General features: G+C 65.1%; 49 protein-coding genes and 5 tRNA genes (2 of these 54 cut by a window edge). 16 read left to right on the top strand and 38 right to left on the bottom strand.

Annotated features, from left to right (window positions below; all coding sequences use genetic code 11):
* From AC1D1F_RS00800 to AC1D1F_RS00790, 3 genes are all read left to right on the top strand, one after another.
* Positions 1-512, top strand: the 3' portion of a protein-coding gene (locus AC1D1F_RS00800; protein WP_477654576.1) for a Bug family tripartite tricarboxylate transporter substrate binding protein. The gene continues 484 nt to the left of window position 1, outside the view; the window shows 512 of its 996 coding nt (coding positions 485-996); its start codon lies off the left edge, out of view; its stop codon occupies positions 510-512.
* A 27-nt stretch (positions 513-539) separates the two neighbouring features.
* Positions 540-1733, top strand: coding sequence for a cystathionine beta-lyase (metC, locus tag AC1D1F_RS00795; RefSeq protein WP_477676375.1), 1194 nt, complete (start codon positions 540-542; stop codon positions 1731-1733).
* An 83-nt stretch (positions 1734-1816) separates the two neighbouring features.
* Entirely contained in the window at positions 1817-2830 is a 1014-nt protein-coding gene (locus AC1D1F_RS00790) for a YeiH family protein (RefSeq protein ID WP_477676374.1), read from the top strand.
* A 16-nt stretch (positions 2831-2846) separates the two neighbouring features.
* Here AC1D1F_RS00790 and oppF read toward each other — a convergent pair whose 3' ends face one another.
* The 8 genes from oppF to AC1D1F_RS00750 all read right to left on the bottom strand — a co-directional run bounded on the left by oppF (position 2847) and on the right by AC1D1F_RS00750 (position 14771).
* The gene (gene oppF, locus AC1D1F_RS00785; RefSeq protein WP_477696332.1) at positions 2847-3836 is read right to left on the bottom strand and encodes a murein tripeptide/oligopeptide ABC transporter ATP binding protein OppF; all 990 of its coding nucleotides are present in this window, start codon (positions 3834-3836) and stop codon (positions 2847-2849) included.
* Entirely contained in the window at positions 3829-4833 is a 1005-nt protein-coding gene (locus AC1D1F_RS00780; RefSeq protein ID WP_477676372.1) for an oligopeptide/dipeptide ABC transporter ATP-binding protein, read from the bottom strand. The genes oppF and AC1D1F_RS00780 overlap by 8 nt, the downstream gene beginning before the upstream one ends.
* A gap of 8 nt (positions 4834-4841) precedes the next feature.
* Positions 4842-5771: an ABC transporter permease subunit gene (locus AC1D1F_RS00775; protein ID WP_477654571.1), complete on the bottom strand. Its 930-nt coding sequence runs from the start codon at positions 5769-5771 to the stop codon at positions 4842-4844.
* Positions 5772-5791: 20 nt separating this feature from the next.
* A complete protein-coding gene (oppB, locus tag AC1D1F_RS00770) occupies positions 5792-6712 on the bottom strand; it encodes an oligopeptide ABC transporter permease OppB (RefSeq protein ID WP_477654570.1) in 921 nt (306 codons plus the stop codon).
* Between the two features lie 156 nt (positions 6713-6868).
* Complete coding sequence (locus tag AC1D1F_RS00765; protein WP_477676370.1) at positions 6869-8482, bottom strand: peptide ABC transporter substrate-binding protein; 1614 nt, start codon at positions 8480-8482, stop codon at positions 6869-6871.
* 339 nt (positions 8483-8821) lie between these two features.
* Positions 8822-10306, bottom strand: a complete 1485-nt coding sequence (locus tag AC1D1F_RS00760) for an efflux transporter outer membrane subunit (protein ID WP_477696330.1) — start codon at positions 10304-10306, stop codon at positions 8822-8824.
* Entirely contained in the window at positions 10299-13478 is a 3180-nt protein-coding gene (locus tag AC1D1F_RS00755) for an efflux RND transporter permease subunit (RefSeq protein WP_477676368.1), read from the bottom strand. The genes AC1D1F_RS00760 and AC1D1F_RS00755 overlap by 8 nt, the downstream gene beginning before the upstream one ends.
* Positions 13479-13490: 12 nt before the next feature.
* Entirely contained in the window at positions 13491-14771 is a 1281-nt protein-coding gene (locus tag AC1D1F_RS00750) for an efflux RND transporter periplasmic adaptor subunit (RefSeq protein WP_477700620.1), read from the bottom strand.
* A 182-nt stretch (positions 14772-14953) separates the two neighbouring features.
* Between AC1D1F_RS00750 and AC1D1F_RS00745 the strand changes: the two genes are divergently transcribed.
* Positions 14954-15634, top strand: coding sequence for a TetR family transcriptional regulator (locus AC1D1F_RS00745; protein ID WP_477676366.1), 681 nt, complete (start codon positions 14954-14956; stop codon positions 15632-15634).
* A gap of 8 nt (positions 15635-15642) precedes the next feature.
* On the opposite strand, the gene AC1D1F_RS00740 is transcribed toward AC1D1F_RS00745, so the two are convergent.
* The 11 genes from AC1D1F_RS00740 to AC1D1F_RS00690 form a co-directional block, all read right to left on the bottom strand.
* Entirely contained in the window at positions 15643-16275 is a 633-nt protein-coding gene (locus tag AC1D1F_RS00740) for a DUF6806 family protein (protein ID WP_477654564.1), read from the bottom strand.
* 58 nt (positions 16276-16333) lie between these two features.
* Positions 16334-16426: transfer RNA gene (locus AC1D1F_RS00735), tRNA-Leu, on the bottom strand.
* Between the two features lie 105 nt (positions 16427-16531).
* A tRNA-Cys gene (locus AC1D1F_RS00730) sits at positions 16532-16605 on the bottom strand.
* Between the two features lie 96 nt (positions 16606-16701).
* A tRNA-Gly gene (locus AC1D1F_RS00725) sits at positions 16702-16777 on the bottom strand.
* A gap of 70 nt (positions 16778-16847) precedes the next feature.
* Positions 16848-19277, bottom strand: coding sequence for an endopeptidase La (gene lon / locus AC1D1F_RS00720; RefSeq protein ID WP_477696329.1), 2430 nt, complete (start codon positions 19275-19277; stop codon positions 16848-16850).
* 115 nt (positions 19278-19392) lie between these two features.
* Positions 19393-20658, bottom strand: coding sequence for an ATP-dependent Clp protease ATP-binding subunit ClpX (gene clpX / locus AC1D1F_RS00715; protein WP_436154012.1), 1266 nt, complete (start codon positions 20656-20658; stop codon positions 19393-19395).
* Positions 20659-20808: 150 nt separating this feature from the next.
* Positions 20809-21465 (bottom strand): ATP-dependent Clp endopeptidase proteolytic subunit ClpP, encoded by a 657-nt coding sequence (clpP, locus tag AC1D1F_RS00710; RefSeq protein ID WP_305790672.1) that lies wholly within the window; start codon positions 21463-21465, stop codon positions 20809-20811.
* A gap of 167 nt (positions 21466-21632) precedes the next feature.
* Positions 21633-22943 (bottom strand): trigger factor, encoded by a 1311-nt coding sequence (gene tig, locus AC1D1F_RS00705; RefSeq protein WP_477681090.1) that lies wholly within the window; start codon positions 22941-22943, stop codon positions 21633-21635.
* Between the two features lie 115 nt (positions 22944-23058).
* Positions 23059-23145: transfer RNA gene (locus AC1D1F_RS00700), tRNA-Leu, on the bottom strand.
* Between the two features lie 118 nt (positions 23146-23263).
* Positions 23264-26509, bottom strand: coding sequence for an efflux RND transporter permease subunit (locus AC1D1F_RS00695; RefSeq protein WP_477696327.1), 3246 nt, complete (start codon positions 26507-26509; stop codon positions 23264-23266).
* A gap of 7 nt (positions 26510-26516) precedes the next feature.
* Positions 26517-27686, bottom strand: coding sequence for an efflux RND transporter periplasmic adaptor subunit (locus tag AC1D1F_RS00690; protein ID WP_477676425.1), 1170 nt, complete (start codon positions 27684-27686; stop codon positions 26517-26519).
* Positions 27687-27808: 122 nt separating this feature from the next.
* Here AC1D1F_RS00690 and hpnC point away from each other — a divergent pair, with 122 nt between their 5' ends.
* Genes hpnC through hpnE form a run of 3 tightly spaced genes read left to right on the top strand, consistent with a single transcriptional unit; the run spans position 27809 to position 30854 of the window.
* A complete protein-coding gene (gene hpnC / locus AC1D1F_RS00685; RefSeq protein ID WP_477676424.1) occupies positions 27809-28669 on the top strand; it encodes a squalene synthase HpnC in 861 nt (286 codons plus the stop codon).
* A gap of 59 nt (positions 28670-28728) precedes the next feature.
* Positions 28729-29571 (top strand): presqualene diphosphate synthase HpnD, encoded by an 843-nt coding sequence (gene hpnD, locus AC1D1F_RS00680; RefSeq protein WP_477676423.1) that lies wholly within the window; start codon positions 28729-28731, stop codon positions 29569-29571.
* Positions 29572-29573: 2 nt separating this feature from the next.
* Positions 29574-30854 carry a hydroxysqualene dehydroxylase HpnE gene (hpnE, locus tag AC1D1F_RS00675; RefSeq protein WP_477676422.1) on the top strand — a complete coding sequence of 427 codons (1281 nt, stop codon included), beginning with the start codon at positions 29574-29576 and terminating at the stop codon, positions 30852-30854.
* Positions 30855-30894: 40 nt separating this feature from the next.
* On the opposite strand, the gene AC1D1F_RS00670 is transcribed toward hpnE, so the two are convergent.
* Both AC1D1F_RS00670 and AC1D1F_RS00665 read right to left on the bottom strand, forming a co-directional pair.
* Positions 30895-31527, bottom strand: coding sequence for a glutathione S-transferase family protein (locus AC1D1F_RS00670; protein ID WP_477676421.1), 633 nt, complete (start codon positions 31525-31527; stop codon positions 30895-30897).
* 43 nt (positions 31528-31570) lie between these two features.
* Complete coding sequence (locus AC1D1F_RS00665) at positions 31571-32266, bottom strand: HAD family hydrolase (RefSeq protein ID WP_477654555.1); 696 nt, start codon at positions 32264-32266, stop codon at positions 31571-31573.
* A gap of 34 nt (positions 32267-32300) precedes the next feature.
* Between AC1D1F_RS00665 and hemH the strand changes: the two genes are divergently transcribed.
* On the top strand, positions 32301-33434 hold the full coding sequence (gene hemH / locus AC1D1F_RS00660) for a ferrochelatase (protein ID WP_477676420.1): 1134 nt from the start codon (positions 32301-32303) through the stop codon (positions 33432-33434).
* Positions 33435-33446: 12 nt separating this feature from the next.
* Here hemH and AC1D1F_RS00655 read toward each other — a convergent pair whose 3' ends face one another.
* The 5 genes from AC1D1F_RS00655 to AC1D1F_RS00635 form a co-directional block, all read right to left on the bottom strand.
* Positions 33447-34373, bottom strand: a complete 927-nt coding sequence (locus AC1D1F_RS00655; protein WP_477696326.1) for a Bug family tripartite tricarboxylate transporter substrate binding protein — start codon at positions 34371-34373, stop codon at positions 33447-33449.
* A 173-nt stretch (positions 34374-34546) separates the two neighbouring features.
* A complete protein-coding gene (locus tag AC1D1F_RS00650) occupies positions 34547-35572 on the bottom strand; it encodes a Bug family tripartite tricarboxylate transporter substrate binding protein (protein ID WP_477676418.1) in 1026 nt (341 codons plus the stop codon).
* Between the two features lie 26 nt (positions 35573-35598).
* Positions 35599-37101, bottom strand: coding sequence for a tripartite tricarboxylate transporter permease (locus tag AC1D1F_RS00645; protein WP_477654551.1), 1503 nt, complete (start codon positions 37099-37101; stop codon positions 35599-35601).
* Between the two features lies 1 nt (position 37102).
* On the bottom strand, positions 37103-37621 hold the full coding sequence (locus tag AC1D1F_RS00640) for a tripartite tricarboxylate transporter TctB family protein (protein ID WP_477676417.1): 519 nt from the start codon (positions 37619-37621) through the stop codon (positions 37103-37105).
* A 132-nt stretch (positions 37622-37753) separates the two neighbouring features.
* Entirely contained in the window at positions 37754-38713 is a 960-nt protein-coding gene (locus AC1D1F_RS00635) for a Bug family tripartite tricarboxylate transporter substrate binding protein (RefSeq protein WP_477676416.1), read from the bottom strand.
* Positions 38714-38857: 144 nt separating this feature from the next.
* On the opposite strand from AC1D1F_RS00635, the gene AC1D1F_RS00630 reads away from it, so the two are divergent.
* From AC1D1F_RS00630 to AC1D1F_RS00620, 3 genes are read left to right on the top strand one after another with little or no spacing between them, the layout of a single operon-like run.
* Positions 38858-39562 (top strand): response regulator transcription factor, encoded by a 705-nt coding sequence (locus AC1D1F_RS00630; protein WP_477676415.1) that lies wholly within the window; start codon positions 38858-38860, stop codon positions 39560-39562.
* Between the two features lie 11 nt (positions 39563-39573).
* Positions 39574-40974 carry a sensor histidine kinase gene (locus AC1D1F_RS00625; protein ID WP_477676430.1) on the top strand — a complete coding sequence of 467 codons (1401 nt, stop codon included), beginning with the start codon at positions 39574-39576 and terminating at the stop codon, positions 40972-40974.
* A 52-nt stretch (positions 40975-41026) separates the two neighbouring features.
* Positions 41027-41428, top strand: coding sequence for an RNA-binding S4 domain-containing protein (locus tag AC1D1F_RS00620; RefSeq protein ID WP_477696325.1), 402 nt, complete (start codon positions 41027-41029; stop codon positions 41426-41428).
* Here the strand turns inward: AC1D1F_RS00620 and AC1D1F_RS00615 are convergent.
* Positions 41425-42165, bottom strand: coding sequence for an aspartate/glutamate racemase family protein (locus tag AC1D1F_RS00615; protein ID WP_477678146.1), 741 nt, complete (start codon positions 42163-42165; stop codon positions 41425-41427). The two genes, AC1D1F_RS00620 and AC1D1F_RS00615, sit on opposite strands and share 4 nt — an antisense overlap.
* A gap of 199 nt (positions 42166-42364) precedes the next feature.
* Positions 42365-43258, bottom strand: coding sequence for a transporter substrate-binding domain-containing protein (locus AC1D1F_RS00610; protein ID WP_477678145.1), 894 nt, complete (start codon positions 43256-43258; stop codon positions 42365-42367).
* Between the two features lie 248 nt (positions 43259-43506).
* Between AC1D1F_RS00610 and AC1D1F_RS00605 the strand changes: the two genes are divergently transcribed.
* Complete coding sequence (locus AC1D1F_RS00605) at positions 43507-44718, top strand: D-amino acid dehydrogenase (protein WP_477678144.1); 1212 nt, start codon at positions 43507-43509, stop codon at positions 44716-44718.
* Between the two features lie 18 nt (positions 44719-44736).
* Here AC1D1F_RS00605 and AC1D1F_RS00600 read toward each other — a convergent pair whose 3' ends face one another.
* Positions 44737-45636, bottom strand: a complete 900-nt coding sequence (locus AC1D1F_RS00600) for a LysR family transcriptional regulator (protein ID WP_436153990.1) — start codon at positions 45634-45636, stop codon at positions 44737-44739.
* Between the two features lie 225 nt (positions 45637-45861).
* Here AC1D1F_RS00600 and AC1D1F_RS00595 point away from each other — a divergent pair, with 225 nt between their 5' ends.
* Entirely contained in the window at positions 45862-46257 is a 396-nt protein-coding gene (locus AC1D1F_RS00595) for a response regulator (protein WP_477678143.1), read from the top strand.
* 18 nt (positions 46258-46275) lie between these two features.
* Here the strand turns inward: AC1D1F_RS00595 and AC1D1F_RS00590 are convergent, their stop codons facing one another.
* Complete coding sequence (locus AC1D1F_RS00590) at positions 46276-47139, bottom strand: LysR substrate-binding domain-containing protein (protein WP_477678142.1); 864 nt, start codon at positions 47137-47139, stop codon at positions 46276-46278.
* A 112-nt stretch (positions 47140-47251) separates the two neighbouring features.
* Between AC1D1F_RS00590 and bla the strand changes: the two genes are divergently transcribed.
* Positions 47252-48166, top strand: a complete 915-nt coding sequence (bla, locus tag AC1D1F_RS00585) for a class A beta-lactamase (protein WP_477678141.1) — start codon at positions 47252-47254, stop codon at positions 48164-48166.
* A 32-nt stretch (positions 48167-48198) separates the two neighbouring features.
* Here the strand turns inward: bla and AC1D1F_RS00580 are convergent, their stop codons facing one another.
* The 8 genes from AC1D1F_RS00580 to cysS form a co-directional block, all read right to left on the bottom strand.
* Positions 48199-48345 carry a hypothetical protein gene (locus AC1D1F_RS00580; RefSeq protein WP_477678140.1) on the bottom strand — a complete coding sequence of 49 codons (147 nt, stop codon included), beginning with the start codon at positions 48343-48345 and terminating at the stop codon, positions 48199-48201.
* A gap of 144 nt (positions 48346-48489) precedes the next feature.
* Positions 48490-48948 (bottom strand): SRPBCC domain-containing protein, encoded by a 459-nt coding sequence (locus tag AC1D1F_RS00575; protein ID WP_477696324.1) that lies wholly within the window; start codon positions 48946-48948, stop codon positions 48490-48492.
* 208 nt (positions 48949-49156) lie between these two features.
* A tRNA-Ser gene (locus AC1D1F_RS00570) sits at positions 49157-49249 on the bottom strand.
* 35 nt (positions 49250-49284) lie between these two features.
* Positions 49285-50553, bottom strand: a complete 1269-nt coding sequence (locus AC1D1F_RS00565; RefSeq protein WP_477696323.1) for an aspartate kinase — start codon at positions 50551-50553, stop codon at positions 49285-49287.
* A 133-nt stretch (positions 50554-50686) separates the two neighbouring features.
* A complete protein-coding gene (gene tilS / locus AC1D1F_RS00560; protein ID WP_477676945.1) occupies positions 50687-51646 on the bottom strand; it encodes a tRNA lysidine(34) synthetase TilS in 960 nt (319 codons plus the stop codon).
* Positions 51647-51673: 27 nt separating this feature from the next.
* The gene (locus AC1D1F_RS00555) at positions 51674-52651 is read right to left on the bottom strand and encodes an acetyl-CoA carboxylase carboxyltransferase subunit alpha (protein WP_477655711.1); all 978 of its coding nucleotides are present in this window, start codon (positions 52649-52651) and stop codon (positions 51674-51676) included.
* Positions 52652-52678: 27 nt separating this feature from the next.
* A complete protein-coding gene (locus AC1D1F_RS00550) occupies positions 52679-53386 on the bottom strand; it encodes a DNA-3-methyladenine glycosylase family protein (RefSeq protein ID WP_477676946.1) in 708 nt (235 codons plus the stop codon).
* Positions 53387-53447: 61 nt separating this feature from the next.
* Entirely contained in the window at positions 53448-54824 is a 1377-nt protein-coding gene (cysS, locus tag AC1D1F_RS00545) for a cysteine--tRNA ligase (RefSeq protein WP_477676947.1), read from the bottom strand.
* Between the two features lie 320 nt (positions 54825-55144).
* On the opposite strand from cysS, the gene AC1D1F_RS00540 reads away from it, so the two are divergent.
* The gene (locus tag AC1D1F_RS00540) at positions 55145-56203 is read left to right on the top strand and encodes a L,D-transpeptidase Cds6 family protein (RefSeq protein ID WP_477676948.1); all 1059 of its coding nucleotides are present in this window, start codon (positions 55145-55147) and stop codon (positions 56201-56203) included.
* An 87-nt stretch (positions 56204-56290) separates the two neighbouring features.
* Positions 56291-56631, top strand: the 5' portion of a protein-coding gene (locus AC1D1F_RS00535; RefSeq protein ID WP_477676949.1) for a L,D-transpeptidase family protein. 898 nt of this gene lie beyond the right edge of the window; only the first 341 of its 1239 coding nucleotides appear in the window; it begins with the start codon at positions 56291-56293; its stop codon lies off the right edge, out of view.

Genomic DNA, 56631 nt, shown 5'->3' with positions numbered 1-56631 from the left:
CCTATGCCACGCCCGGCAACGGAACGCTCTCGCACCTGGTCGGCGTGGTCCTCGAAAAAGACAGCGGCATCGGCATGACCCACGTTCCCTACAAGGGCGCAGCGCCGGCCATCACCGACCTGCTGGGCGGCCAGGTGGACGTGCTCATCACCTCCACCGCCTCCGTGTCCAGCTTCATCCAGAACGGCAAGATGCGCGCACTGGCCGTCACCAGCCCGCGCCGCATCGGCGTGTTCACCAAGGTGCCGACGCTCGAAGAGCTGGGCTACAAGAACACCACCTTTGAAGACTGGTACGGTTTCTTCGCGCCGGCCGGCACGCCGCCCGAGCGCGTGGCCTACCTGCACGACAGCATCGTGCGTTCCCTGAAGACGCCGGAAGTCAGCAAGCTGATCACCGACGGCGGCAGCGAAGTGGTCGGCAACACGTCGGCGGCCTTTGCCGCGCAGCTCAAGGCGGACATCGCCCGCTGGTCGCGCGTCGTCAAACTGTCGGGCGCCAAGCTAGACTGATCGCTCATTCACCAAGGCTTTCCCGACATGAACAAAAAATCGCCGCCGGCAGCTTCCCCTCTGACCCGCCTGGTTCACGCCGGCAAGCAGCCGGCCTTTGAGGGCGGGCGGCCGGTCAACCCGCCCGTGGTGCGCGCCAGCACCGTGCTGTTCGACAGCACGGCGCACCAGCGCGAGATGCGCCAGCGGCGCGGCGAGGAGCGCGTGTTCACCTACGGGGCCCGCGGCAACCCGACCAACTACGCGCTGGAAGACCTGGTCAGCGAACTCGAAGGCGCGTATCGCACCCGGCTGTTCCCCACGGGCCTGGCCGCCATCGCGATGACGCTGCTGGCCTACCTCAAGCCCGGCGACCATGTGCTGATGTCGGACAGCGTCTACGAACCGGCGCGCAAGCTGGTCGATTCCTTCCTCACGCCCTACAACATCCGCTGCACCTTCTTTGCGGCCGACGGCAGCGACGTGGAAGAAAAAATGGAAGCCGGCACGCGCATGGTTTACACCGAATGCCCGGGCTCGCTGGTCTATGAAATGTGCGACCTGCCGCGCCTGGCGGCCATCGCCCATGCGCGGGGGGCGCTGCTGGTGGCCGACAACACCTGGGGATCCGGCCACCAATACCGGCCGCTGGCGCTGGGAGCCGACGTGTCCGTCATGGCGGCCACCAAATACCTGTCGGGCCATTCCGACGTGATGATGGGCACCGTCGCCACCACGCAGGCCGCGTGGCAGGCGCTGAACGAGCGCAGCGACGCCTTCGGCATGACGGTGAGCCCCGACGACGCCTACCTGGTGCTGCGCGGCGCGCGCAGCATGGCCGCGCGGCTGGCCCTGCATGAAAGCCACGCGCTGAAAGTGGCGGCCTGGCTGCAGGCGCGCAGCGAGGTGGCCACCGTGTTCTGCCCGGCCCTGCCCGGCGACCCGGGCCATGCCCTCTGGCAGCGCGACTGCAAGGGCACCAACGGCCTGCTGTCTTTCGAGCTTCAACACGGCTTCGACCAGGCCGCCGCCGAGCGGCTGATCGACGGCCTGCGGCTGTTCGGCCTGGGCGCATCCTGGGGCGGCTATGAAAGCCTGGTCACGCTGGCCAACCTGCGCAATGCCCGCAGCGTGACCGACTGGTCGGGCCGCGGCCAAATCATCCGGCTGCACATCGGGCTCGAGGACCCGGCCGACCTGCTGGCCGATCTGCAGCAGAGTTTCGCCGCACTGCAAGCCTGACCATCGGGGTTCTCGACCCCCTACTCACTCGCGCCTCCCGCGGCGCTTTCCCCCTTCGCTTTTTCCACGAGGTTTGCACGACCATGCCCAGCCCTGCGCGCCCCTGGCTCCTCCACGCCCGCAGCCTCTGGCCCGGCCTGGCTCTACCGCTGCTCATCATGCTGGCGGCAACTTTTCTTTCCGAGCACTACGGCGGCCCACAGCTGCTTTACGCGCTGTTGTTCGGCCTGGCCTTTCACTTCCTGTACCAGGACGCGCGCTGCAAGCCCGGCATCGAGTTCTGCGCCAGGACGCTGCTGCGCATAGGCGTGGCCCTGCTGGGCGCGCGCATCACCCTGGCGCAAATCGGGCAGCTGGGCATAGGGCCGCTGGCCACCGCCGTGATCGCCATCGCCAGCGCCATCGCGCTGGGCGCCTGGCTGGCGCGGCGCCTGGGCCTGAGCACCGACTTCGGCCTGCTCTGCGGCGCGGCCGTGTCGATCTGCGGCGCTTCGGCGGCACTGGCCGTGGCGGCAGTGATGCCCAAAACGCAGGACAACGAGCGCCACACGCTGCTGACCGTGGTCGGCGTCACCGGCCTGTCGACGCTGGCGATGGTCACTTATCCGCTGCTGGCCAGAATCCTGCGGCTGGACGATAGCGGCGCCGGCATCTTCCTGGGCGGCACCATCCACGACGTGGCGCAGGTCGTGGGCGCGGGCCTGATGATGTCGCACGAGACCGGCGACGTCGCGGTGATCGTCAAGCTGTTTCGTGTCACGCTGCTGGTGCCCGTGGTCGCGGTGCTGGCCTGGTACTGGCGGCGGCGCAGCAGCGGCACCGGCGATGCCGGCCCGCGCACACCGCTGCTGCCCTTCTTCCTGGTCGGCTTCATGGCGCTGGTGCTGGCCAACAGCCTGGGCGTGGTCACGCCGCGGCTCAACGAGGCGCTGGGCCAGGTCTCGCGCATCTGCCTGGTGGTCGCCATCGCGGCGCTGGGCATCAAGACCTCGTTCGAGGAACTGGTCAAGCTCGGCTGGCGGCCCATGGCGCTGATGGTGGCGGAGACCCTGTGGCTGGTCGCCATTTTTGCGGTCTACCTGTGCTTCCTTCGGTGACCCGCCGCTAAGCGCTTCAGGCCAGCAGGCAGGCCGCTTCCGTCTGCTCGCTCAGCCGGCGCAGCGCCGGCACCTCTTCCGCACAGCGCGCAATCGCCAGCGGGCAGCGCGTGCGGAACACGCATCCCGAAGGCGGCGCCATGGGTGAAGGCAAATCGCCCTGCAGCAGCTGGATGACTTTTTTGCGTTCCAGCGCCGGGTCGGGAATCGGGATGGCCGACAGCAGGGCCCGGGTGTAGGGATGGCGCGGCGCCGCGTACAGCGCTTTTTTGTGGGCCACTTCCATCTCATGGCCGAGGTACATCACCAGGATGCGGTCGCTGATGTGTTTGACGACGGCCAGGTCGTGAGCGATGAAGATCAGCGCCAGGCCCATGGTTTTTTGCAGCTCCTTGAGCAGGTTGATGATCTGCGCCTGGATGGAAACGTCGAGCGCCGACACCGGCTCGTCGCAGATGATGAGCTTGGGCTCCAGGATCAGCGCGCGCGCAATGCCTATGCGCTGGCACTGGCCGCCGGAGAACTCGTGCGGGTAGCGGTTGATCTGCTGCGGCATCAGGCCGACGCGGCCCATCATGGCTTTCACGCGCTGCATCACCTCGGCCTCGGGCATGGCGGGGCGGTGCGTGCGCAAGGGCTCGGCGATGATTTGCGCAATGGTCATGCGCGGGTCCAGCGAAGCCAATGGGTCCTGGAAGATCATCTGGATGTCGGCCCTGGCGGCCTGCCAGGTTTCGCTGGAGGCCCCCGCCATCTCCCGGCCCATCCAGACAATGCTGCCGGCGGTGGCCGGGATCAGGTTCAGCACCGCGCGCGCAAGCGTCGACTTGCCGCAGCCCGATTCGCCCACCACGCCCAGGGTTTCACCCGCATGGATGTCGAAAGAAATGCCGTCCACGGCCTTGAGGGTGCGGGCCGGCGACCACGGCCAGGCGCGGCCCGCCTTGATCTTGAAGTACACCTTGAGATCGCGTACCGAAAGGATGGGTGGAGCGGCCTCACGCATGACTGGCCTCCTTCACCGCAAGCTCAGAGACAGCCTGCACGGACCGGTGGCAGGCCCGCAGCACGGCCGGGTCGTGTTCGGCCGGCAGCAGCGCGGGCAGCAGGTCCACGCATTGCGCGCTGGCCAGGGTGCAGCGCTCGCTGAACGGGCAGCCGCTGGGCAGCTTCGCCATATTGGGCGGCGCGCCCGGAATGGCGACCAGCACTTCCTCTTCCGCGTCCAGCCGCGGGATCGCGCCCAGCAGGCCGACGGTATAGGGATGCGAGGCGCGGTAAAAAATACTGTCGGCGCTGCCCTGCTCCATCACGCGCCCGCCGTAAAGCACCATCACCTCGTCGCACAGGCCCGCCACCACGCCCAGGTCGTGCGTGATCATGACAATGGCAGTGCCGAAATCGCGCTGCAAGTCCCGCAGCAAGGCGATGATCTGCGCCTGCACCGTCACGTCCAGAGCGGTCGTGGGTTCGTCGGCGATCAGCACCTCGGGCTCGCACAGCAAGGCCATGGCGATCATCACGCGCTGGCGCATGCCACCCGAAAACTCGTGCGGGTACAGGCTGATGCGGCCCGCCGCATCGGGAATCTTGACGGCGTCGAGCAGTTGCACCGAGCGGGCGCGCGCCGCCTTGCGGTCCAGGCCCTTGTGGAACTGCAGCACCTCGGTCATCTGCCGCTCCACCGTCAGGTAGGGATTGAGCGAGGTCATCGGATCCTGGAAGATCATGGCCACGCGGTTGCCGCGTATCTTGTTGAGCTCGGCCGGCTTCATGGCCAGCAGGTCACGGCCCTGGTAAAGGGCCTGGCCGGTGGCCTTGCCGTTGCTGGCGAGCAGGCCCATCATGGCCAGCACGCTCTGGCTTTTGCCGGAGCCGCTTTCGCCGACGATGCCCAGGGTCTGGCCCCGGTCCAGTGAAAAGTTGATGCCGTTGACGGCGTAGACCAGCCCGTCCTGGGTCTGGAACTGGACGCCGAGATTTTTGACTTCAATCAGGCTCATGGCGTGGCTCAGCGTTCCTTGGGGTCCAGCGCATCACGCAGGCCGTCCCCGATGTAGTTGAAGCAATACAAAGTCAGCGACAGCAGGCCGGCCGGGAACAGCAGCATCCAGGACGAGACCTCCATGACGGAGGCGCCGTCGTGGATCAGCACGCCCCAGCTCGTCATGGGCTCCTGGATGCCCAGCCCCAGAAAAGACAGCACCGACTCCACCAGGATCACCGCCGGTACGGTGACCGTGGTGTAGATCACCACGATGCCCAGCAGGTTGGGAACGATGTGCTGGAAGATGATGCGCCGCGTCGGCACACCCAGGGCGCGCGCGGCTTCAATGAACTCGCGCGAACGCAGCGACAGGGTCTGGCCGCGCACCACGCGCGCCATGTCCATCCAGGAGAACACCGTGATGGTGATCACCACCAGGTAGAAGGCGCGCCCCAAAATGGTCACCATCAGGAGGGCGATCAGCAGGTAGGGCACGGCATACATCATGTCGACCACGCGCATCATGAAGGCATCCACCCTGCCGCCCAAAAAGCCCGCCGTGGCGCCCCAGACAATGCCCAGCGTGACGGCCGACAGCGTGGCCAGGAAGCCCACCATCAGCGACACGCGGCCGCCGACCAGGCTGCGCACCAGCAGGTCGCGGCCCGACTCGTCGGTGCCGAAAAAATGCGCATTCTTGAGCGTGGGCGGCAGGCTCATGGCGTCCCAGTCGGCAGCGTCAAAGGCATGCGGCAGCAGCCACGGCCCGGCGATGCAGGCCAGGGTGATGAAGGTGAGAAGGCACAGGCTGAACACCGCCGCCTTGTTGCGCAAAAAGCGCGTCCGCGCATCGTCCCAGGGGCTGCGCCCCGCGATGTCGGCCGGCGCCGTTCGCAGCGTATTGCCCAGCGCCGCGGCCAGCCGGTCTTGTTTGTCTTTGTTCCTGAACAGCATGGGATTCGCTTCAAGTGGCTTCAATAGCGGATCTTCGGGTCAAGCAAGGCGTAGGCCAGGTCGACCAGCAGGTTCAGCGTCACGGCGATCACGGTCACCAGCACCACCAGGCCCAGCACCAGTGTGTAGTCGCGGTTGGCCGCGCCGTTGACGATGAGCTTGCCGATGCCGGGCAGCGAGAACACCGATTCGGTCACGATGGCCGCAGTGATCGATGAAATCGCCAGTGGGCCCATGACGGACACCACCGGCAGCAGCGCGGGCTTGAGGGCGTGGCGCAGGATGATGGTGCGCGTGGGCAGGCCCTTGGCGCGCGCTGTGCGTATGAAATTGCTGTGCAACACCTCGATCAGGCTGCCGCGCATGACGCGCCCTATGGTCGCCACGTTGATGAAGATCAGCAGCAGCATGGGTAGCACCATGAAGCGCGGCGAGAAGTCGTCCCAGCCGCCGGCCGGCGCGACCTTGAGCCAGACGGCGAACACCAGGATCAGCACCGGGCCGATCACGAAGGAGGGAAACACATGGCCCGCGTTGCCGAGCAGCATCACTCCATAGTCGATAGCGCTGTTCTGCCGCAGGGCGGCCATGGTACCGAGGAAGACGCCGACAAACAGCGAGATCAGGATGGCGCCCCCGCCTATCGCCGCGGACACCGGCAACGCCTTGGCCACCAGCTCGTTGACCGACCAGTCGGCATAACGGAAAGACGCGCCCAGGTCGCCGTGCAGCAGGCTGTTGAGGTAGTACAGGTACTGTTGCCACAGCGGCAGGTCGAGGTGGTATTTGGCCTGGAGGTTGGCCAGCACCGCCGCGGAGACCTTGCGCTCGTCGTCAAAGGGCCCGCCCGGCGTGCCGTGCAGCAGGAGATAGCAGACGGTGACGACGGCCAGCAAGGTCGGGATCGTCGCCAGGATGCGCCTGAAGGTGTAAGACCACATGGGGAATCTCCGGGCTAGTCAGTGTGAGCGCATGAAGGTGTGGGCCGGGTACAGCTTAGCCCTGAACCGCCTGCAAGGCATCAGAATATTTCGGAAAATGGAAGAAGCGGATCAGGGACGGGCMGGCGCGCGGCGGCGCCGSCCCCACGGCCGTCATCAGTGCTTGACGATGTACAGGTCCTTGCCGCGGTAGCGGTCCAGCGCGTTGGTGGTCGAATAACCGCCCACATAGGGCTTCACGAGCCGCGGCACGGTGTACTGCAACAGCGGGATGATGGGATAGTCTTCCATGATCATCTTCGCCGCCTGGGTCAGCAGCACCTTGCGCTTGGCCGGGTCCAGTTGCTGGTTGCCTTCGTCGATCAGCGCGGAGGCCTTGCGGTTGCAGCTGTTGTGGTAGTTCTGGTCGGAGTCGCATTGCACCAACGTGAGCCAGGTAGTGGCGTCGTTGTAGTCGGCGATCCAGCCGTTGCGGGCGATCTGGTAGTCCTTGTCGGTGCGCTTCTTGATCAGGACCTTGAACTCCATGGCGTCGAGTTCGACGTCCAGGCCCAGCTTGGTCTTCCACTCGGAGGCCGCGAAGATGGCCATCTTCTTGTGATAGTCGCTGGTGTTGTAGGAGAACTTGAGTTTGGTGCCGGGGGGAAGCGCGGCCTCCTTCAGCAATTTTTTGGCTTCGGCAATGCGTTTGTCGGCGGGCCACTTGGCCCAGTCGTAGACGGTGACGTCGGCGCCCGAGGTGCCCTTGACGATCACGCCATAAGCCGGGGTCTGCCCGTCGGCCGTGACGCGCTGCGCCAGGATGTCGCGGTCCAGCGCCATCGACAGCGCCTTGCGCACACGGATGTCCTTGAGGGCCGGGTCCGCGTTGTTCAGCGAGTAGTAGCGCAGGCCCAGCATGTCGGTGTTGCGGATTTCCTTGGGGTACTGCGCCTTGTACTTGTCGTAAGTCCCGGGCGGGAGCTGGTAGACCCAGTCGTTCTCGCCCGACTCATAAAGCTTGACGTCGGCATTGCCGTCCTCGACCGAGAGGTAGGTGATCTTGGTGAGCTGGACGTTCTTGGCATCCCAGTACGTGGGATTCTTGGCCAGGATGATCTTGCTGTTGACCTGCCAGTCCTTCAACGAGAAGGCGCCGTTGTTCACCATGTTGGCGGGCCGGGTCCAGTCCTTGCCGAATTTTTCGATGGTGGCCTTGTGCAGGGGCGCCAGCTGGGGGTTGGACACGACTTCGGGCAGGAAGCTGACGGGGAAAGGCGTCTTGATTTCCAGGGTGTAGGGATCGACGGCCTTGACGCCCAGTTCGGTGACGGGTTTCTTGCCTTCGATGATCTCTTTCGCATTGAGCAGGAAGACGCCGTAGGTGGAAGCGTACTTCGAGGCTGTCGCCGGGTCGACGAAGCGGCGCATGCTGTAGATGAAATCGTCTGCGGTCACGGCGTCGCCGTTGGACCACTTGGCGGTTTTGCGCAGCTTGAAGACCCAGGTTTGCGGGTCGACCTGCTTCCAGCTCTCGGCCACGCCGGGCACGATCTTGCCGTTGTTGTCCGCGGCGCACAGTCCTTCGAACATCTCGCGGATCACGTTATTGGCCGGAACGCCGGTCGCCAGCGCGGCGTCCAGGGTTTCGGGCTCGGAGCCGTTGTTGCGGACCAGCTCCTGGGTCTCATGCAGTTTCACGCCGGCGGGCACCGTGGCCGCGGCGGCCAGGCCGGCGAAGGCCAGCAGCACAGCGCCGGCCAGGGTTTTCATCGTCCAGTTTGGGTTCATGCTGGTTGCACTCCTTGAATAAAACTGGCGAGCTTGTGGCCCGCCGTGGTGGATGGAGCGTCTCGCCTCCCGTGGGGGTGGCCAGACGTTTGGCCTGTCGGTCGGCGCGAATATACCGCCGCCCCGGAGGCCGCTCCGTAGGGAGTAACCCTTCAGCAATTAGCGTGCCTTGTCACTTGAGAGACCCCGCATGGCAGGCCTGGGCATGGATACATTCGGCACACCTGCTAACAAATGAATCCCAATTCCGGGATGCGCACAGCGACCTCAGCCGCAGCCGGGAATAAAAAAGCCCGCCCCCTTTGAACAGGGAGCGGGCTGATTTAACGACGACCGGCTTCAGCGGCTGAGCTGGGTGTCGGACTTCAGGCTCAGGGCCGGCTCGGGAGGCGGCTCCTTCCAGCCACCGCCCAGCGTCTTGTACAGCGTGACCTGGCTTTGCAGCTGGGCCAGGCGGGTCTGCACCACGGCCTGGCGCGCGGTGAACAATGCGCGCTGCGCGTCGAGCTGGTCCAGGTAGCTGGCCACACCGTTCTGGTAGCGCAGGTCCGCCAGCTTGAAACGTGTGGCCTCGGCATTCGCCTGTGCCTGCTGGGCGCGCAACTGCTCACCCAGGGTAGCGCGGCCGGCCAGGGCATCGGCCACTTCGCGGAAAGCCGTCTGGATGGACTTCTCGTACTGGGCGATGGCGATGTCGCGCCCGGCGTTGGCCGAATCCAGGCCCGCACGGTTGCGGCCCGCGTCGAACAGAGGCAGGATCAGCTGCGGCGCCATGGTCCAGCCGTAGGAGCCGCTCTTGAACAGGCCGTTCAGGTGCGAACTGGCGCTACCGGCGCTGGCCGTGAGCGAGATGCGCGGGAAAAAGGCCGCGCGCGCTGCGCCTATGTCGGCATTGGCGGCCAGCAGCAGCTGCTCGGCTTGGCGCACGTCGGGGCGCCGGGTCAGCAGGTCGGAAGGCAGGCCCGCGGGCACGTCGACCATCAGGGGCGCATCGGCCAGGCCTTTGCCGGCCGGCAGGGCCACGGCCAGCTCGCCGGTGAGGGGTTGCCCGATCAGCAAGGTCAGTGCATTCTGGTCCAGCGCGCGCTGGCGCACCTGCTGGGCCAGCGAGACACGGGCCGCCTCGGTCAGCGACTCGGCCTGGCGGAAGTCCAGCTCGGAAGTGACGCCGTTGTCGAAACGCAGCTTGCTGAGCTTGAAGGATTCTTCACGCGTGGCCAGCGTCTGTTGCGTGATCGCCAGCAGCTCCTCGTCGGCCAGCAGGCTCAGGTAGGTGTTGGCCACCGCGGCGATCAGGCTGATCTGGGTAGTCTTGCGCCCTTCTTCCGTCGCCAGGTATTGCGCCAGTGCTGCCTCCTTGAGGCTGGCGACGCGGCCGAAGAAATCCAGCTCGTAGGACGTCATGATCAACCCACCCGTATAGGCGCTGGTGATGCTGCCGTTGCCGTTGGCGTTGGGCTGGCGCGAACCGGTGATGCCGGCGTTGATGGTCGGGAACTGGTCGGCGCGCTGGATCCGGTACTGCGCACGCGCCTGCTCGATGTTGAGCACGGCGATGCGCAGGTCGCGGTTGTTGCGCAGCGCCGCGTCGATCAGCTTGCGCAATTGCGGGTCGCTGAAAAACGCCTGCCACTCGATGTCGGCCGCGGCCGGCGTGTTGGCGGTGGGTTGTGTCTGCGCCGACTCTGCGATCCAACCCGAGGCGGTGGGGTATTGGTCGGCCACCGGGGCGGCCGGCCGTTCGTACTTCGGGATCATCGAGCAGCCGGCCAGCATTGCAGCCGCGGCCAGCGCCAGAAAGTGTGGGAGCCTTGTCTTAGTCATGGGCCTTGCCTTCATTTCCTTCCTCTCCGGTGATGCCTGCCGCTTTGGCATGCTCGGAATACATCCTGTTTTGCCGTTCGCTGCCCTTGAAGAGGCCGCGCACCACGACAAAGAACACGGGGACAAAAATCACTGCCAGGGCCGTGCCGGTGATCATGCCGCCGATCACGCCGGTGCCGATGGCGCGCTGGCTCGCGGAGCCGGCGCCCGAGGCGATCACCAGCGGCACCACGCCCAGGCCGAAGGCCAGCGAGGTCATGACGATGGGGCGGAACCGCAGGTGGGCGGCCGCCAGGGCAGACTCGATCACGCCCTTGCCCTGCGCCTGCAGGTCCTTGGCGAACTCGATGATCAGAATCGCGTTCTTCGCCGACAGGCCGATGATGGTGATCAGGCCGACCTGGAAGTACACATCGTTCGCGTAGCTGCGGAACAAGGTGGCGAGCAGCACACCGATCACACCCAGCGGCACGACCAGGATCACGGCCAGCGGAATGCTCCAGCTCTCGTACAGCGCGGCCAGGCACAGGAACACCGCCAGGATGGCGAAGCCGTAGAGCAGCGTGGCCTGGGAGCCGGCGAGTTTTTCCTCACGCGACTGGCCGGTCCATTCAAAGCCGAAGCCCTGCGGCAACTGGGCCGCGAGCTTTTCCATCTCGGCCATCGCGGCGCCGGTGCTGTAGCCCGGCGCGGCGCTGCCGCCTATGCGCATCGCGGGGTAGCCGTTGTAGCGCACCGTCTGCATCGCGCCGGTGATCCAGCGCGTGCTGGCAAAAGCCGAGAGCGGCACAGGCAGGCCCTTGCTGTTGCTGGCGTTGAGCCTGAGCAGGTCGTCGGGCTGCATGCGCGCCGGCGCGTCGGCCTGCACCACCACGCGCTGCAAGCGGCCCTGGTTCGGGAAGTCGTTCACATAGCTGGAGCCCAGCGAGGTGGACAGCACCGAGTTGATCGAGTCGAAGGTCACGCCCAGCGCATTGGCCTTGTCGCGGTCGATGTCGATTTGCAACTGGGGCGCGTCTTCCAGGCCGTCGGGGCGCACCTGCGCGAGCACCGGGCTCTTGGATGCCAGGCCCAGCAACTGGTTGCGCGCATTGACGAGGGCCTGGTGGCCCGCGCCGCCGCGGTCCTGCAGGCGGAAGCTGAAACCCGAAGCCGTGCCCAATTCAGGAATCGGCGGCGGGCTCAGGGGGTAGATGAAGGCGTCACGCACACCCATGAGCGCACCGAAGGCACGGCCCGCCACGGCGCTGGCCGAATGCTGTTCACCGTCGCGCTCCTTCCAGTCCTTGAGCGTCACGAAGGCGAGCGCGGCATTCTGGCCCTGGCCAGAGAAGCTGAAGCCCAGCACGCCGACCATGCTTTCGACTTCGGGCTGCTTGAGCATGAAGCCTTCAACGGTCTGCATCACCGAGAGCGTGCGCTCGTAGGTCGCGCCCGGCGGCAGCTGCACGTTCACCAGCAGGTTGCCCTGGTCTTCGTTGGGCAGGAAAGAGGTGGGCAGGCGCAGGTAGACCACCGCGACCGCGCCGATGATGGCCACGTAGATGATGAGGTAGCGCGCCGCGCGCTTGAGGATGCGCGCGACCACGCTTTCATAGCTCTTGGCCGTGCGCGAAAAACCGCGGTTGAACCAGCCGAAGAAACCGGTCTTGGCGTGATGGTGCCCGGCCTCGACCGGCTTGAGCAGCGTGGCGCACAGCGCCGGCGTGAGCGACAGCGCCATGAAGGCCGAGAAGGCGATGGACGAGACCATCACCGCCGAGAACTGGCGGTAGATGTTGCCGGTCGAGCCCGCGAAGAAAGCCAGCGGAACGAACACCGAAATCAGCACCACGGTCACGCCGATGATGGCGCCCGAAATCTGGCCCATGGCTTTGCGAGTGGCCTCCAGCGGCGGCAGGCCCTCCTCGGTCATGATGCGCTCGACGTTCTCGACCACCACGATCGCATCGTCCACCACGATACCGATGACCAGCACCATGCCGAACATGGTCAGCACGTTGATTGAGAACCCGAGCGCCAGCAGCGTGGCAAAGGTGCCCAGCAGCGCGATAGGCACGACGATGGTCGGGATGATGGTGTAGCGCCAGTTCTGCAGGAACAGGAACATCACCAGGAACACCAGTGCCACCGCCTCGAACAGCGTCTCGGCCACTTGCGAGATCGAGATCTTGACGAAGCGCGAACTGTCGTAGGGGATGCTCCACTTCATGCCTTGCGGGAAGTAGCGCTCGAGTTCGGTCATCTTCTCACGCACGGCCTTGGCCGAGGCCAGGGCATTGCCGCTGGGCGCGAGCTGCACGCCGATACCGATGGCCTGCTTGCCGTTCAGGCGCGCCGAGGTCGCGTAAGACTGGCCGCCGAGTTCGATGCGTGCCACGTCCTTGAGGCGCACCGCCGAGCCGTCGGTATTGGCGCGCAGCACGATGTTGCCGAACTGCTCGACGTTGGCGAGCTGGCCGTTGACCACCACCGTGGCCGCGATGCCCTGCCCCGCCACATTGGGCCGGTCGCCGATGCTGCCGGCGGATACCTGGGCATTCTGGGCGCGGATCGCAGTATTGACGTCGTTCGCCGAGAGGCTGACGCCGCGCAGCTTGGCCGGGTCCAGCCAGATGCGCATGGCGCGTTCGCTGCCGAACAGCTGGGCCTGGCCGATGCCTTTGACGCGCTGCAGTTCAGGCACGATGTTGCGCGAAGCATAGTCGCCCAGCGCAACGGGGTCATGCGCCGGATTGTCGGACGAGAGCATGGTGAACAGCAGGAAGTTGGAGCGCGACTTGTCGACGCGCACGCCTTGCTGCGTCACCGCGGCGGGCAGGCGCGGCGAGGCGCGCGAGAGCCGGTTCTGCACATCCACCTGCGCCAGGTCGGGGTTGGTGCCGGGCTCAAAGCTCAGCGTAATGCTGCCGGTGCCGTCGGCCTGCGCAACCGACTCCATGTAAATGAGGCCGGGCGAACCGTTCATTTCGCGTTCGATCACCGACAGCACGCTGTCCTCCAGCGTCTGGGCCGAAGCGCCCGGGTAGGCGGTATTGACGACGATGGCGGGCGGCGCCACGGGCGGGTACTGGGAGATCGGCAGCTGCGTGATCGCCACGCCGCCCATCACCAGGATGAACAATGCGATCACCCAGGCAAAGATCGGCCGATCAATGAAAAACTTGGCCATGTGCTGGGCTCCTTACTTCGCTGCCGCGGATGCTGCGGAAACGGCGGGTTTCGCGGCGGATGCGCCTGATGCCGGCGCCGCCGGGGCGGAGGCCGCGCCAGCCGCTGGCTTGGCGCCGGGCGCCTGCCACGGCACGGGCTTGACGGTGGCGCCGGGCTGCAGTTTCTGGAAGCCGTCGACCATGACCTGCTCGCCGGTCTTCAGGCCGTCCAGCACCACCCACTGGTTGCCCTGGGCCGAGCCGATCTTGATGGTGCGCGGGCTGACTTTGCCGTCGGCGCCCACCACCATGACGGTGTCGCCCTGCGCCGTGCGCGTGACGGCCTGCTGCGGCAAGGTGACGGCGTTGCTGGCCTGCGCCTGCTCCAGGCGCACGCGCACGTAGAGGCCCGGCAGCAACTGGCCGCCGGGGTTAGGGACTTCGGCGCGCAGGGTGATCTGCCCGGTCGTGGCGTCCACCGTCAGGTCGGAAAACAGCAGGCGGCCGGGACGCGCGTATTCGCTGCCGTCTTCAAGCACGACGCGCACGCTGGCGGCTTCGGCGCCGCTGGCGCGCTTGAACTGGCCGCTGTCCATCGCGGCGCGCAGCTTCATGATTTCGGGCGCCGATTGCGTGAAGTTGACGTACATGGGGTTGATTTGCTGCACCACCGCGAGCTGCGTGGCTTCGCCCTGCCCGACGAGCGCGCCTTCGGTCACCAGCGCGCGGCCGATGCGGCCCGAGATCGGCGCCGTCACCGACGCATAACCCAGGTTGATGCTGGCGGTCTGCACGCTGGCCTTGCCCACGGCCACGTCGGCTTCGGCCTGTTTCTGCGCGGCCACGGCGGTGGCGTATTCCTGCTTGCTGACGGCGTTGGCCTCGACCAGCGGCTTGTAGCGCTCGGCCAGCGAGGTGGCTTGCGCCAGGTTGGCTTCGGCGCGGGCCTGGCTGGCCTTGGCGCTGGCGGCCGCGGCCGCGTAGGGTGCGGCATCAATGCTGAACAGCTGCTGGCCTTCCTTGACGTCGCTACCCTCGCGAAACAGCCGTTTCTGCAAGATGCCGGCGGCGCGCGCCCTGACTTCGGCGACGCGCGACGCTTCCAGGCGGCCTGGCAGTTCGGTGATCAGGCCCACGTCGCCCTGGGTGACCGTGACCACACCGACTTCAGCTGGCGGCGGCGCCCCGCSGGGGGCGCCGCCGCCTTTGCCGCATCCGGCCAGGAGCAAGGCCAGTGCCGCTGCGACAGCAAGAGGCTGGTATTTCAGGAGTTGAGGGGGTACAAATGAAGGGGCAACGCGAGACTTGGGCATGCTATTCCTCGAAATTTTGGGAAAAAAGCGCAAAGCGGGAGAGGCAGTCGGTAATTGAGGCAAAGCTCATTCACCGAAAACGAAAAGAATAAGGGTTTTTGCGAGTGTTATAGTTTACATACATTTATGAATGTATAACAAAAATCCGGGGATTTACCCGGAATTTACCTTGGAGGCAGTCAATGGCCCGTCGAACAAAAGAAGAAGCTTTGGCCACCCGCCACAAGCTGCTGGATGCGGCTGAGCACTTGTTTCAATGCCAAGGGGTATCGCGCACCAGCCTGCAGGACATTGCCCGGCGCGCGGGCGCTACCCGCGGCGCCGTTTACTGGCACTTCAAGGACAAGGCGGACCTGTTCAACGCGATGATGGAGCGGGTCACGCTGCCCCTGGAGGAGTCCTTCAACCATGAGAACGAAAAACAGGAAACCCCGGGCGAAGCCGGCCTCAACGCGATAGAGCGGATACGGCTCTCCACCGTCAATGCCCTGAGGCAGATCGTGACCGACGCGCAGACCCGCCGGGTGTTTGAGGTCGCGACGCAGAAAGTCGAATATGTGGAGGAGCTCCAGGCGGTTCGTCTGCGCCACCTCGCGGTGCGCAACGGCTTTCTGGAACGCATCCAGCAAGGCATGGAAACCGCCGCTGGCCAGATGAGCCTGACCTTGCCGGTGCCGGCATCAGTGGGCGCGCAGGGCCTGCATGCCCTCATTGACGGAATCATCCAGAACTGGCTGCTGGACCCTCAGGCCTTTGACCTGCTGGAAGTGGGCCAGTGCGCGATTGACGTCTACCTGCGCGGCCTGGGATTTCCCGGGGAGCCGCAGAGCGCCACGGCCCTCTGCGGCGTTTCCACGCCCTAGTGCACTACTTAGTGCAGGTGCCTCGGCTTGCGGCCGCCGCCGTGGCCTGAGCCGCCCTGCGGCCCGCCCAGCCCGCGTGGCGGCTTGCCGAGCTGCATGGAGTTGACCAAGGCGTCAAAGCGCTGCTCAAACAGCTTGTCGACCGCCGCGACGACCTCACCGAGCTCGGAACCGTCGAAGTGGCGCTCCATCAGGCCAATCATGTCCTGCACCAGCAAGTCGCGCTGGACCTGCATGATGGCGGCCGGGGTCGGGCCGACGAAGTACATCGCGAAGTCATCGCGCGCTTCTTCATCCTCGTCGCTTTCGTCCTCATCGAAGTCGGAATCGTAAAACGTCACTTCGATGGGCGCGCCCGCCTCGGCAAGATCGTTGAGGCCCATGCACATTTCGTCGAGCGCCTGGCGGAAGTCTTCATCGCCCGGCACTGTCCAGCACATCTGCAGCAAATGCTTTTGGACGTCGAAGCGGATGCCCGGCTCTTCCTCATAGGCGCTAGCGGCGGCGGCCGCCAGGGATTTGGAACCCGCGTACTTCCATAGCGGCTTCAGGGCCTCCTGCAGCTGCTCAAAGGTAACGTCCACACGCAAAGGCACTTCGCCGTGCACGTGGATCTCAAAAGGTGTGTTGTAACGGGACATGATGGAATTTATCTTACCCAGTTTTCAAAAGCGCGCCCGGCGCATGGGTGAGCCGCTGTGGTGCCTGAGACCGGAATCGAACCGGTACGCCCGCTATTCACGAAGCGGCGGATTTTAAGTCCGCTGTGTCTACCTATTTCACCACTCAGGCTCAAACGCTTTACGCAAGGCTCCGTGCAGAACATCCGGCCCGGCGTCTCACAACGTATTGTCAAACAAAAAAGCCCCATGGCTGGGGCTGATTGCAAGGGTTTGGTGGAGGCGCGGCCCGGAGTCGAACCGGGCTAGCCGGATTTGCAATCCGGTACATAACCGCTTTGTTACCGCGCCGTATTCTGTCTGCCTCGGCAAGCCCGCTGGCTTGTCGCTATTTATATGAAACCCCCAATGAAAAAGGACAGCATTTTGAAGTGCTGCCCTTTAAATTGGAGCGGGAGAAGAGTCTCGAACTCTCGACCTCAACCTTGGCAAGGTTGCGCTCTACCAACTGAGCTACTCCCGCGATAACAGCCTCAAATTATAGCGTAGTTTTTCGACTTTTCCAAACTGTCCAAAAAAACTTTGCCAAAGACTTAATGTTTGACGGTGCCCGCGGCTTCCGCTGGCGCTGCCGCAGCAGCCGGCGCAGCGACAGCGGCTTCTTCATCCGTCAGGGGAACAGGCTGGCGTTCGAGCGCAACCTGCAGCACCTGGTCTATCCATTTCACCGGCACGATCTCCAGGCCGCTTTTGACGTTGTCGGGAATCTCCTGCAAGTCCTTGGCGTTTTCCTCGGGAATCAGCACGGTCTTGATGCCGCCGCGCAATGCCGCCAGCAGCTTTTCCTTCAGGCCGCCGATCGCCGTGACTTCACCGCGCAGCGTGATCTCGCCCGTCATGGCCACATCGCCGCGCACCGGGATGCCCGTCATGGCGGAAACAAAAGCCGTCGTCATCGCGGCGCCGGCGCTTGGGCCATCCTTGGGCGTCGCGCCATCGGGAACGTGGATGTGGATGTCGCGTTTCTCGAACATCTCGTCCTTGATGCCAAGCATCTTGGAACGGCTGCGCACCACCGTGCGCGCGGCCTCAACGGATTCCTTCATGACGTCGCCCAGCGAGCCGGTGCGCGTGATCACGCCCTTGCCGGGCATCATGGCGGCTTCAATGGTCAGCAGGTCGCCGCCGACCTCGGTCCATGCCAGGCCCACGACCTGGCCGACCTGGTTTTGCTGCTCGGCGCGGCCGTAGTTGAATTTGCGCACACCCAGGAAATCGTTGAGGTTGTCCGGCGTGACGACGACCTTGGGTTCCATCTTCTTGAGCTGGATGCCCTTGATGACCTTGCGGCAGATCTTGGAGAGTTCGCGTTCCAGCGAACGCACGCCGGCTTCACGCGTGTAGTAGCGCACGATGTCGCGCACTGCCTGCTCCTGCACTTCCAGCTCATCTTCCTTCACGCCGTTGTTCTTGACCTGCTTGGGCAGCAGGTAGCGCATGGCAATGCTGGTTTTTTCGTCCTCGGTGTAGCCGGACAGGCGGATGACTTCCATGCGGTCCAGCAGGGCCGGCGGAATGTTCATCGAGTTCGAGGTGGCGACGAACATCACGTCGCTCAGGTCGAAGTCGACCTCGACGTAGTGGTCGCCGAAGGTGTGGTTCTGTTCCGGGTCCAGCACCTCCAGCAACGCGCTGGAAGGGTCGCCGCGGAAGTCTGTGCCCAGCTTGTCGATCTCGTCGAGCAGGAACAGCGGGTTGCGCGTACCGGCTTTGGTCAGGCTTTGCAGGACCTTGCCCGGCAAAGCGCCGATGTAGGTGCGGCGGTGGCCGCGGATTTCCGCCTCGTCGCGCATGCCGCCCAGGGCCATGCGCACATATTTGCGGCCGGTCGCCTTGGCGATGGACTGGCCCAGCGAGGTCTTGCCCACGCCGGGAGGCCCGACGAGGCACAGGATGGGCGCCTTGAGCTTGTCGACGCGCTGCTGCACCGCGAGGTATTCGACGATACGGTCCTTGACCTTCTCGAGCCCGTAGTGGTCTTCGTTGAGCACGTTCTCGGCATTACCCAGGTCGTGCTTGATCTTGGTCTTCTTGCTCCAGGGCAGGCCGGTCAGCACGTCGATGTAGGTGCGCACCACCGTTGCCTCGGCGGACATGGGCGACATGAGCTTGAGCTTCTTGAGCTCGCTCTCGGCCTTCTTGCGCGCTTCCTGCGGCATCTTGGCGGACTTGATCTTCTTTTCGATCTCTTCGATGTCCGCGCCCTCTTCGCCTTCGCCCAGTTCCTTCTGGATGGCCTTGACCTGCTCGTTGAGGTAGAAGTCGCGCTGGTTCTTTTCCATCTGGCGCTTTACGCGGCCGCGGATCTTCTTGTCGACGTTGAGGATGTCGACCTCGCGCTCGAGCTGCTCGTAGAGGTTCTCGAGCCGCGCCTTGACGTTGGCCAGGTCCAGGATCACCTGCTTCGCGTCGAGCTTGAGCGGCAGGTGCGCGGCAATCGTGTCGGCCAGGCGGCCGGCGTCGTCGATGCTGGAGATCGAGGTGAGGATTTCGGGCGGTATTTTTTTGTTCAGCTTGACGTAGTGGTCGAACTGCTGCATCACCGCGCGGCGCAGGGCCTCGATTTCGCTGGTCTTGTCGCCGGCGATCACGACCACCGTCTCGACGGGCGTGACATTGGCCGAGAAATGCTGCTCACCTTCTTCGATCTTGTTGACGGTGGCGCGCTGCTGGCCTTCGACCAGCACCTTCACCGTGCCGTCGGGCAGCTTGAGCAGTTGCAGGATGGTGGCGACGCAGCCGACTTCGAACATGTCCTCGACGGAGGGCTCGTCCTTGGCGGCGGCTTTTTGCGCCACCAGCATGATGCGGCGCTCGGCCTCCATCGCCGACTCCAGCGCCTTGATGCTCTTGGGACGGCCCACGAACAGCGGGATCACCATGTGCGGAAAGACCACCACGTCCCGCAAGGGCAGGAGAGGCAGGTCGATGGGGGTGGAAGGCAATGAAGTTTGTCCGGACATATAAACCTTAAACGTTGGCCGTGGCAGCCAGTTGCATGGCCCGGCGAAACACAATCAACCCAGACATGGGGCGCGGGAGGCGCTTTTCAAGCATTCCGGCCAGCCTTTGTGATGCTCAGGCTTTCTTGGCCGCTTCTCGGTAAACCAGCAAGGGGGCCTTGCTTTCCTCGATTGTGGACTCGTCCACGACAACCTTGTCGACATTGCTGGCATTGGGCAGGTCAAACATGGTGTCGATCAGCGACTGCTCCAGGATGGAACGCAGGCCGCGCGCGCCGGTCTTGCGGGCCAATGCCTTGCGCGCGATGGCCTTGAGCGCGGACGGGCGAATCTCGAGGTCCACACCTTCCATGGCCAGCAGCTTGCTGAACTGCTTGACCACGGCATTTTTCGGCTCGGTCAGGATCTGCACAAGCGCATCTTCACTGAGTTCGGCCAGCGTGGCGACCACGGGCATGCGGCCCACCAGTTCGGGGATCAGGCCGAACTTGATCAGGTCTTCCGGCTCGACTTCCTTGAAGGCGTCGGTCAGGGTGCGGGACTTCTTGCTTTTGACAGTCGCCCCGAATCCCATGCCCGAGGCTTCGGTGCGGTTTTCAATGACTTTTTCCAGGCCGGCGAAGGCGCCGCCGCAAATGAACAGGATGTTGGTCGTGTCCACCTGCAGGAAATCCTGGTTCGGGTGCTTGCGGCCGCCCTGCGGCGGCACCGAAGCCATGGTGCCTTCGATCAGCTTGAGCAACGCCTGCTGCACGCCCTCGCCCGACACGTCGCGCGTGATGGAGGGGTTGTCGGACTTGCGCGAGATCTTGTCGATTTCATCGATGTAGACGATGCCCTGCTGGGCACGCTCGACTTCGTAGTTGCAGCTTTGCAGCAGCTTCTGGATGATGTTTTCGACGTCCTCGCCCACATAGCCGGCCTCGGTCAGCGTGGTGGCGTCGGCCATCACGAAAGGCACGTTGAGCGTGCGCGCCAGGGTCTGGGCCAGCAGGGTTTTGCCCGAGCCGGTGGGGCCGATCAGCAAGATATTGCTCTTGGTCAGCTCCACGTCGTCTTTTTTGGCTTTTTCCTTGTGGCGCAGGCGTTTGTAGTGGTTGTACACCGCCACGGCCAACGTGCGCTTGGCCGGCTCCTGGCCGATCACATAGCCGTCCAGCGTCCCCTTGATTTCAAGAGGGGTGGGCAAATCGGTGCGGGTTTCGCGGACATCTTCGCCGGCGGGAAGTTCGTCGCGGATGATCTCGTTGCAGAGATCGATGCATTCGTCGCAGATGAATACCGAGGGGCCAGCGATCAGTTTTTTAACTTCGTGCTGACTTTTACCGCAAAAAGAGCAGTGCAAAGTCTTTTCGCTGGAGGAGCCTTTTTTCTCGGCCATTGGTGGGGATGCCTTTAAGGTGCCTGGAGGGAACTGTTACCTAATGATAACCAATAAAAAAACGGCGTTTCTGTTACAGAAAACGCCGTTGTTGCAGAGCAACTTGAGGGGGTTTTAAGCCGTTTTGGCCGGCTTTACCGCCCCGGACGCTCAGGGCCGCTTGGCGATGACCTGGTCGACCAGGCCATATTCCTTGGCCTCGTCCGCAAACATGAAATAGTCCCGTTCAGTATCGCGTTCGATCTTTTCAACCGGCTGACCGCAGTTGGCGGCCATGATCCGGTTGAGCTGGTCACGCGTCTTGAGGATGTCGCGGGCGTGGATTTCGATGTCGGTGGCCTGGCCTTGCGCGCCGCCTGAAGGCTGGTGAATCATCACGCGCGAGTTCGGCAGCGAGAAACGCTTGCCCTTGGTGCCGGCCGACAGCAGGAAAGCGCCCATGCTGGCTGCCATTCCCACGCAAAGGGTGGAGACGTCAGGCTTGATGAACTGCATGGTGTCGTAAATCGCCATGCCGGCCGTGACGGATCCGCCCGGGGAGTTGATATAGAAGGAAATGTCCTTGTCCGGGTTTTCGCTTTCCAGGAACAAGAGCTGGGCCACCACCAGGTTGGCGGTCTGGTCGTTGACCGGGCCCACCAGGAAGATCACGCGCTCTTTGAGCAGGCGCGAGTAAATGTCGTAGGAGCGCTCGCCGCGGCCGGACTGCTCGATGACCATGGGCACCATGCCCAGGCCTTGCGCATCCTGGGCGCCGGCTTGCGGGCCGGTATAGGCGCCGCCGTAAATACTGTTTCGGACCATCATGTTTTCTCCAGAGATGTTTGTACTGTACCCAAAAACTCCATCAGGCAGTTTCGGCGGGGGCTGACAGCGGATTCACAGGCCGCCATGCCGTAGCCCAATGAAATTGGGGCCTGCGCCGCAAAGCGCAAGCCCCAAGGTCAGGAAAGATCAGGAAAGGCCGTGAAGAATCAGTTCTGGCCCATCAGGTCGTCGAAGGAAATGGCTTTTTCGGTGACCTTGGCCTTGCCCAGCACGAAGTCGGTGACGTTGTTTTCGATCACAACGGCCTCGACTTCGGCCATGCGGCGGTTGTCGCTCAGGTACCAGCGCACCACGTCCTGCGGTTTCTCGTAGCTGGCGGCCAGCTCTTCGATGTGCGCCTTGAGTTGATCAGGCTTGGCCTGCAGGTCGTTGGTGCGCACCAGCTCGGCCACCACCAGGCCCAGGCGCACGCGCTTTTCGGCTTGCGGGCGGAAGATTTCTTCGGGGATCGGCGCCTTGTCGGCGTCCTTGATGCCGCGCTGCTTCAAGTCGGCGCGGGCGCCTTCGATCATGCGGTCCAGTTCAGCCTGAACGCTGGACTTGGGCAGGTCGAGTTCGGCGTTGGCGACGAGTGCGTCCATCACGGCGTTCTTGTTGCGGGCCAGCAGGCGGAACTTGACTTCACGCTCGAGGTTTTTCTTGATGTCGGCGCGCAGGCCTTCGACCGTCGCGTCGGCAATGCCCAGCGACTTGGCCAGAGCTTCGTTGACTTCGGGCAGGTGGGCGGCTTCGACCTTCTTGACCGTCACGAGGAAGTCGGCCTGTTTGCCGGCCACGTCCTTGCCGTGGTAGTCGGCAGGGAAGTTCAGCGGGAAGGTCTTGCTTTCGCCGGTCTTCATGCCGCGCACGGCATCTTCGAATTCCTTGAGCATCTGGCCGTCGCCGATCAGGAACTGGTAGTCCTCGGCCTTGCCGCCGGCAAAGGGCTCACCGTCGATCTTGCCTTCAAAGTCGATGGTGGCGCGGTCGCCGTCTTGCGCAGGCGCATCGGCGGCGCGCTGGGCGAAGGTGCGGCGCTGCTTGCGCAGGATGTCCAGGGTCTTGTCGATGGCCGCGTCGCTGACGTCGGCGCTGACTTTTTCCACCTGGGCACCCGACAGGTCGGCGATCTTGACTTCAGGGTAAACCTCGAACACCGCGTCGAATGCGAGTTCGCCTTCGGGTGCACCCTCTTTTTCGCTGATGCGGGGCTGGCCGGCGACGCGCAGCTTGGCTTCGTTGGCGGCCACGGCGAAGGCTTCACCGACCTTGTCGTTCATGACTTCGTAGTGCACCGAATAGCCGTAACGCTGGGCCACCACGTTCATGGGGACCTTGCCGGGACGGAAGCCGTCCATCTTGACCGTGCGGGCCAGGCGCTTCAGGCGGGTGTCAACTTCCGACTGGATGGTGTTGACGGGCAGCGTGAGCGTCATTTTGCGCTCGAGCTTTTCAAGGGTTTCAACAGTCACGGCCATGATGGTCTTCCTAAGATCAAAAAATAGTCAAAACAGGTTTTCACCTGGCATGTCGCGGGTTTTCCGCAACGCCTGAGCGCATGGACGCAAGAATTGCCGTCCGCAAGCCTCAGGGTGGTGCGCGGAGGGGGACTCGAACCCCCACACCATTGCTGGCGTCAGGACCTAAACCTGGTGCGTCTACCAATTTCGCCACCCGCGCGCCGGAAATAAAAACGGGAATCCGAAAAACCTCCGAATCCCCGCTTGAAATCGGTCAACTCTCTATTTTAGCCGGTATCGCGCCCAGTTTTTGCGTCCGGGCGGACGGCCAGGGAGAATCAGGCCGGCAGTGCTGTTTCAGCCGGGTGCGGCTTCGTTTCCTGCTTACCTTCGCGTTTGACGCGGAACCAGGCCGCATACATGGCCGGCAAGGCCAGCAGCGTCAGCACCGTCGCCACGACCAGGCCGCCCATGATGGCAACGGCCATAGGCCCCCAGAACACGCTGCGCGACAACGGGATCATGGCCAGCACGGCGGCGGCCGCCGTCAGCACGATGGGCCGCAACCGGCGCACGGCCGATTCGACGATCGCGTCCCAGGCCGGCACGCCGCGGGCGCGGTCCTGCTCGATCTGGTCGATCAGGATCACGGAATTGCGCTGGATCATGCCCATCAGCGCGATAACGCCCAGCAGCGCAACGAAACCGAAAGGCCGTCCCAGCAGCAACAGCGCGGCGGCCACGCCGGCAATACCCAGCGGGCCGGTCACAAAGACCAGCATGGTCCGGCTGAAGCTGTGCAACTGAAGCATCAGCAAGGTAAGAATCAGGAAGCCCGCGATTGGCAAGCCGGCAACAATCGAAGACGAGCCCTTTGAGCTCTCCTCCACCGCGCCGGCCACCTGGATGCGGTAGCCCGTCATGCCCTTGTCCAGCCATTTGGCTTCCAGCGCCTTGAGCTTGGGCATCAGTTCCTGCGTGACGGTGGCGCCCTGCAGGCCTTCCACGATGTCGCTCTGCACCGTGATGGCGTAGTCGCGGTTCTCCCGCCACATCACGCCCGGCTCCCAGGTGAACACCGGCTTGGCGATCTGCGTGAGCGGGATCGATTTGCCCGACGCCGTGGGCAGATAGGCATTGCCGATGTCGGTGATTGCGTTGCGCTCGTCCAGCGGCTGGCGCAGCACGATGTCGATCAGCTTGTCGCCTTCGCGGAACTGGCCCACCTGCGTGCCCGCCAGGATGGTGCGCGAGGCCTGGGCGATCGACTGGCTGGTCACGCCCATCGCGCGCGCCTTGGCCTGGTCCACCTCAAGGCGCAGCACCTTGACCGACTCATTCCAGTTGTCGTTCACGCCGCGCGTGTTGCCGCTTTCGCGCATCACCGCCTTGACCTCGTCGGCGCGCTCGCGCAGCACCAGCGGGTCTATGCCCACCACGCGGAACTGCACCGGGTAAGGTACCGGTGGGCCGTTGGGCAGCAGCTTGACGCGGCCGCGGACCTCGGGGAATTCGGTGGCCAGCAAGGCCGGCAGCTTGATGCGCAGCGATTCGCGCACCTTCAGGTCCTTGGGCAACACGATCATCTGCGAGACGTTGGTCTGCGGAAAAACCTGGTCCAGCGGCAAATAAAAGCGCGGCACGCCCGAACCTATCCAGGTGCTGACCGTGGTGACGCCCTCTTCCTTCATCAGGCGCTGTTCCACGCGCCTGGCGGTAGCTTCGTTGGCCGCGAAAGAAGTGCCTTCGGGGAACCAGATGTCGACCATGATCTCGGGCCGGCTGGAGTCGGGGAAGAACTGCTGCTGCACCTTGCCCATGCCCACAATGCCCAGCGCGAAGATCAGCACGGTGGCGCCTATGGTGAGCCAGCGGTGCTCCACACACCAGTCCACCGTCTTGCGGAAGTTGCTGTAGAACGGGCTGTCGAACATCTCGTGCGGGCTGTCCTTGCCGGCGGCCACTTCCTGTACATGCGGCGGCACCTTGAGCAGCAGCGTGCCCAGGTAGGGCACGAAGTACACCGAGACGATCCAGCTCAGCACCAGCGCGATCACCGTCACCGCGAAAATCGCGAAGGTGTATTCACCGGTCGTGGATTTAGCCAGGCCGATGGGCAGAAAACCCGCGGCGGTGATCAGCGTGCCCGTCAGCATGGGCATGGCGGTGATCTCGTAGGCGAAGGTGGCGGCGCGCACCTTGTCGTAGCCTTCTTCCATCTTGCGCACCATCATTTCGACGGCAATGATGGCGTCGTCCACCAGCAGGCCCAGCGCAATGATCAGCGAGCCCAGCGAAATCTTGTGCAGCCCTATGCCGTAGTACCACATGGCCAGGAAAGTCAGGCTCAGGACCAGCGGAATGGTGATGCCCACCACCAGGCCGGGCCGCATGTCGATGTAATAACGCCTCCACAGCGGCAACGGGCCCCCGCCGTTGGTCGGGCGCTTGTGAAAACCCAGGCTGATGAAGCTCACCGCCAGCACGATCACCACGGCCTCGATCAGCACGCGCACGAATTCATTGACCGAGGTGGCCACCGCCTTGGGCTGGTTCTGCACGTTCACGAGCTTGATGCCTGCCGGCAGGGTTTTTTCGATGCGGGCCGACAGCGCCGTGAGCGACTTGCCCAGCGCGATGATGTCGCCGCCCTTGGCCATGGAAACGCCCAGTGCGATCACTTCCTTGCCCTGGTGGTGCACCTTCACGGAAGGCGGGTCCACATAGCCGCGCTTGATCTCGGCGATGTCGCCCAGCTGCAGCTGGCCGCCCGAGCTGCCGCGTATCGGCATGGCGCGCAGCTGCTCTATCACCTCGAACTGGCCCGCCACGCGCACCTGCACCACGTCCAGCGGCGTCTGCACCGCGCCGGCCGATTCAATGGCGTTTTGCTGGCCGAGCTGGGCCAGCACCTGGTTCAGGTCCAGCCCCAGCTGCGCCAGGCGCTTTTGCGAAATCTCGATGAAGACTTTTTCATCCTGCACACCGAAAAGCTCCACCTTGCTCACGTCGGGCACGCGCAGCAGCTGCTGGCGCACATCGTCGGCGAAGGTCTTGACCTCGGCGTAGTTGAAGCCGTCGGATTCGAGCGCGTAGATCACGCCGTAGACGTCACCGAACTCATCATTGAAGAACGGCCCCTGGATGCCGCCCGGCAAGGTGCCGCGCATGTCGCCTATCTTCTTGCGAACCGAATACCAGACGTTGGCGACTTCAGCCGGCTTGGAGGAGTCCTTGATCTGGAAAATGATCTGCGATTCGCCGGGCTTGGAATAGCTGCGGATGCGGTCGGAATACGGCGCTTCCTGCAGCGTGCGCTCCAGCTTGTCGGTGACCTGCTCGGCCACCTGCTGCGCCGTGGCGCCCGGCCAGTAGGTGCGCACCACCATGGCGCGGAAGGTGAAAGGCGGATCCTCGTCCTGCCCGAGCTGGAAGTAGGACGCGAAGCCCAGGATCATCAGCACCAGCAGCAGGTAGCGCGTGAGCGCCGGATGGTCCAGCGCCCATTTGGAAAGATTGAAGCGGGTCGAGGGCGAAGCGAGTTCGCCGGCAGGGCTATTGCCGTCTTGGTGGGCTTGCGTCATGGCCGCCTCACTTCACGCCGGAGGCAGCGGATGCGGGCGCCGAAGCGGCGCCAGCGGAGACCGGAGTCACTCCCGCCGCCTGCACCGGCGTGGCGCCGGCCAGGGCCACACTGGGCTGGTAGAGCGTGACCTTCTGGCCCGGCGACAGCACATGCACGCCAGCGCTCACCACCAGCATGCCGGGCTGCAGCCCCGACCCCACAACCACCTCGTTGCCGTCGGCCGTCGCGACCTGGATGATTTGCGGCTTGACCGTCATCGTGGCCTTGTCGACCACCCACACGGTCGTGGCCTTGCCTTCCTGGCGCAGCGCCGTGGTCGGCAGCTTGATCACCGGCGCGCCCACGGCGGCGCCGGATTCGGGCACCACATACACAGTAGCGCCCAGAGGCGGCGGCTCCTTGGCATCGATAGAAACCTTGACGGTGTAAGTGCGCGTGACCGGATCGCTGCTGGCGGCCACCTCGCGGACCTTGCCGTCCAGCTCGGCGTTTTGCGACCAGACGCGTATCTTCACCGCCGAGCCGGTCTTGATCCCGGCCACCTTATCCTCGGGCACCGAGAACACCACGTCACGCACACCGTCCGCCGCGATGCGCACCACCGGTGCGCCCGCCGTCACGACCTGGCCCGGTTCGGCCTCAATGGCCGTCACCACACCGGACACGTCGGCGACCAGCGCCGCGTAATTGGCCTGGTTGCCCTGCACCGCGAACTGCGACTGCGCCTGCTCGAGCTGGGCCTGCGCCGCCTTGAGCGTGGTTTCACGGCGCTCCAGTTCGGCGCCGCTGATGAAGTTCTGCTCCTTGAGCTCCTTGTAGCGCTTGAAGTCGGCAGCCGCGAGGTCGCGGTTGGTGGCCGCCGCGTTCACCTGGGCGCGGGCCGCGTCAGCGGCCAGCTTGTAATCCTGCGGGTCCAGTTGGGCCAGAACCTGCCCGGCCTTCACGCGCTGGCCCAGTTCAGCCTGGCGCTTGATGATCTTGCCGCCGACCCGAAAGCCCAGCCTGGACTCGACCTGGGCTTTGACCTCGCCCGCATACTCATGGCTGGACGAAAACGCGTTGATCCCCACGGTAACCACCTTCACGGCGCGAACCGGTTCCTCAGGTGGGGCGGACTTGGAACAGGCTGCCAGCAATACGGCGGCGCCCACCAGGGAGAAAACGGTTTTATTCATGGTCGAATGGGTGTGAAAACTCGGACGGCAAGCAGCCAGGAAAAGCTTGGAAAACTCACTACTGACTGACCGGTTAGTAATCTAGGGTAAATGCCAGGGCTTGTCAAGCGACAATCGCCCGCATGACCCCAGGCCTCCAACAGCCCAGCGCGCCCGTACCTCTCCAGGGGGTGTCGCACTACGAAAACTTCCCTGTCGCCTCGCTGCTGTGCCCGCCACGCCTGCGCCCGCCCATCGCGGCGATTTACTGGTTCGCCCGCACGGCCGACGACATCGCCGACGAGGGCGACGCGACGCCGCAGACCCGCCTCGCCGACCTCGCCGCCTACCGCGCCGACCTGATGGCGACCGCCGCAGGCCTGCCCGCCTCGCCGCGCTGGGCCGCAGTCTTCGGGCAACTGAAACCGCAGCTGGCCCGGTTTGAACTCCCCGTCAACCTGCTGGCCGACCTGCTCAGCGCCTTCGAGCAGGACGCGGTCAAGCAGCGTTATGCCGATGAGGCGGAACTGCTGGATTACTGCAAGCGCTCAGCCAACCCCGTGGGCCGGCTGCTGCTGCACCTCTACGGCCTGCAGGATGCTGCTTCCCTGCAGATGAGCGACGAGATCTGCACCGCCCTGCAACTGATCAATTTCTGGCAGGACCTCGGCGTCGACATCCCGCGCGGCCGCATCTACCTGCCCGCCGACGCCTGGGCCCGCCACGGCGTCGACGAAGCGCAACTGCTGGCGCTGGAGGCTGGCCCGTCCACCACAGCGCTGATCGCCGAGCATGTGCACGCCGCCCGCGCGATGATGCTCAGGGGCGCCCCCCTGGCCAAAAAGATACCCGGACGCGGCGGCTGGGAACTGCGCCTGGTGGTGCAAGGCGGCCTGCGCATCCTGGACAAGATAGAAGCACAGGGCTTCACCACCCTGCAGCGTCGCCCCAGGCTCAATCCCTGGGACCTCGCGGTGATGGGCTGGCGCGCGCTGTTCATGTAGCCAGTGCAGGTCCGCTCGGGCCTCCTTGGCCGCGCGCGAACCCATGTGACAATTACCGCATGACGCCCGAGCAGTATGTCCAGCAAAAAGCCGCCGCATCCGGCAGCAGTTTTTATTACGCCTTCCTGTTTTTACCCAAAGAGCGCCGCGCCGCCATCACGGCCTTCTACGCTTTTTGCCGCGAAATCGACGACGTGGTCGACGAGGTCACCGACCCCGGCGTGGCCCGCACCAAGCTGGCCTGGTGGCAAACCGAAGTCCTCAAGTCCTACGCCGGCGAGCCCACACACCCCGTGATGAAGGCGCTGATGCCGCTGGCCGCCACCTACCGCATCGAGGCACGCCACCTGCAGGCCGTGATTGATGGCTGCCAGATGGACCTGGAGCAAAACCGCTACCTCGATTTTCCCGGCCTCAAGCAGTATTGCCACCTGGTGGCCGGCATCGTGGGTGAAGTGGCCGCGCGCATTTTCGGCCAGACCGACGAGGCCACCACAGCCTATGCCCACAAGCTGGGCCTGGCTTTCCAGCTCACCAACATCATCCGCGACGTGGGCGAAGACGCCATGCGCGGGCGCATCTACCTGCCCGTCAATGAACTGCAGCAGTTCGACGTGAAAGCGCACGAACTCCTCAAGCGCCAGTACTCCGACCGCTTCAGCGCACTCATGAAATTCCAGACAGAGCGCGCCCTCGCGCTCTACGACGAAGCACTGGCCATGCTGCCCGAAGCCGACCGCCGCGCGCAAAAGCCCGGCCTCATGATGGCCAGCATCTACCGCACGCTGCTGCGTGAAATCGCCGCCGACGGCTACCAGGTGCTGCACCAGCGCGTCAGCCTGACGCCGCTGCGCAAGTTCTGGCTCGCCTGGAAAACCCAGGCATTTGGTCGGGTCGTCTAAAAATGAGAGTTGCAGTGATAGGCGCAGGCTGGGCCGGCTGCGCGGCCGCCGTGGAAGCCACACGCCTGGGCTACCAGGCCACGCTGTTTGAAACCACCCGCATCGCGGGCGGGCGGGCGCGCCGCGTGGGCGGCACCCTCTCAGGTGAGCCGGTGGTGCTTGACAACGGCCAGCACATCCTGATCGGCGCCTATGCCGAAACCCTGCGCCTGATGAAGGACCTGGGCGTGGACGCCGATGCCGCGCTGCTGCGGATGCCGCTGACCTTGCAATTCCCCGACGGCGACGGCCTGAAGCTGCCGCAACTCCCGGCCCCGCTCGACGCGCTGGCCGGCATTCTCCTGGCACACGGATGGCCCCTGGCAGACAAGCTCTCCATGCTCAAGGTCGCGATCGGCTGGCAACTCAAAAAATTCCAGTGCGAACCCGGGCAGTCGGTCGCCGACCTGTGCCGCGGCCTGGCGCCCGGCGCTATGGCCGCGCTGATCGAGCCGCTGTGCGTCTCGGCGCTCAACACACCCGCCGAACGCGCCAGCGGCCAGGTTTTCCTGCGCGTGATGCGCGATGCGCTGTTCTCGGAAAGCGGCGGTTCCAACCTGCTGCTGCCGCGCACCGACCTCAGCACCCTGCTGCCCGACGCGGCGCTGGCCTGGCTGGCCGCGCAAGGCAGCGCGCCGCAGCTGGGCGCGCGCGTACAGGCCGTCGCGCCCCTTGGTTCAGGCTGGGTCGTGAGCACCGACACCAGCGCGGCCTTCGACTGCGTGGTGCTGGCCTGCCCGCCGCAGGAAGCCGCGCGGCTGGTGGAAGGCAGCGGCGTGGCCGCGGCGGACTGGCTGGCGCAGGCACAGGGCCTGCAGCACGAAGCCCTCACAACCGTCTATGCCTACGCTTCGGGCGCGCGCCTGCCGCTGCCCATGCTGGCCTTGCCTTCCAATGCCGCGGAGCCGGCCCAATTTGTCTTTGACCGTGGGCAACTGGGCGGGCCGGCCGGCCTGCTGGCTTTTGTGATCAGTGCCAGCACCGGCGACAGCGCCACGCTGACCGCGCAGGTGCTGGCACAGGCGAAAGCGCAGCTGTGGCATCTGGGGCTGGGCGGGATGCAGGCGGTGCAAACCATTGTCGAGAAGCGCGCCACCTTTGCCTGCACGCCGGGCCTGCAGCGCCCTGGTGCCGAGATCGCGCCAGGCCTGTATGCCTGCGGCGACTACATCGCCGGGCCCTACCCCGCGACGCTGGAGGGTGCGGTGCGCTCAGGGCTTGAAGCTGCTCGGCACCTTCATTGAGAGCAGCTCTCTCTGGCCGGCCTTGCCGGCGGCGCCAGACTCAGGCAGTCTTGGCCATCAAACGCACCGTGCGGTAAGCCGGCCGCGACAGGCAGCGCTGCAACCATTCATCCACGCGCGGGCATTGCGCCATCAGGCCGGCAGCGCCCTGCACCCAGGCCAGGACAGACGCCACGCAGATATCGGCCGCGGTAAAGCGCTCGCCGGCCAGGTAGGGGCGTGCCTGCAGGTGCTGATCGAGCACGCTCAAGGGCGTGAGCAGGTGGCGCTCGGCATCGTCGGCCAGTTGGGGCTTGCGGCGATCCGCCGGCATCATGATGCGGTGCATCAAAAACGCCAGCGCGTCTTTCTCGCACTCGGTCACCACCCAGAAGCTCCAGCGCAGGATCTCGGCCTGCTCCGCATGGTTTTGCGCGGCCAGCAGCGGCGCATCCGGCGTCTTGAAGCGCTCGGCCAGGTAGAGCACGCACGCCATGGACTCCCAGACCAGTACGCCGTCGTCGTCCACCACGGGGATGCGGCCGTTCGGGTTGATGGCGAGAAATTCCGGCGTGCGCGTTGCGCCGCCCGCGTAGGGCAGCGCGATGTGTTCGTGGGCCAGTCCCATTTCGTGGACCAGCCACAGTGGGCGCGCCGCGCGCGAGGCTGCCGTGCCGTAGATCTTGAGCGTCATGAAAGCCCCTTCGAGAAAAGCCCTGGAGTGCCGGCCGGCCGCGTCAACGCGGGAACAGGTCGCACAACTCCGTCAGCGTGGTCACCGTCTCGTGCGGCACGGCGGGATGCGCCCACAGCTGGTCGGAGCGGTTGACCCAGACCGTCTGCATGCCGCAATTGAGCGCGCCCAGCACGTCCAGCGTCGCATCGTCGCCCACATGCAGCACCTCGGCCGGTAACACCTCCACAGCGCCCGCGGCAGCATGGAAGATGCGCGGGTCGGGTTTGCCCACGCCGAACTGCTGGGCGCTGATGCTGGCTTTGAAATAGCTGTCGATGCCGATGCGCTTGACGTCGGCGTTGCCGTTGGACACCGCCACCAGCGGGTAGCGGCCGGACAGGAACTCGAGCGCCAGCACCGCATCCTCAAACAGGGTGACCTTGTTGCGTTCGTCGTAAAAAACATCGAATGCAGGCTCAGCCAGCAAGGGATCTTCGCGCGAGCGGTACAGCGCCAGCCGTATCGCCTCGCGGCGTATGGCGCTCAGGTTGTACTTGAGTTCGGGGCGCGAGCGCGTGACGTGCTCGCGGATCTCATGACGCGCGGCGGGGTTGGAAAACAGCGCCGCGGTCATGGGCGCATGCTGGCTCAGCCAGTCATCCAGCGCTTTCTCGGCTCTTTCGATGGCCGGCCAGATAGGCCACAAGGTGTCATCGAGGTCTAGCGTGATGGCTTTGATGGTGGTCAGGTCTAGCATTGGTGAAAGCAGGATGGATAGGCGAGAATAACCCATGTTTTTTCGCCCCCGCTTCGCTGCCGAGCCGCCCTTCTCCCACGGCGCACCGCCCGTCGGCCCGGCCGCTTCTTCCACCACCGCCGTCCTGCTGTGCAACCTGGGAACCCCTGACGAAGCCACGGCGCCGGCGCTGCGCCACTATCTCGCCGAATTCCTGAGCGACCCGCGTGTGGTCGAAATCCCCAAGCCGCTGTGGTGGCTGATCCTGCACGGCATCATCCTGCGCGTGCGGCCCAAAAAGTCGGCCGCCAAATACGCCAGCATCTGGATGAAGGAAGGCTCGCCGCTGCGGGTCTGGACGCAGAAGCAGGCTGTCATGCTGCGCGGCTACCTGGCGGTGCGCGGCCATCCCGTCGAAGTGCGCTACGCCATGCGCTACGGCAGCCCCTCCATCGCCTCGCAGCTGGACCAGCTCAAGGCGGACGGCGTGGAGCGCGTGCTCATACTGCCCGCCTATCCGCAGTACAGCGGCACCACCACCGCCAGCGTCTTTGACGCGGTCTACCGCTGGGCGTCGCGGATTCGCCGCATCCCCGAGTTCCGCTTCGTCAACCACTACCACGACCATGAGGGCTACATCAAAGCACTGGCCGCGCGCGTGCGCGAGCACTGGCGTACCCAGGGCCGCGCCGAGCAACTGGTCATGAGCTTTCACGGCGTGCCCGAACGCACGCTGGCGCTGGGCGATCCCTACCACTGCGAATGCCACAAGACCGCGCGCCTGCTGGCTGCCCAGGTGGGCCTGGAGCCCGCGCAGTACAAGGTCACCTTCCAGTCGCGTTTCGGCAAGGCCAAATGGCTGCAGCCCTATACCGAACCCACACTGGTGGCCATGGCGCAGGCCGGCGTCAAGCGGGTCGACCTGGTCTGCCCGGGCTTTACCGGCGACTGCCTGGAGACGCTGGAAGAGATCAATATGGAAGCGCGTGAAGCCTTTCTGCACGCGGGCGGCAAGGAGTTCGGCTACATCCCCTGCCTCAACGACAGCCACGAATGGATCGCCGGGCTGGCCGAAATCGCGCAGCAGCACCTGGCGGGCTGGCCGGTGCAGCAAGCCGATGCCGCAGACACCGCCAAGGCAAAGGCGGCTTCGCGCGAGCGGGCCCTGGCCCTGGGCGCGCCCAAGTAAGCCCTCAGGGCTTTACGCTTTGAGCTTGAGCAGCTGCACCATCAGCTGCGTCGTCTTCACATCGAAGTCGATGAAGTTGCCGAGGTCCGGCCCCGACATCCAGGACTGCTCCCAATAACTTTCCTTGAGCGTCTTCTTCCAGAGCTCATAGGCCAGCGAGGCCTTCACGCCCTCCACCATCTCGGCCTGCCGCGCGGCCGGCACGCCGGCGCCGGTGAACACGGCGCGCCAGTTGGTGAGGTCAACGTCCAGGCCCTGCTCACGCACCGACTTGACGCCGTAAGCGGCTTTTTTGGAAGAGACGCCGAGGGCGCGCAGCTTGCCGCCGGCCAGCTCCGCCCTGAAGGTGCCGAAGCTGGAAACACCGGCCGCCGCCTTGCCGCCCATCACCGCGTCCACCAGCTCGAAGTTACGTGCGAACGGCAGGTAGACCGCATCCTCCGGCCTGGCACCGGCGGCTTTTGCCAGCAGCCCCGCGAACACGTGGTCGGCACCGCCCACCGCGCCTATGGCCATGGTCGTCTGCTTGGCATTGGCACGCAGGCGTTCCACCAGTTCGTTGATGGTCTTGATCGGCGAGGCGGCCGCCACCACTACCACCGGGTAGTCGCTGGTCAGGCGCGCCACGGGCTTGACCTTGCCGAGGTCCACGGCCGGCTTTTGCAGCGCGATCGCGCCCACAAGGTTGCTGTCGCCCATAAAAAACGTGTTGGGGTCGGCGTTGTACTTCTGCACGTACCAGGCCAGGCCGGCGGTGCCGTTGCCGCCTTCCTTGTTCTCGTATTCAATCTCGTCGCTCAGGCCCTGGCCCACCAGCGCATCGCCCAGGGCGCGGCCGGCTTCATCGAGTGAGGTGCGGGACATGGCGGGAATGACGATGCGCAGCTTGGGCGCCAGTTTGCCCTTGGGCGCGGACTGGGCCCAAAGCGGTGCGGCCATTCCAAGCCCGGCGAGTCCGCCGAGAACCGTGCGTCGTTGGATAGTCAGCATGTTTTCCCCCTCCAAGGCCATGGTAGATGCAGTTTTCAGGCAATGGCTAGGTGTTTCATCCAGTACCCGGTCAATTGCATCTGAGCACTTTCCATGCCACACGCAGCGCGCACCAGCGCGGCTCAGGCCTTGAGCTTGAGCAGATGCACCATGACCCGCGAAGTGGTCAGGTCAAAGTCGATGAAGCTCGCGAGGCTGGGGCCCGACAGCAGCGAAGACTCCCAGTGGTTCTGCTTCAGCGTTTTCTGCCAGGACTCATGGCCTGTGGCGGCCTTCACGGCTTCCAGCATTTCCGCCTGGCGGGCCTCCGCCACGTTCTGGCCGGTGAACACGCCGCGCCAGTTGGCCATGTCCACGTCCACCCCTTGCTCGCGGATGGCGGGAATGCCGAACACCGTGCGCTTGGACGACACGCCGATGGCGCGCAGCTTGCCGCTGGCCAACTCGTCGGCGAATTCGCTGTAACCGGAGATACCGGCCGCAGCCTTGCCACCGAGCACGGCCTGCACCACCTCGGCGCCGCCGGCAAAGGGCAGGTACACCAGCTCTTCCGGCTTGCTGCCGGCCGCACGGGTGAACACCCCGGCGAACACGTGGTCCACGCCGCCGGCGGAGCCGCCCGCGATGGGAACATCCTTGGGATTGGCGCGCATGCGCCCGGCCAGGTCGGCGATGGTGCGCACCGGCGAGTTGGCGGCCACCACCACCACGAGGTAGTCGCTGGTCAGGCGCGCGATCGGCCGGATGCGGCTCATGTCCACCGCCGGCTTTTGCAAGGCGACCGCGCCCACCATGACCATGCCGCCCATCAGCAGGGTGTTGGGGTCGGCGCTGTATTTTTCGGCGTAGTAGGACAGGCCTATGGTGCCGCCCTTGCCGCCCTTGTTTTCATACTCGATCTCATCCGTCGCGCCGGCACCTACCAGGGCCGTACCCAAGGCGCGGCCGGTCTGGTCCCAGCCGCCGCCGGCATTGGCCGGGATCACGATGCGCAGTTTGGGCGCCAGTTTGGCCGCCCTGGCTTTGGGCTGTGCACCCGCCGCCGGCGGCTTGGCCGCCGTCTGCGCCCACGCGGGGATGGCCCCGCCCAGTGTCGCCAGTCCCAGCCCTATCCCTCCCAGGGCCGCGCGTCGTTTGAGGTTCAGCATGTCGTCTCCTTCTGTGGTTGGAACTTTCAGCTTGCGGTCTTCCTCGTCGTCCAGTACTTGGCCAGGCGCGGAAGCACCAGCACCGCCACCACGATCACGACCAGCGTGATCGACATGGGGCGCTGGAAGAACACCATGGCGCTGCCCTCGCCTATCGACATGGCGTTGCGCAGCTGCGCTTCGGCCAGGGGGCCCAGGATCATGCCGACCACCACGGGCGCGGTGGGGAAGTCGAACCGGCGCATCAGCACGCCCAGCAGGCCGATGGCATAGAGCAGGAACAAATCGAACGCGCTTTGCCGCATGCCGTAGGCGCCCACCGTCGCGAAAATCAGGATGCCCGCATAAAGCTGCGGCTTGGGGATCTTCAGCAGCTTGACCCACAGGCCTACCATGGGCAGGTTGAGCACCAGCAGCATGACGTTGCCGATGTAGAGCGAGGCGATCAGCGCCCACACAAGCGCGGCGGAGGTGGTGAACAGTTGCGGCCCGGGCTGGATGCCGTAGTTCTGGAACGCGCCCAGCAGGATGGCCGTGGTGTTCGAGGTCGGGATGCCCAGCGTGAGCAGCGGAATCAGCGCCGCCGTCACCGTGGCGTTATTGGCCGCCTCGGGGCCGGCCACACCTTCGATGGCGCCCTTGGTGCCGAACTCGGCCCTGATCTCGGGGCTCGCCAGTTTCTTTTCCGTGGCGTAGCTCAGGAAGGTCGGTATCTCGGTGCCGCCGGCCGGAATGCAGCCGAAAGGCGTGCCGATCGCGGTGCCGCGCAACCAGGCCGGAATCGATCGCTTCCAGTCGGCCTTGGTCATGTGCACGCGGCTGAGCTTGTTCTGGTCTTCCACCGTTTTGCCCTCGTAGAGCACGGCATAGAGCACTTCCGCGACCGCGAACAGGCCGACCGCCACCAGCACGATTTCAATGCCGTCGAGCAGCTCCGGGATGCCCCCGGTGTAACGGCCCTGGCCCGAGATCTGGTCCAGGCCGACGCAGCCGGCGGCCAGGCCGACCAGCAAGGCCGTCATGCCGCGCAAGGTGCTTTTGCCCAGCACGGCGCTCACCGTGGTGAAGGCCAGCAGCATCAGCAGGAAATACTCCGGCGGTCCGAGCTTGACCGCGAACTCCGCGACAAAGGGCGCGAACAGCGTGACGATGACGGTGGCGATGGTGCCGGCAAAAAACGAGCCGATCGCCGCCGTGGCGAGCGCGGCGCCGGCGCGCCCGCTCTTGGCCATCTTGTTGCCTTCCATGGCCGTGACCATGCTGGCGGTTTCGCCGGGCGTGTTCAGCAGGATGGAGGTGGTGGAGCCGCCGTACATGGCGCCGTAGTAGATGCCCGAGAAGAAGATCATCGAGGCGGTGATGTCGACCTTGGCGGTGATGGGCAGCAACATGGCCACCGCCACCGCCGGGCCTATGCCGGGCAGCACGCCCACGGCCGTACCCAAGGCACAGCCGACCAGGCACCAGAGCAGGTTGACCGGCGTGATCGCCGTCGCGAAACCCGCCATCAGGGCATTGAAGATTTCCATATCAGATCCACCCCGTGCTGGTCAGGCCTGGCAAGTTAATGGCCAGGAATTTCGTGAACATCCAGAACACCGGTGCGGAAATCGCGAGCCCCACCAGGAAGTCTGTGATCCAGGTGCGCGGCGCATTGACGCCGGTCTGGCCCCCCGCGCGGCGCAGGCCCTGCACCGCCAGCAGGTAGCACAGCGTGCAGCTCAGTATGAAACCTATGGTGGTGATCAGCGCCGCATTGAGCAACAGCCCCGCCGAGACCCAGACGAAACCCGGCCAGTAGGCCTGGTCGGCGCCCGGGGGAGCATCCAGTTCCCGAAAGCCGCCGCTGCGCGCTTCCCAGACGATCCAGGCGCCGCAGACCGTGAGCCCGATGGAGACCAGCCAGGGAAGGAAGTTGGGGCCGACGCCGCCGTAGCCGGCTTCGGACGAGATGCCGATCGCGCCGAAGGCCAGCGCCAGGCCGGTCAGCAGCACGCCGGCGCCAACCAGGGTTTGCGGCCAGGCGGCCGAGGGATCTGAGTTTGTCATCGTTATAGTTCCCGAAAGACGTGGGGCGGACACAAGCAGTCTGGCGGTACGCCGCCCTTTCGTCAAATTTCATCGAATTTGAGCCCGGGGCGGCGTTCCGCCGCTATACGCGAAGCGCGAAAGCGTGAAGGGTCAGACCATGCCGGACTTGACCATGGTGGCGCGCAGGGCGGCGAAGTCGTCGTCGACGAACTTGGCGAAGGCGTCGCCCGACAGGACGGCCGGCGTCCAGTCGTTTTTCTTGACGGCTTCGGCCCAGGCCGGCGATTTCAGCGCGGCCAGCACCAGGTCGGTCAGTGCCTTGCGCTGCTCGGCCGTGATGCCGGGCGCGCCGTAGACGCCGCGCCAGTTGCCGATTTCCACGTCGATGCCCTGCTCCTTGAGCGTGGGCACGTCCACGCCGGGCAGGCGCTTGCCGGAGGTCACGGCGATGGCGCGCATCTTGCCGGCCTTGATGTACTCGGCGAACTCGCTGTAGCCGCTGCCGCCCACCGTGACGTTGCCGCCCAGGATGGCCGCCGTGGCCTCACCGCCGCCACGGAAGGCGACGTAGTTGATCTTGGAAGGATCGGCGCCGACCTTTTGCGCGATCATGGCCGCGGCAATGTGCTCGGTGGAACCACGCGAACCGCCGCCCCACTTCACGCTGCCGGGATCTTTCTTGAGCTGGTCGACCACGTCCTTCATGGTCTTGAAGGGCGAATTGGCAGGCAGCACGAAGACGTTGTATTCGCTGGACAGGCGCGCGATCGGCGTGGCCTGCGACAGGCTGACCGGCGGCTTGCCGGTGATCAGGCCACCCAGCATCACGGCGCCCATCACCATCAGCGCGTTGGGGTCGCCCTTGGAGCCGTTCACGAACTGGGCCAGGCCCAGCGCGCCGGCGGCGCCGCCTTTGTTGTCGTAGGTGACGGTGTCGGCCACCTTGGCGTCAGTCATCGCCTTGCCGAGCGCACGGCCCGTGGTGTCCCAACCGCCGCCGGGATTTGCGGGAATCAACATCTTGATGTTGGAGGCGGCAAAGGCCGACATGGGCAAGGCACCGGTCGCGGCCAGAGCCGCCAGGGATTTGAGAAAGGTATCGCGACGCATGTAGATGTCTCCTGTGGAATGGGCGCCCGGGGACGCCCGGATGGCTGATAACCCGCCTATCATGCACCCCCTGGCTGTCAAACGGCTGTCCGCCGGGACTGGGGAAAGTGCTAATGTCTAGGGCCTGTTAACAGGCCCCAACCCATGATGCCCACCCTGATTCCCACGGTCAAATTGCTGCTGGTGGAGGACGACGCCTCCATGCAGGCGGCGCTGCAGCGCGCCCTGGGCCGGCGCGGCATGGAGGTTTCCGGCTGCACCGATGGGCGCCAGGCCCTGGCGCAGTGGACGGCCACGCAGCCCGACGTCGTGGTACTGGACCTGACCTTGCCCGGCCTGGACGGCCTGCAGGTGCTGGCGCAGGCGCGCGGCCAGGGGCTGACGACCCCGGTGCTGATCCTCACGGCCCGCGGCACCGTCGGCGACCGCATCATGGGCCTGAACACCGGCGCCGATGACTACCTGCCCAAACCCTTTGACCTGGACGAACTCGAGGCGCGGCTGCGCGCCCTGAGCCGCCGCCGCCCCCCGGCCGGCGCGGAGCCCGGTGCCGCGCCGCAGTTCGTCGGCCACCTGCGTTACGACAGGGAAAGCGGCGCGATCTACCACCGCGACCAGGTGCTGGAACTCACGCCGCGCGAGCTGGCCCTGCTGCAGACCCTGATCGCCAAGCCTGGCCATGCGGTGTCCAAAGAGCGGCTCTTCGAGCTGGTGTTTCCCGGCGAAACCGACGTGCAGTACGAGGCCGTCGAAGTGGTGGTCTACCGGCTACGCAAAAAACTCGCCCACACCGGCGTCACGCTGGTGACGCTGCGCGGCCTGGGCTACCTGCTGAAAGTGGATACGTGACAAGCGCCGCGATGGGAACGAGAGCCACCTCGCTGAGGCGCTACCTGCTGACCGGCATCCTGCTTCCCGTCGGCGTGCTGATCATCGTGAACACCGCCAGCCTGTACCGCCAGGCGCTGGCCGCGGTCAACACCGCCTACGACCGCACCCTGCTGGCCTCAGCCAAATCCATCGGCGAGCAGCTCGACGTCACCGGCTACGACGAGCAGTCGGAGCTGCGCGTGACCGTGCCATATGCCGCGCTGGAGGCCTTCGAAGCCGACAACCAGAGCCGCTTGTTCTACCGCGTGTCCAGCCTCAAGGGGGACGTCGTATCCGGTTTTGCGCAGCTGCCTTTCTGGCACGGCGAAATCCCGATCCGCCCGCCGTATTCGGCGCTGGTGGATTTTTACGACGACGTGTTCCGCGAGGAACCGGTCCGCGTGGCCGTGCTGCTGCAGCCGGTGGCCAGCGGCAAGGGCCGCGCCATGGCGGTGGTGCAGGTGGCCGAGACGCTGGAGCTGCGCAAGACGCTGGCGCGCAAGATCCTGTTCGACACCTTGTGGCGCCAGGCCATCCTGCTGGCGGTGATCGCCTTGGTCGCGGTGGTGGTGGTGCAGCGCGCCACCCGGCCGGTGCGCCGGCTCAGCGCCGAACTCAAGGCGCGTCCCGAGGGCGACCTGACGGCCATCGCCGCGCCCGACGCCCCGCGCGAGCTGCTGCCGCTGATCGAGGCGACCAACCAGGTCATGGGCCGCCTGCAACACCTGCTGGACAACCAGAAGCGCTTTGTGCGGGACGCGGCCCACCAGCTGCGCACGCCGCTGGCGGTGCTCAAGGTGCAGGTGCAGTCGGCGCTGCGCGGCGACATGGAGGCGCGCGACGCGCTCGGCGAGATCAACCAGACCGTGGACCGCGCCACCCTGCTGGCCAACCAGATGCTGGCCCTGGCCAAGGTGGAGCAGTTGCGCCAGCAGGCCGACCTGCAGGCCATAGACCTGGCGCAGGTGGTGCGCTCGGTGGCGCTGGACCTGTCGCCGCTGATCGCCGAAAAAGACATCGACTTCGAGATTGAAACCGTGCCCGCGCAGGTCCGCTCGCATGAGTGGATGCTGGGCGAACTCACGCGCAACCTGCTGCACAACGCCATCAAGCACACGCCGGCCGGCGGCACGCTGGCCGTGCGCATCGTGCGCGATGCCAGCTTTGTCGCGATGACCCTCAGCGACAGCGGGCCCGGCGTGTCGGCCGAGCTGTCGGCACGGCTTTACGAGCCGTTTTCAGCAGGTGACGTGCGCCACGGCTCCGGCCTGGGCCTGGCCATCTGCCGCGAAATCGTCGAGACCATGCACGGCAGCATCACGCTGGAAAACCGGGTCGTGCACGGCCAGGTGACCGGGCTGGACGCGGTGGTCCGCCTGCCTACGGCTTGAAGCGCCCACGCGCCCGGCAGGGGTGTTGGGTATTGGTTCAAAATAGCCGCCAATGGATAAATTGCGCATCGACAAATGGCTGTGGGCCGCCCGCTTTTACAAAACCCGCGCGCTCGCGGTCGAGGAAATCGACAAAGGCCGGGTCAAGGTCAACGGCATCGAGGTCAAGCCCGCGCGCGAGGTCAAGTCCGGCGATACCGTGGCACTGCGCCAGGGCCAGGTCCACCGCACCGTGGTGGTACGCGGCATCAGCAGCCAGCGCGGCTCAGCCCCAGTGGCCCAGCAGCTCTATGAAGAAACCGAAGAAAGCCTGCGCCTGAAGGCCGAGGCGGCCGAGCAGCGCCGCCTGTCAGGCGACCCGGCCGGCGCCCAGGAACACGGCCGCCCCACCAAGCGCGACCGGCGCACCTTGGACAAGGCCTGGAATAACCGCTGGAGCGCGTCCGCCGACTAGGCGCTCGCGTAGGCCCGTTGCGCCAGGGCCTGGGCCAGCAATGCGGCAGGGTCCACCAGGTCCAGCGTTTCCATGCCGGGCACGGCGCTGAGCGCCAGCGGTATTTCGGTGCAGCCCAGTATCAGCGTGGAAAGCCCGTGCCGCGTGGCCAGCGCCCCGGCAACGCCGGTGAAACATTCACGCGCCAGGGCCATATTGCCCACCTTCACGCCGTCGTAGATGCCGCGCATCAGCTGTTCGCGCTCGTCCGCCGAAGGGATGTGGCATTGCAGCCCCGCCTGGCGCAGCGCCTGGTCGTAGAGGCCTGCGCGATAAGTGCCCTCAGTGGCCAGCAGGCCGACTTCCCGCACACCGCGCGCGGCCAAAGTCTGCGCGACCTCGCGGGCCACGTGCAGCACTTCAAGCTGCGGAAAACGCTCTTGCAACTGACCGTGCCAGGCATGGGCCGTGTTGCAGGCCACCGCCACCGTGGTGGCGCCCAGCGCCGCGAGTTTTCCCACGGCCTGCAGCATCGGGTCCAGCGGCTGGTGGCCGCCCGGCCCGGGCGACTCCAGCGCCGTGCTGCGGTCGGGCACCGGGACCTGGGCCAGCCAGTGCTCGGGAAAGCCCTGATCCGACACCGGGATGTCCAAGGCGCGCATGTGGTCCGCGCAGGCCTGGACAAACAGGCGCGCGAAGTCCGCGCCCGCGGCCGGGCCCATGCCACCCAGGATGCCGACCACGCGGGTCTTATGCATGCCCCGCCTTTCAATGCTGCTCATGGCTTGAACTCCAAAACACAAATACCCCACCTGTTCACGCACGCACCCATCCGCAGGAGCGCATGGCTCCGGTCCGGGATTGTTTGGGGGAAAGAGAGGCTGCCGGCCCGGCAGGGCACGGCAGCTGTAAAAGCAAAGTGGCGGGAAGCGGCGCGTGGCGCCCCCACCACTAGGCTTACATCGCCGGCTTGTCGCTCAGCGCTTTCAGGTTGGCCTTGAGCTCATCGCTCATGGGCAGGTTCAGGTTCACGCCTTTGGGCGGGATTGGCGAGGTGAACCACTTGGCGTACATCTTGGCGAAATCGCCGGACTTCATCAGGCGGGTGATGGTGCCGTCGACCAGCTTCTTGAACTCGGGGTCGTCCTTGCGCAACATGCAGGCATAGGGCTCGACCTGCAGCGAGTCGCCGACGACTTCGAGCGACGCCGGGTTCTTGGAGTTGGCCATCAGGCCGAACAGCAGGATGTCGTCCATGGCAAAAGCCACGGCGCGGTCGCTTTCAACAAGCAGCAGCGAGTCGTCATGGTCCTTGCCCAGGATCAGCTGCATGTCCAGTTTTTTGTCGGCGCTGTACTTGCGGATCACCTGTGCGTTGGTGGTGCCGGTGGTGCTGGCGACCGTCTTTTTGGCCAGATCGGCGTAGTTCTTGATGCCGGACGATTTTTTGACCAGCAGGCGTGTGCCGGTGTAGAAATGGTTGATGGCAAAAGCCACGTCCTTGCCGCGCGCGGTGTTGTTGGTGGTCGAGCCGCACTCAAGGTCGTAGGTGCCGTTGACCAGCAGCGGGATGCGGTTCTGCGACGTCACCGGCATGTAGGCGACTTCCAGGTTGGGCTTCTTGAGCTTCTTGCGGACGTCGTCAATGATGGCTTCGGTCAGTTCCGCGGAAAAGCCCACGGAGGTCTTGGAGCCGATCAGGTAGCTGAAAGGCACCGATGCCTCGCGGTAGGACACCGTGATCTTGTTGCTGTCGGCGACCTTTTTCAGCGTCGGGGCGGTCTGCGCGCCTGCGGTGGCGGCCAGGCCGGCTGTCAGCAGCACGGCGGTCATGAGGTGGGTCAATTTCATGCTTGTCCTTTCGGGGGCGGTAAGTGGGTCGTTTCGGGAAACTGGCATCGCTAGTGTAGGAACAGCCGCGCCAGGCGTGTCATTCATTTTCGCGTCAAACCCATGACAAAAACTCATGGTTTACCCAATCGCACCGCCGTGGGGCCAAAGGCATAACCGCAGGTCATGGCCGGTGGCGAATTCAGCATTGTTCAAAGCCGCGCGCGCTGCGTACAGTGGCGCCCATCCAAGGAACAAAAAAGGTTTTTATGCATGTGTGCGTGCTCGGTGCGGGAATCGTGGGACTCGCGACCGCCTACAGCTTGCGCCGCGCCGGCCATGAGGTCACGGTGGTGGACCGCGCCAGCCCCGGTAGCGGCGCCAGCGGCGGTAACGGCGCCCAGCTGAGCTACTCCTACGTCCAGCCGCTGGCCGACCCGGGCATCTGGCGGCAGTTGCCCAAGCTGCTGCTGTCGCCCTCCTCGCCGTTCAAGCTACGCCCGCGCCTGGACATGCGCCAGTGGCTCTGGGGGCTGCAGTTCCTGGCAGCCTGCAACAGCAAGACCTCGCGCGACACCACGGGCCAGCTGCTGTCGCTGGCGGCGCTGAGCCGCCAGTCCTTCGACGCCATGATGGCCGAGGAAAAACTCGATTGCGATTTCTCCGCCACCGGCAAGCTGGTGCTGTATTCCGGCGAGGACGCCTTCGCGGCCGCTCGCCGCCAGATGCTGCTGCAGCGCGAACTGGGCAGCACGCAGGAAGCCGTCAACGCCGACCGCTGCGTGGAGATCGAACCCGCGCTGAAAAGCCGCCACGCGCAGATCGCCGGCGCCATTTACACGCCGGGCGAATGCGCGGCCGACTGCCAGAAGACCTGCGACGCCCTGTTCCTGGTGCTGCGCCGGATGGGCGTTCGTTTTTTGCTGGACACACCGGTCGAGCAACTGGTGCAGCGCGGCAAGTCCATCGCGGCCGTGGCCACGCCGCAGGGCCACATCGAAGCCGAGCGCTTTGTCATGGCGCTGGGCGCCGACTCGGCGCTGATGGCCCGCGACCTGGGCCTGCGCCTGCCGGTCTACCCGCTCAAAGGCTACAGCATCACCGTGGACGTTGCGCCCGAAGAACATGCCGCGCCCTCGGTCAGCGTGACCGACAGCGCGCGCAAGGTGGTGTTCGCCCGCATAGGTTCGCGCCTGCGCGTGGCCGGCATGGCCGAACTCTCGGGCTACGACACGGCCATAGACCCGGCGCAGATCGCTTCGCTGCAAGCCTCGACCCGGACGGTGTTCCCGGCCTGCAGCCGTTTCGACGAGCTGAATCCCTGGGCCGGCATGCGCCCGGCCACGCCCACCGGCCTGCCGGTGATAGGCCGGCATGCCAAGGGGCCGGACAACCTGCTGTTCAACACCGGACACGGCGCGCTGGGTTTCACCCTGGCCTTTGGTTCCGCGCAGCGCATCAGCCGCATGATCGGGCACTGATCGGCGCCCAACGCGCGCTCAGGCGCGCTGCGTCAAGGCTTGCTGGAAGCAACGCACAAACGCCCTGACGGCCACCGAGCCCGGTTTGCCGGCCGGCAGCAAGGCCTTGATGGGAACCGGAATCAAGGGCTCCAGCTCGAGCACATCCACGCGCGACGGATCGGCCGAGGCCGCGGTGCAGGTGTCGATCACGGCGATGCCCAAGCCGTGGTGGGCCAGCGCCAGTGCCGAATGGTAGGTCTGCACCGTGATGGGGAACTGCAGGCCCACGCCGGCCTCGCGGCAGGCCTGGTTGAGGCTGCGGCCCACCGGGTCCAGCGCGTCCAGCCCGACCACCGGCGACTTGCCCAGGTCGGCCAGCGTGACGCTGCCGCGCTTGACCAGGCGCGAAGCCAGCATGCCTTTGGGCGCCACGCACACCATCCGGCCGTCGGCCAGGTGCTCCTGCGCGAGCGCCGAATGCGCGACCGGGCTGAAGAGAAAGCCGACGTCGGCCTCCTGCAAAGCGAGTGCCGAGACGATTTGCGGCGAATGCAAAGCCTGCAGCGTGATGGCCACGTCGGCATGCTTGACGCGAAACAGCTTGATGGCGTGCGGCAGGATTTCATAGCTCAGCGCCAGCACCGTCAGGATGCGCAGCTCTTTGGCGCTGTCGCCGGTCTTGAGGTTGGCGGCCAGGCGCTGCACTTCGTCGAGCTGGGCGAACAGGCGCTCGATGTGCGGGTATAGCGTCAACGCTTCGGACGTCGGCGTCAGCCGGCCCTTGCTGCGCTGGAACAGCGCGAAGCCCAGTTGCAATTCCGCGTGCTGCAGGATGCGGCTCACGGCCGGCTGCGTGACGTTGATCAGGCGCGCGGCCCCGCTCACGCTGCCGGTCAGCATGACGGCGTTGAAGACTTCGATGTGACGCAGGCGCATGGTGGATTCCGTAGTCTGTTTCGGCGGGGAACACCGCGGATTATGGCGAACGCGACTTTTGCGACCGGCTCCGGCCCGTAAAAGCACTCATGCGGCGCAGCGTGGGCATTATTCACGCTTTGTTTCAAAATCACGGGCCCACGTTTTTCCCAAGTCGGGAATGGGCATCCGCTCAGTACACTGCAGCCTATCCTCCCGGACCTCAAATCCCCGTACCTCAGTTGCATGCGCCTCCGAATCTACCTGGTTGAAGACAGCCCCGTCATCCGCGACAGCCTCTCGGAATCGCTGGAGGAATTGGCGCGGGCGCGCATCGTCGGCTGGGCCAGCAGCGAAACCGAAGCCGTTCAGTGGCTCAAGGGCAACAAGGCATCCTGGGACCTCGCCATCGTGGACCTGTTCCTGCTCGAGGGCAGCGGCCTGGGCGTGGTGATGAATTGCCGCGAGAGGGACCTGCGGCAAAAGGTGATTGTGCTTACCAACTACGCCACGCCCGCCGTGCGCGAACGCTGCCTGGCCATAGGCGCCGATGCGGTGTTCGACAAGTCCAACGAGATTGAGGAGTTCACCCGCTATGCACTCGAGGAAGTCGAGCGGGTCGCGGGGTCCACGCGGTGGTGAGGCCGGCGCGCCGGCGGATCACACCTCGGCCGCCGCGGCCAGCAGCCAGTCCCTGAAGATGCGCATGCCGGCCGTGGCCCGCCGCGATTTGAGCCGGGTCAGCCAGTAGCCACCGGTTTCTATCTCCACCGCGAAAGGCCGCACCAGGCGCCCGCCGCGCAGCTCGCGCGCGAACATGTTCACCGGCAGCAGCGCCACGCCGGCGCCCTGCGCCGCCGCCTCGGCCATGGTGAGAGACGAATCAAACACCACACCCCGGACCAGCGGGCAGGCGGCACCGGCCGCGGCAAACCAGCGCGCCCATTCATCGGCCCGGTAGGAGCGCAGCAGCAGTTCCCGGGCCAGGTCGGCAGGCTGGCGCAAGCCCTGGGCTATCGCGGGCGAACACACGGCGGATAAAGGTGAGGCCAGCAGGGGCTCGGCCTCTGTGCCGTGCCAGGCACCGTCGCCGAAGCGGATCGCGTAGTCCAGGCCCTCGCCGGCCAGGTCGACCCGGTTGTTGTTGGTAAAGAGGCGGAAGTCGATGAAGGGGTGGGCCCGCTGGAAGTCGCGCAGGCGCGGGATCAGCCAGCCTACGGCAAAGGTGCCGACGGCACCCACCGTCAGCACTTCACGGAATTGCCCGTCCTTGAACTGCTCCAGCACCGAGCCCATGCGGCCGAAGGATTCCGCCAGCACCGGCAGCAGCGCCAGGCCCTCGTCGGTCAGCGCCAAGCCGCGCGGCAGGCGGCGAAACAGCGGCACGCCCATGCGCTCCTCGAGGTTCTTCACATGCTGGCTGATGGCTGTCTGCGTCACGTTGAGCTCATCGGCGGCGCGGGTAAAGCTCAGGTGCCGGGCCGACACCTCGAAGGCGCGCAAGGCATTAAGAGGAAGGTGCATAGCCGGTTTAGCCCCAGATTTACTTATGGATGGCCTCGATTATTGCCGATTGTCCTCTCACCAGGCTCTTGTTATCGTCACGGCCTTGTTTATCAATTTCAGAGGAAAATTCATGCAAAGACGGCAATTTTCAGGGGCATTGGGCGGATTCATGGTCGTGACGGGCCTATCCGCTTACACCCAGAAATCATTGGGTGCCGATACCAGTCCCGCCAATACCAGCCCAGCCGCCATGACCCGGCGCCTGGTCGCCATTGAGCGGGCCAGCGGCGGCCGGCTGGGCGTCTCCATCCTTGATACCGGCAGCGGCGCGAAGTACGGCTACCGCGCCAGTGAGCGCTTTCCCCTGTGCAGCACCTTCAAGCTGCTGGCCGCCGCCCTGGTGCTGCACCGCGTTGATACGGGCCAGGAGCAGTTGGCACGCAGAATCCCCATCTCGGCCGGCGACATCCTGCCCCACTCACCCACTACACAACTGCACATAGGCCCGCAAGGCCTGCCCATGGCGGCGCTGTGCGAGGCATCCATCATCGTCAGCGACAACGCCGCCGCCAACCTGATGCTGGCCAGCTTCGGCGGCCCGGCCGGGCTCACGGCCTATTTGCGCAGCCTGGGCGACGGCGTAACGCGGCTGGACCGCATAGAGCCCGAACTCAACGAAGCGATACCCGGCGACCCGCGCGACACCACCACCCCCGAGGCCATGCTGGAGACCGTGCGCAAGCTCACGCTGGGCCCGGCACTGTCGGACGCGTCGCGCCAGCTGATCATCCAATGGCTGCAAGGCAACACCACCGGCGACCGCCGCCTGCGCGCCCTGCTGCCGCCCGGCTGGCGTGTTGGCGACAAAACCGGGTCCGGTGCCCGCGGCTCCACCAACGACGTGGGCCTGCTATGGCCGCCAGGGGGACGCGCACCTTTGCTGGTGGCGGCCTACCTTACGGAGACGAAACAAGCGGCGGCGCAGCGCGATGCCACGCTGGCAAGGGTGGGCCAGCTGGCGGCTTCGCTGGTAGCGGCGAGTTAAGGCGGGCCGCCGAAAATTCAGACGCAGCCGGCCTACAGCAATTGCATGGCCACATAGGCGACCACACACACCGAGAAGACCAGCGCGATGATCGCCAGCAGCCCGGCAAGCTGCGCCATGCCCCAGCCTCTCGTATCGGACGGCAATTTGCGGGCTTGTTGCGGGCGGACCTTGGACATGCTTTGATTTTCCCCAGCCGCACAAGGGTGGGCGTGGGAAAAATCCATGTCCCGGCTTCAGCCTGGCGCTGACAGAACCGTAAGATTTTGTGCACCACGCCAGTGGGCGGGCTTTACGCGCCTGGTGCCCGTTCAACGGAAGGGTCAGGCGCCGCGGGCACGGTAAATCAATTCCGCCTTGTCTTTCACCAGACTTGCCGAGGCCCCTGTTTCGAGAAGGACCTTCAGGTCACACAAGACGATGCTGAATCCCTCGGTGGCATTGACCACCGGGTCTACGCCGCCGTTGCGCTCAAAGCCCCGCACCTCCACACTGGCGGTCGTGATGCCTGGCCGCTCCTCGGCAAATTTCATGTCAACGTCCAGTCCGCCCTCGGACCAGGTGAAGGCGATGCGGCGCGGCGCATCGAAGGCAGTGACCTGCACGCGTTCCGTGACGCCGGGCACCATGAATTCCCACTCGACCTGGGCGCCCTGCGCTAGCGGACCGGTGGTGTGTTTCAGCCAGAATTTTTTGATGAATTCGGGTTGGACGAAGGCATTGAATACGTCTGATGCGGGACGCCGAATGAGCATCTCCGCCCGGGCAATTAACTCAGCCATGAAAGCCTCCTTCAAACAGGTACGCGCTGAATGATCTGCAGGATCCATGCTATTGACGGCGAGGACCCGGTCTGTCGGATGGACCCGATGCCTTTGTAGGGAATACGCCCGTCCCGGACGAGGAAACCCGCGCCACGAATAAGCGCAGGGAAATCAGGCGGGCATAAAAAAACCGACTCTGCCCCATGCGGGAGAGAGTCGGTAGTCTTGGCGGAAACGGAGGGATTCGAACCCTCGATGAGGCTCTACACCCCATACTCCCTTAGCAGGGGAGCACCTTCGGCCACTCGGTCACGTTTCCAATAAATCGATTATCTCACGACTTGCCGGCCATTTTCAGGCGGAAGGCTGGTCCAGGTCAAAAGCCTTGTGCAGGGCGCGCACCGCGAGTTCCATGTACTTCTCGTCGATGACCACGGAGGTCTTGATCTCGCTGGTGGAGATCATCTGGATGTTGATGCCCTCCTCGCTCAGCACGCGGAACATCTTGCTGGCGATGCCGACGTGGCTGCGCATGCCGATGCCGACGATGCTGACCTTGCAGATCTTGGCATCGCCGGTAACTTCCTGCGCGCCCAGCTTGGGGAGCACCTGGGTCTTGAGCAGGTCGACGGCCTTCGAATAGTCGTTGCGGTGGACGGTGAAGCTGAAGTCGGTCTTGCCGTCCTTGCTGATGTTCTGGATGATGACGTCGACTTCGATGTTGGCGTCGGCCACCGCGCCCAGGATCTGGTAGGCGATGCCGGGGGTGTCGGGCACGCCGAGCACGGAGATTTTGGCTTCATCGCGGTTGAAAGCGATGCCCGATACGATGGCTTGTTCCATGTTTTCGTCTTCCTCAAAGCTGATCAAAGTGCCTGACTTGGCCTCTTCGTTGATGTCGATGTCCCACTCGGTGAAGCTGGACAGCACGCGCAGCGGCACCTTGTACTTGCCGGCGAATTCCACCGAACGGATCTGCAGCACCTTGGAGCCCATGGAGGCCATCTCCAGCATCTCCTCGAAGCTCACGGTATGCAGGCGCCGCGCTTCGGGCACGACGCGCGGGTCGGTGGTGTACACGCCGTCGACGTCGGTGTAGATCAGGCATTCGTGCGCCTTGAGCGCGGCGGCGATGGCGACTGCCGAAGTGTCGGAGCCGCCGCGGCCCAGCGTGGTAACGTTGCCGCCCTCGTCCACGCCCTGGAAGCCGGTGATGATGACGACCTTGCCGGCGTCCAGGTCGGCGCGCACGCGTTCGTCGTCGATGGACTCGATGCGGGCCTTGGTGTAGGCGTTGTTGGTCTTGATGGTGACCTGCCAGCCGGCATAGCTCACGGCCTGCATGCCCTCGGCCTGCAGCGCGATGGCCAGCAGCGCGCTGGAAGCCTGCTCGCCGGTGGCCGCCAGGGCGTCGAGTTCGCGGCTGTAGGCGTCGCCGGCTTTGGCAGGCGCCAGTTCCTTGGCCAGGCCCAGCAGACGGTTGGTTTCGCCACTCATGGCGCTGGGGACAACGACCATCTGGTGGCCGGCCCGCGCCCACTTGGCCACACGTTTGGCCACGTTGCGGATACGCTCTGTCGAGCCCATCGACGTGCCGCCATATTTATGAACGATCAATGCCATTTTCAGGGGGTCAATCAGGAAGTTGTTGCGAATTTTTGGGTGGCCGTTACCGGCAAAAAACGCTGTTTGACAGGCTTTTAGCGGCTCTGCAGCGCCAGCAAAGCCTTCAATTATACCTAGGACTACTACCTGGTTAAGCGGGCTTATCAGCCGCCGCCTCGTAGCGCAGCACCGCGCCGGCCCTCGTGACGTGGCCGGTCGCCACCTTGAGATGGATGCGGTGGCCACGCGTGGTGCAGGCGGCAATCTGCGACAACAATTGCTCGAGCTGCGCGGCGCTGGGCGTGGCGCCGTGGGACTCCAGCAGCCAGTGGCGCAGCACATTGGCCTGGCGCGGCGCGGAAAGTGCCTGCAGGGCGTGGAGCGCGGGCGGCACGCCGACGCTCGTCAGGTCCTCGCGGGCCACCTCGGCCAGCAAGGCCTGCGCCTGGGCGGCATGCTGGGCACTGCGGGCGAAGGTTTCGCGAAACTGCGGAAAGGATTCGGCCAGGGCCGGCAACAGGCGGGCACGGATGCGGTTGCGGGTATAGCGTTCGTCGCTGTTGGTCGGGTCGTCGACAAACGGGATTTCCTGTTCGACCAGCCAGCCCCGCAACGCTGCCGCGGGAATTTGCAGCAGCGGCCGCAGGAACAGCACACCACCGCGCTCAAAGCGCGCCGCCATCGAGGACAGGCCCGGCAGGCCCGCACCGCGGCTCAGCGCCAGCAGCAGGGTCTCGACCTGGTCGTCGGCATGCTGGCCCAGCAGCACCGCCGCCAGGCCTTTTTCGGTGGCGGCCTGGGCCAGTGCGGCATAACGCGCCAGCCGCGCGGCATCCTCTGGGCTCTGACCGGCCGCGTTGCCGGCCTGCACGCGCAGCACCTCAAGCGGGACGTTCAGGCGCGCGCAAGTGGCCTCGCACACACGCACAAACTCCTCGGCGGCGGCCTGCAGGCCGTGGTGGATGTGCAGGGCCGTCACCTGCCCGGGCCAGCGTTGCGCGGCCGCCAGCAGCAAGGCCGTGGAATCGGCGCCGCCGCTGTAGGCCACGCCCAGCGGCAAAACGGGATCAAGGGAGTCCAGCGCTGCCAGCGCCGGGTTGGGGTTGCTCACGCCGTGCCTGGCGCGCAGCCAGCCGGCTTATTTGGCGTCGGCTTTGGTGTCGGTAAAACGGCCATAGCTTTGCAGGCGTTCATAGCGGCGGTCCAGCAGTTCCTTGACCTTCAGGTCGCTGACCTGGCGGAAGGCGTCGTTGAGGGCACGCTTGAGGAAGGCCGCCATCTGCTTGTGGTCGCGGTGCGCGCCGCCCACGGGCTCGTTGACGATCTTGTCGATCACGCCCAGGGCCTTGAGCCGGTGCGCGGTGATGCCCAACGCCTCGGCGGCTTCCTGCGCCTTGTCGGAGGTCTTCCAGAGGATGGAGGCGCAGCCTTCGGGGCTGATGACGGAGTAAATCGAATACTGCAGCATCACGACCTGGTCGGCCACCGAAATGGCCAGTGCGCCGCCGGAGCCGCCTTCGCCGATGATGGTGGTGATGATGGGCACTTCGAGCTGCGCCATCTCGAAGATGTTGCGGCCAATGGCCTCGGATTGGCCGCGCTCTTCGGCGTCGATGCCGGGATAGGCGCCAGGCGTGTCGACGAAGGTGAACACCGGCAGCTTGAACTTCTCGGCGGTTTTCATCAGGCGCAGCGCCTTGCGGTAACCCTCGGGCTTGCTCATGCCGAAGTTGCGCAGGCCGCGCTCTTTGGTGTCGCGGCCCTTCTGGTGGCCCAGCACCATGCAGGCGGTGCCGTTGAAACGGGCCAGGCCGCCGACGATGGAGAGATCGTCGGAGAAGTGCCGATCGCCGTGCAACTCCACGAAATCGGTGAAGATTTCGTTAATGTAGTCCAGGGTGTAGGGACGCTCGGCGTGGCGGGCGATCTTGGTGATCTGCCAGGGCGTCAGGTCGCTGTAGATATCTTTGGTGAGCTGCTGGCTCTTTTTGGCCAGTTGGTCTATCTCTTCGGAGATATCGACGGCCGACTCGGTCTGTACGTAGCGCAGTTCTTCGATTTTTCCTTCGAGTTCCGCGATCGGTTGCTCGAAATCAAGAAAGGTCTTCTTCGCCATGTGCTGCTCCTCAAGGCTTCCTGAAACTTAAATCTGCTCGGTACCCGCGGGGGTACCCAGGACCGGTAATGGGTCCAAAGAGCGCCAAATATACCAAGTTGCGACGCTGCAGTACGGCGCCCAGGCGGCGGCTACCTCGCGCGCGTCGCTGCGGCTGACCGATTCGCCGGAAAAATAGTTCTGGCTGATGCCGCTGATCAGCCCGACATCGTCCAGCGGCAGGACGTTGGGACGCATCAGGTAGAAGATCAAAAACATCTCGGCCGTCCAGCGGCCGATGCCGCGGATCGCCACCAACTCGGCGATGATGGCCTCATCGTCCATGGACTGCCAGTCCTTCACGTGCACAGTGCCGGCATCGAAGTTGATGGCCAGGTCGACCAGGTATTCAACCTTGCGCGAACTCAGGCCCGCGGCCCGCATGTCGTCGACCTTGAGCCTGAGCACATTGGCCGGCGTCATTTTTTTGGGCAGGGCCTGAAAACGGTGCCAGACGGTCTGCGCGGCCTTGACCGAGATCTGCTGCCCCACGATGCTGCGCGCCAGGGTGCCGAAGGCGTCACCGCGGGCCTGCAGGCAGGCGTCGCCGAACTGCGGGATCAACCGCTTCATGACCCGGTCTTTTTTGACCAGGTGCTTGCAGGCCTCGGCCCAGTAGGCGGGAACCGCGGCGACCGGGCCCGGCACGTCGGCCAGCTCGGCGCTGGCGGGGCCGCTTTTGACGACCTGCTTCATGGCGCCCTGCGCAATGTTTGCGGGGTTGACAAGGGCTCGCGGCCGGGCGTGTAGTCAAAGGTCACGACTGGGCCTCCCAGGTGGTGCCTGCGGCGGAGTCCTTGAGCACAATGCCCTGGGCCAGCAAATCCTGGCGGATACGGTCGGCTTCGGCAAAGTTTTTGGCGGCCTTGGCGGTGGCGCGCTGCGCGATCAGGCCCTGGATGCTGGCTTCGTCCAGGCCGGCACCGGCCTGCAGGTAAGCGCCGGGCTCACCCTGCAGCAGGCCCAGGCAGGCGCCCAGACTCTTGAGCAGCCCCGCCAGCGCGGGCGAGCGCGTCTTGTTGACTTCACCGGCCAGGTCGAACAGCACGGCCACCGCCTCGGGCGTGCCGAAATCCTCGTCCATGGCGGCCTTGAAGCGGGCGGCAAACGGGCTGGCCCAATCGATGGCGACAGCGTCCGCCGTGACTCCAGCCAGCGCGGTGTACAGGCGCTTGAGCGCGTTGCGGGCGTCGTCCAGGTGGGCGTCGCTGTAGTTGAGGGCGCTGCGGTAATGCGTGCGCACCAGGAAGAAACGGATGGTCTCGGCGTCGTACTGGGTCAGCACTTCGCGGATGGTGAAGAAGTTGCCCAGCGACTTGGACATTTTTTCGTTGTCCACGCGCACAAAGCCGTTGTGCACCCAGAAGCGGGCCAGCGGCTTGCCGTTTGCGCCCTCGCTCTGGGCAATCTCGTTTTCGTGGTGCGGGAACTGCAGGTCGGCGCCGCCGCCGTGCAGGTCGAAGGTCTCGCCCAGGGTCTGGCAGCTCATGGCCGAGCACTCGATGTGCCAGCCGGGACGGCCGGGGCCGTAGTCGCTGGGCCACTTGGCGTCGTCGGGCTCGGTGGGTTTGGCGCTCTTCCAGAGCACGAAGTCCAGCGGGTCGTCCTTGCCGTCCAATACCGCCACGCGCTCGCCGGCCCGCAACTCGTCCAGCGACTTGCCGGAGAGCTTGCCGTAGCCCGGGAATTTGCGAACCGAATAATTCATGTCGCCGCTGGAGCCGCGGTAAGCCAGTCCCTTTTTCTCCAGGGTGCCGATCATGGCCAGCATCTGCGGCACGTACTCGGTGGCGCGCGGCTCAAGTGACGGCGGCTCCATGCCCAGCGCGCCTATGTCCTGGTGCATGGCCTGGATCATCTCGTCGGTCAGCGCCCGGATGGTGATGCCGCGTTCGACCGCCCGCTTGATGATCTTGTCGTCGATGTCCGTGATGTTGCGCACATAGGTCACGCGCAGGCCGCTGGCCTTGAACCAGCGCTGCACCACGTCGAAGGCCATCATCATGCGCGCATGGCCGATGTGGCACAGGTCGTAAATCGTCATGCCGCAGACATACATGCGCACATGGCCGGGTTCCAGGGGGGAAAATTCTTCCACGGCACGCGACAGCGTGTTGTAAATGCGAAGGCTCATGAAAATTGGGGTGGCGGGAGACGTCGGTCGAAAACCGACTATCGGTCGGACAAGGAAACAGGAAGGTTTATCTCACGGATGCCGGGAGCGGACAAGGGCCGATCGGCGTACGCGCCAAAACGTGCGATAAAAAGGAAAAGTACGGAATCCGGGCGGCCATGGACTATACCCCCTCAGCTACAATCAGCCAGTATATCCAGCCCGATGGACAACATTCAGCGGCCCCTTCGGCCACCTGAAAAGCCGGGCTGTTTGGAGCGATTTTCTGCCCATGGCCATCAAACGGCCCCAGGGGACCCAAAACAATAGCGAGAGTTCTTATGCCCACGCAAAACTTTTTTAAACGCAAACCCCTGTCAGCCACGCTGCGCCTGCTCGTGGTGGCGGCCGCACTGTCGATGTCCGCAGCCCACGCCGACGACTACGCCGATGTCAGCCGCCTGATGCGCGCCGGCCAGTATCCCGAGGCACTCGCCAAGGTCGACCAGTACCTCGCCAGCAAACCGCGCGACCCGCAAATGCGTTTCTTCAAGGGCGTGATCCAGACCGAAACCGGCAAGACCAACGACGCGATCGCCACCTTCACCAAGATCACCGAGGACTATCCCGAACTCCCCGAGCCCTACAACAACATGGCCGTCCTGTACGCCGGCCAGAGCCAGTTCGACAAGGCCCGCGCCGCGCTGGAAATGGCCATACGCACCAACCCCAGCTACGCCACCGCGCACGAAAACCTCGGCGACGTCTATGCCCGCCTGGCCAGCCAGGCCTACAGCAAGGCGCTGCAACTGGACGGCGGCAATGCGGCCGTCCCGCCCAAGCTGGCCCTGATCCGCAACCTGTTCTCCGCCGACGCCAAAGCCCAGCCGCAGGCCGCCGCCAAACCCGCCGCCGGCGCGCAGGCTTCCGGCCCGGTGTCAGCCGCGCCGGCGCCGGCCGCCAAGCCCGCGCCTGCCGCTCCCGTTGTAGTGCCAGCCCCCGCCTCCACGCCAGTTCCAGCCGCACCGGCTCCTACGCCCGTACCCGCCGCCGCGACCGGCTCCGAGAAAGAAGTCGAAGCCGCCGTGAACGCCTGGGCCCAGGCCTGGTCCAACAAGGACATGAGCGGCTACCTCGGCAGCTACGGCCAGAGTTTCGACCCGCCCGGCAAGCAGGCCCGCAAAGCCTGGGAAGAAGACCGCCGCGCACGCATCGTCGGCAAATCCAAAATCAACGTGAAGCTGTCCAGCCTGTCCATCGCGGTGCAGGGCGCCAAGGCCACGGCCCGGTTCAAACAGGACTACAGCGCCGATTCGCTGAACATCTCCAGCCGCAAGACCCTGGACCTCGCCAAGGTCGGTGATCGCTGGGTGATCGTCAAGGAATCCACGGGCGGTTGATCGCCGGCGGCCGACCTGACCCCCGTGCATTGCCCTGCCCGTCCTCGCCTCCTCTTCACCGGCCGGCAACCCGTTTTGGAAACCAGCATGAAGAAGGTGCTCACAGCCCTTTTTTTCATGGCCCCTTGCCTGGTGCCGGCGCTTGCGCCCGCCCGCGCGGAAGCCGCCGTCAAGGCCACGGCGCGCGCCACCACTGCGCCGCAACGCGAGCCGCGCGACGGCGAAGCCGAAGCCCGGCTGATTGAAATCTACAAGCTGATAGGCCAGGCCAATCCACGCGAAGCATTGCGCAAGGCCGAAAGCCTGGTCAAGGACCACCCCAACTTCCAGCTCGCGCAACTGGTCTACGGCGACCTGCTGGCCGGCTTCACACGCCCGCTGCGCGCACCCGGTGACTTGCCCGAAATCACCGCCAGCAAAGCCGCGGC

This window comes from Polaromonas sp. P1_H6, assembly GCF_056405195.1.
The sequence above is the reverse complement of the archived record's forward strand: the minus strand, read 5'-3'. Positions and strand labels throughout refer to the sequence as shown.

Coding starts and splice junctions, on each gene's coding strand:
- metC (WP_477676375.1), top strand. CDS start 540: ATGAACAAAAAATCGCCGCCGGCAGCTTCCCCTCTGACCCGCCTGGTT.
- AC1D1F_RS00790 (WP_477676374.1), top strand. CDS start 1,817: ATGCCCAGCCCTGCGCGCCCCTGGCTCCTCCACGCCCGCAGCCTCTGG.
- oppF (WP_477696332.1), bottom strand. CDS start 3,836: ATGCGTGAGGCCGCTCCACCCATCCTTTCGGTACGCGATCTCAAGGTG.
- AC1D1F_RS00780 (WP_477676372.1), bottom strand. CDS start 4,833: ATGAGCCTGATTGAAGTCAAAAATCTCGGCGTCCAGTTCCAGACCCAG.
- AC1D1F_RS00775 (WP_477654571.1), bottom strand. CDS start 5,771: ATGCTGTTCAGGAACAAAGACAAACAAGACCGGCTGGCCGCGGCGCTG.
- oppB (WP_477654570.1), bottom strand. CDS start 6,712: ATGTGGTCTTACACCTTCAGGCGCATCCTGGCGACGATCCCGACCTTG.
- AC1D1F_RS00765 (WP_477676370.1), bottom strand. CDS start 8,482: ATGAACCCAAACTGGACGATGAAAACCCTGGCCGGCGCTGTGCTGCTG.
- AC1D1F_RS00760 (WP_477696330.1), bottom strand. CDS start 10,306: ATGACTAAGACAAGGCTCCCACACTTTCTGGCGCTGGCCGCGGCTGCA.
- AC1D1F_RS00755 (WP_477676368.1), bottom strand. CDS start 13,478: ATGGCCAAGTTTTTCATTGATCGGCCGATCTTTGCCTGGGTGATCGCA.
- AC1D1F_RS00745 (WP_477676366.1), top strand. CDS start 14,954: ATGGCCCGTCGAACAAAAGAAGAAGCTTTGGCCACCCGCCACAAGCTG.
- AC1D1F_RS00740 (WP_477654564.1), bottom strand. CDS start 16,275: ATGTCCCGTTACAACACACCTTTTGAGATCCACGTGCACGGCGAAGTG.
- lon (WP_477696329.1), bottom strand. CDS start 19,277: ATGTCCGGACAAACTTCATTGCCTTCCACCCCCATCGACCTGCCTCTC.
- clpX (WP_436154012.1), bottom strand. CDS start 20,658: ATGGCCGAGAAAAAAGGCTCCTCCAGCGAAAAGACTTTGCACTGCTCT.
- clpP (WP_305790672.1), bottom strand. CDS start 21,465: ATGATGGTCCGAAACAGTATTTACGGCGGCGCCTATACCGGCCCGCAA.
- tig (WP_477681090.1), bottom strand. CDS start 22,943: ATGGCCGTGACTGTTGAAACCCTTGAAAAGCTCGAGCGCAAAATGACG.
- AC1D1F_RS00695 (WP_477696327.1), bottom strand. CDS start 26,509: ATGACGCAAGCCCACCAAGACGGCAATAGCCCTGCCGGCGAACTCGCT.
- AC1D1F_RS00690 (WP_477676425.1), bottom strand. CDS start 27,686: ATGAATAAAACCGTTTTCTCCCTGGTGGGCGCCGCCGTATTGCTGGCA.
- hpnC (WP_477676424.1), top strand. CDS start 27,809: ATGACCCCAGGCCTCCAACAGCCCAGCGCGCCCGTACCTCTCCAGGGG.
- hpnD (WP_477676423.1), top strand. CDS start 28,729: ATGACGCCCGAGCAGTATGTCCAGCAAAAAGCCGCCGCATCCGGCAGC.
- hpnE (WP_477676422.1), top strand. CDS start 29,574: ATGAGAGTTGCAGTGATAGGCGCAGGCTGGGCCGGCTGCGCGGCCGCC.
- AC1D1F_RS00670 (WP_477676421.1), bottom strand. CDS start 31,527: ATGACGCTCAAGATCTACGGCACGGCAGCCTCGCGCGCGGCGCGCCCA.
- AC1D1F_RS00665 (WP_477654555.1), bottom strand. CDS start 32,266: ATGCTAGACCTGACCACCATCAAAGCCATCACGCTAGACCTCGATGAC.
- hemH (WP_477676420.1), top strand. CDS start 32,301: ATGTTTTTTCGCCCCCGCTTCGCTGCCGAGCCGCCCTTCTCCCACGGC.
- AC1D1F_RS00655 (WP_477696326.1), bottom strand. CDS start 34,373: ATGGCCGCACCGCTTTGGGCCCAGTCCGCGCCCAAGGGCAAACTGGCG.
- AC1D1F_RS00650 (WP_477676418.1), bottom strand. CDS start 35,572: ATGCTGAACCTCAAACGACGCGCGGCCCTGGGAGGGATAGGGCTGGGA.
- AC1D1F_RS00645 (WP_477654551.1), bottom strand. CDS start 37,101: ATGGAAATCTTCAATGCCCTGATGGCGGGTTTCGCGACGGCGATCACG.
- AC1D1F_RS00640 (WP_477676417.1), bottom strand. CDS start 37,621: ATGACAAACTCAGATCCCTCGGCCGCCTGGCCGCAAACCCTGGTTGGC.
- AC1D1F_RS00635 (WP_477676416.1), bottom strand. CDS start 38,713: ATGCGTCGCGATACCTTTCTCAAATCCCTGGCGGCTCTGGCCGCGACC.
- AC1D1F_RS00630 (WP_477676415.1), top strand. CDS start 38,858: ATGATGCCCACCCTGATTCCCACGGTCAAATTGCTGCTGGTGGAGGAC.
- AC1D1F_RS00625 (WP_477676430.1), top strand. CDS start 39,574: ATGGGAACGAGAGCCACCTCGCTGAGGCGCTACCTGCTGACCGGCATC.
- AC1D1F_RS00620 (WP_477696325.1), top strand. CDS start 41,027: ATGGATAAATTGCGCATCGACAAATGGCTGTGGGCCGCCCGCTTTTAC.
- AC1D1F_RS00615 (WP_477678146.1), bottom strand. CDS start 42,165: ATGCATAAGACCCGCGTGGTCGGCATCCTGGGTGGCATGGGCCCGGCC.
- AC1D1F_RS00610 (WP_477678145.1), bottom strand. CDS start 43,258: ATGAAATTGACCCACCTCATGACCGCCGTGCTGCTGACAGCCGGCCTG.
- AC1D1F_RS00605 (WP_477678144.1), top strand. CDS start 43,507: ATGCATGTGTGCGTGCTCGGTGCGGGAATCGTGGGACTCGCGACCGCC.
- AC1D1F_RS00600 (WP_436153990.1), bottom strand. CDS start 45,636: ATGCGCCTGCGTCACATCGAAGTCTTCAACGCCGTCATGCTGACCGGC.
- AC1D1F_RS00595 (WP_477678143.1), top strand. CDS start 45,862: ATGCGCCTCCGAATCTACCTGGTTGAAGACAGCCCCGTCATCCGCGAC.
- AC1D1F_RS00590 (WP_477678142.1), bottom strand. CDS start 47,139: ATGCACCTTCCTCTTAATGCCTTGCGCGCCTTCGAGGTGTCGGCCCGG.
- bla (WP_477678141.1), top strand. CDS start 47,252: ATGCAAAGACGGCAATTTTCAGGGGCATTGGGCGGATTCATGGTCGTG.
- AC1D1F_RS00580 (WP_477678140.1), bottom strand. CDS start 48,345: ATGTCCAAGGTCCGCCCGCAACAAGCCCGCAAATTGCCGTCCGATACG.
- AC1D1F_RS00575 (WP_477696324.1), bottom strand. CDS start 48,948: ATGGCTGAGTTAATTGCCCGGGCGGAGATGCTCATTCGGCGTCCCGCA.
- AC1D1F_RS00565 (WP_477696323.1), bottom strand. CDS start 50,553: ATGGCATTGATCGTTCATAAATATGGCGGCACGTCGATGGGCTCGACA.
- AC1D1F_RS00555 (WP_477655711.1), bottom strand. CDS start 52,651: ATGGCGAAGAAGACCTTTCTTGATTTCGAGCAACCGATCGCGGAACTC.
- AC1D1F_RS00550 (WP_477676946.1), bottom strand. CDS start 53,386: ATGAAGCAGGTCGTCAAAAGCGGCCCCGCCAGCGCCGAGCTGGCCGAC.
- cysS (WP_477676947.1), bottom strand. CDS start 54,824: ATGAGCCTTCGCATTTACAACACGCTGTCGCGTGCCGTGGAAGAATTT.
- AC1D1F_RS00540 (WP_477676948.1), top strand. CDS start 55,145: ATGCCCACGCAAAACTTTTTTAAACGCAAACCCCTGTCAGCCACGCTG.